The following is a 57671-nucleotide window of genomic DNA, read 5'->3' as shown; positions in this document are numbered from 1 at the left end:
CTTTATTGTTCATATCTGCATCCGTAAGATTGTTTGCAGCATTACTTATAACCATATGTATAATATCGGATGCAACTTGCATTTCAAACATTCTGTCATAAAATTTTTTTAAAGGCAAAGGTATGCCAAAATTTGTGCTAATTTCTTGCTGTTTTTGTTCTGAACATAATTTATTAAGTATATTTTTTACTTCTTCAACATCGGTTTTAATCTTGTCAATCTTAACAAAATCAGTTAAGTTTTCATATTTTGCGGCTGTATCCGGTAATATTGGATTTAATGGTTCTTTTGGCGTATTAAATGTTGGATTGATATCATTTGCGGCTACAACCTCTACCATGTTTTTTGCAAAGAATCCCATAAATCCTCCTTTTTTGATATGCTTTGTCTGAAGGATTATTGCATCTTTGCCGAGTTCGGTTTTTACTTTATAAAAAGCTTCCTGAACGTTATCAGCTACGTAAGTTTTAATTTTCATTTCAAAGTCACCATCCCTACTGATTGTACTTCAACTTCAGGCTCAAGCTCATTATAAGATAAAACTGGTACAAATGAAATATAATCTTCAATAATTTTTTTAAAATAAATCCTAATCATGGGACTTGTTAGAATTATTGGGGATATACCTTTTGCATGTAAGTCATTAACAGTTTTTATGAAGGAATTTCTGATTTTTTGAATCATCACCGGATCTAAGGCTACATATGAGCCATGTTCATTTTGACGGATAGAATCTAATATCATATCTTCTATTTGGCTGTCCAATGTTATAACTTGGGCGATTTTACTCGGTATAAACCGCTCTGTGATAACTTTTTTCAATCGTTGCCTTACATATTCTGTGAGCATATCCGTATCTCTTGTCAATGCCGCATAATCACCAAGGGTCTCAAGAATCGTAACAAGATCTCGAATAGGTATATTTTCTCTAAGCAAGTTTGACAATACCTTTTGTATTTCTCCTATTGTAAGCATCTTAGGTACAATATCTTCCACTAATGCCGGATACTGTTCTTTTAAATTATCCAATAAGTTTTTAACTTCTTGACGTCCTAATAACTCATGTGCATTTTGTTTAACCACTTCTGTTAGATGTGTAGCAAGCACTGATGATGCATCAACGACTGTGTACCCCTTCATTTCGGCAATTTCTTTCTTGTCATCGGAAATCCACATAGCCGGAAGACCAAAAGCCGGTTCTCTGGTTTCTATGCCATCTATTTCGATTGGTCCGCCTGTTGGATTCATAATCATATAGCTATCTGTCCTTAGTTCATATCGTGCTACTTCAACGCCTTTAATTTTAATAACATACTCATTTGGCTTAAGTTGTATATTATCACGAAGCCTTATCATAGGTACAACTATGCCTAGGTCAAGAGCACACTGACGACGTATCATTACTACACGGTCAAGTAAGTCACCACCTTGATTCGCATCTGCTAGAGGAATAATATTATATCCAAACTCCACCTCTATAGGATCTACCTGCAGTAAAGAATAGATATTTTCTGGTTTTTTCATTTCATCTAATTCTTTTTCTTTTTGCAGCTGTTCAATCTTTTGTTTCTCACGATCAGATGCTTTTTGTAATGACATGCCTGCATAACCAAGCGTTCCCGCCAAAACCATAAATGGGACAAAAGGCAAACCCGGTACAATTGCAAAAAGACCTAAAGCTGCTGAGGATAATAATAATAACTTAGGATATGCGGTAAACTGCTTTATTATATCCTTGCCAAGGTGACCGGAACTTGCAGATTTTGTAACAACTATTCCAGTTGCAGTAGAAATTAAAAGAGCAGGAATTTGACTGATAAGTCCATCACCTACAGTTAAAAGGGTATATCTATTTAGTGCCTCTGTAAATTCTAAGCCTTGGAATACCATGCCTGTAATAAAGCCTCCAATTATGTTTATGACAGTAATTATTATTCCTGCTATTGCATCGCCTTTAACAAATTTACTGGCACCGTCCATTGCTCCGTAGAAGTCTGCCTCTCTTTGAATTTCTTGCCGTCTGCTACGTGCTTCACTTTCACTGATAACGCCGGCGTTTAAATCAGCATCAATGCTCATCTGTTTGCCCGGCATAGCATCAAGTGTAAATCTTGCCGCAACTTCAGCCACTCTTTCAGCACCTTTTGTAATTACCATAAACTGTATAATTTCAATGATAATAAAAATTATAAACCCGACTAAAGGATTTCCTTTAACTACAAAATTTCCAAAAGACTCAATAACTTTACCGGCATAACCGTTAATTAGGATTAGCCGTGTCGATGATATGTTGAGCGAAAGCCTAAGTAGGGTAGTAATCAGTAAGAGAGAAGGGAATATTGAAAAATCAAGCGGCTTCTCCATATTCATAGAAATTAAAAGGATTACCAAAGCTAATGTTATATTAAACGTTAATAAAAAATCTAACAGAAATGATGGAGGCGGTATTATCATCATTATGACTATTCCAATGGCAATTACTGCCATAACTATATCCCCTAGTTGCATTTATAGCCTCCTCTCTTTTAAACTATATATAAATGCTAAAATTTCAGCAACCGCATTATATAAAGACTCTGGTATTATATCTCCAATCTCCACTGTTTTATATAATGTTTGAGCCAATGCTTTGTTTTCGACAATAGGAACATCCTCTTTTGTTGCAATTTCCTTTATTTTTTCAGCCAATTTGTCCACACCTTTAGCCAATACCACAGGTGCCGAGTGCAAGGCGGCATCATAAGCTAAAGCTACTGCATAGTGGGTCGGATTGGTAATGACAACATCAGCTTTCTCTACATCTTTCATCATTCTTGTGCGAGCCATTTGTCTTTGCATTTGCCTGATTCTTGACTTTATTTGCGGATTGCCCTCAACTTCTTTATATTCTTCTTTAATATCCTGTTTTGACATCATCAGACTGGTTTCATATTCATACCATTGATAAAAATAATCCAAAGCAGATACAATCAATAATGTAGCAGCTGCTTTCATTCCCACTTCAAATGCTATACTTAAAGTCAAGCTCGATGCATCAAGTAAATTCATATTCAGCATAAGAGGAAATAAATCTTTATATTTAATTATAGCTGTGCAGACTACGTAAGCAACTACTGTAATCTTGGCAATTGATTTTATCAGTTCTAATAAACTTCGTCGGGAGAATATACGCTTAAATCCTTCTAATGGATTTATTCGTTCAAGCTTAGGTGAAACTGGTTCAAGGCTTAGTACAAAACCTACCTGCATATAGTTAGAAATCAGGCAAATACAGGATAAACCCAGTGCCACAGGTGCAAAGTTTTTACCAGCGAAAATCAATATTTCATATGAAAATGTTTCAATTCCCTCAAGAGTAAATATATCTTCTCTATTAATAGTTTCAGTTAAAATATGGTTAAAAAAATCCATTATATTCATAACGAAATTTTTACCGACTATTTTAATCAGTAAAAAGCTACCCAAAAGAACTAAAGCAGAATTTAATTCCCTGCTTGAAAAAACTTGTCCTCTTTCACGAGCCTTTTGTCGCCGTCTTGGAGTAGCTTTTTCAGTTCTTTCTTCGGCAAATAGCTGTAAGTTCACGGTAATACCTGCATTTCTCTAATTGTCATTAATACTTTTTCATAAGTTCCATTGTAAATATAATCTAAAATAACCAGATACATTGGAAACACTATAATCATACCTATCATTCCTATAGCTATTTTCAGCGGAAGACCCACTATAAAAACATTCATCTGGGGAACAGTCCGAGCAATTATACCTAGTGCAAAATCTGTTAAAAAAATAATTGCCGTTACCGGTAATGCTATTTGAACCCCTAAAATGAACATATCTTTAAAACTTACTATTATTACATTTAGCAAACCTTCTTGGTAAACCGGTTTACCCAAAGGCAGTAAATCATAGCTTTTGATGATAGCAGAAATCAACATATGGTGTCCGTTAACCGTTAAAAATAACAGTATAGTTAATATATAATAGTAATTTCCCATAAGTGGAACCTGAGCATTGCTTTGAGGATCTAAAACATTAACCATGCCGAAACCCATTTCAAGATCAATAATTCCTCCGGCAAGGTAGAGAGATGAAAACAATAGGAAGGTTGCGTAACCCATGGTTATACCTGCCATTAACTCTCTTAAAACACTTGCTGACACGATCCATAGATTGTTATTTAATTCTAGTTCCGGAATGATCGGATATACTATAAAAGAAAGCAGTGCTGCTAAACCTATCTTAATCTGAAATGGGATTTCTCGTCTGCCAAAAACCGGTGTTAAAGTTAAAAAGCCTAAACATCTGAACAAAATAAGCAGATACTTTATTAAAGCCACCTCATAATTTACATTCATGTTATTAACCTGACTTAATATATAAATTTAGGAAGATCAGAAAAAAGATTATATGTAAACTGCGTTATAATTGTCAACATCCATGGACCGAATATAACCATTGAAAACATAACTACAATGATTTTTGGTACAAATGTAAGGGTTTGCTCCTGTATTTGTGTTGTAGCCTGAAAAATGCTGACAATAATTCCGACAAGCATGCCAAGCAACAACATAGGAGCTGAAACAAGTAAAGCCACTGAAAGTGCTTCTCGAGCTATATATATAACCATCTCTTGAGTCATTTCTTCACATCCTTAAATGCTTAGTGAAACCCTGCAAGAATTGAATTAATAACTAAATTCCATCCGTCTACCATGACAAATAGCAATATCTTAAAAGGTAAAGAGATCATTATTGGAGGTAGCATCAGCATTCCCATTGACATAAGTGTGCTGGATACTATCATATCTATCACTAAAAAAGGTATAAATATTATAAAACCCATTTGAAAAGCAGTTTTTAATTCACTAATTATAAACGAGGGAATCAGTACATATGTAGGTATATCATCAAGTGTATTTAATGGGGTTTCAAGTTTTGCATAATGTACAAAAAGAGCCAAGTCTTTTTCCCTTGTCTGTCTAAACATAAAGTTGCGTAAAGGAATCTGAGACCTCCGTAAAGCTTCAGAAGTATCAATTTCTTGATTCATGTATGGTTGTATAGCTTCACTATTTATCTCGGTCCAAACAGGTGCCATTACAAATACAGTGATAAACAAAGCAAGACCTATTAAAACCTGAGTAGGCGGAACTTGTTGAACCCCCAACCCATTTCTAACAAATGAAAGCACGATTATTGTTCGAGTAAAAGAAGTCAACAATGTAAGTATTGAAGGCGCTAAGGATAATATGGTAAGCAGTAGAACTATTTGTAAGGCCATAGCAGTTTCACCGGTAGTTTCAGCCTGCTTTATAAAAGGGAATGATGGAACTGGTATTGGAATGTCTTGTGGAGCTGCGTATACAATTTTCTCGTAGCACATTAAGCATAAACTTGTATAAGTCATTTTTATTACAGTATTCTTATTAATTTTCATTTTGGTCCACCACTACCTATTTTGTCTGAACTGCCTTTAAGTTTATTGAAATAATTGTTTAAATGTACTGCAAAAGCCCTGTCATGGCTTTCTTGATTTGCCTCAGCAGCTCTTATTAACTCTGCTTCCTCGTGTCCAATTTTTTCAAGTAAATCCACACTTTCTTTTGTTACACCAAGTATCAACATACCCTGCGGCGTATTTACAATATAGATACCTTTCTCACCACCAAGTGATAAACTGTCGACAACCTCCATATATTTGCTTTTTATTATTAGCCTCATTTGGTGCTTACCTATCCATCTGACAGTAAAATATGCTAGTAAAGAAATAGCAATGAAAAATATTAGATAAATTAAAAATGTCATAACATTTGTAATTGTAGATGGACTTTTATAAATAATATCTTCAGGAGTATCAATATCATAATTTTTAATGTTGTCAATATTGATAGGCTCTGCAAATATTTGGATTCCTGTAAAAAACATAAAATATACAACTAATATACTTAAGCATATCATGTACTTTCTCATCGAAAAACCTTCTTTTAGCTCAGAGCCTTTTTTACTGCTTCGAGTACTCGTTCTGGCTGAAATGGTTTTACTACAAAGTCTCTGGCTCCTGCTTGTATCGCATCAATTACCATTGCTTGCTGCCCCATAGCTGAACACATTATTATTTTTGCTGAAGAGTCCATTGCCTTTATCTTTTTTACAGCTTCGATACCATCCATCTCCGGCATTGTAATATCCATAATTACAAGATCTGGCTTTAGCTCATCATACATTTTAACTGCTACCGCTCCGTTTTCAGCCTCACCGGAAACTTCATAACCGTTTTTGGTAAGTATGTCTTTGATCATCATCCTCATAAAGGCAGCATCATCTACTATTAATATTCCTCCCATTAAACTCATCCTCCTATTACTGTAAACTCTTAACCCTATCAACAGAGTTAATTATTTCTGTTATTCTTACCCCGAAGTTTTCATCTATTACCACAACTTCGCCTTTAGCTACCAATTTTCCATTAACTAAAATATCGGCCGGTTCTCCAGCCATTTTATCTAACTCTATAATGGTCCCGGAAGATATTTCTAAAATTTCCTTTATGGTCTTTTCTGTTCTTCCCAATTCGACAGTGACTTCCAATGGAACATCCAGTATCAAATTAAGACTTGAGCTTTGAGCAGCAGTCGGCTCTTCTTTAAATGTGTGAAACTCCACGGGCTTTACTGTAACTTCAGCATTTTGTGCTGATTTTAAAGGTTCTTTTTGGGGCATAGTTAAAACAGCTTCTTGCTCTGTTATATTTCGAACCGAAGTCTGCTCACTATGTATTTGTTTTGGTTCTTCATTAATTTTTTCATTATTTATGCTGTCAGTGTTAGTCGTTGTTTCACTTAAGGAGAGGGTATAAAGTTGTTCCACTAAGCTTTTTGCAAAAGGAATCGGCATCAATTGCATTATTTCACTTTTTAAAAAGTCACCAACTTCCATTTTAAAAGAGATAGTTACTATATCTTCATCTTCATCAAAATATCCTTTTAAAGAATCTGTAGCTAAATTTATCCTAGTCACACGTGGAGGTGATATATTAATATCTTTTTTAAGCATTATAGATAATGAAGTTGCTGCAGATCCCATCATTTGATTCATTGCTTCTCCTACAGCACTCATTCTAATGTCATCTAATTCTACATCAACATTACTCCCGTCACCCCCCATCATAAGATCTGCTATAATTTTTGCGTCATCTTCCTTCATTATCATTAAAGTGCTGCCATTAAGGCCCTTTGTATAGGAAACTTCAATGCTGATAAACGGTATCGGATAAGCTTCTTTTAATTTTTTAATATTTGTTATATAAACTTTTGGAGTGGTAATAACCACTTTATTTCTCAATAAAGAATATAATGTCGTAGCCGAAGTTCCAATAGATATATTTCCAATTTCACCTAATGCATCCATTTCTTCTCTTGTTATTTGAACATTTTCTGCTGCTCCATTCATAAGTTCCTTAATTTCTTCAGATGACAGCAACTGATCATCCATTAAATTCGCCCCCCTCTCCAAACTTTTTTTGTATTTTAATTGCCATTTTATTACGATGAACGCCAATCGAACCTGAGAATTTTAATTTGTCTTTAATGAAAATATCCGCACCATCTTTTATATTTTTATTCAATGCTATCACATCTCCGGTTGCAAGATTAATAAATTCACCAACGGTTATAAGGGTTCGGCCAAGCTCTGCTCTAATTTCTGTTTTAGTATCGTAAACTTTTTCCGTTATGAATTGTTTTGTTGTCTCTGCTTGTTCTTGCTTACTGGTAGACAACCATATTCTAGTAGATAATTTAGGTATTATGGGTTCCAATACAATATGAGGTATGCAAATATTAATCATACCTTCACTGTTGCCAACTTTAGCATTAAACGTAATTAAGGCAACTGCTTCATTAGGAGAAACTAACTGCACAAATTGAGAATTCGTTTCAAGCTTTTCCAAAGTTGTTTGAATATCTGCGATATCTTTCCATGCATCACTTAATATTCTGGTCATTTTACTAAAAACTTTTTCAATTATACCGGTTTCAATTTCTGTAGGTTCTCGTAATTTTCCGCTATATTCTCCTGGTCCTCCCAACAGCCTATCGATAATTGAAAAAGCAATGGATGGATTTATCTCCATTATAGCAGCACCTTTTAATGGTGAAAAATCTACAACAGCAATAAGCGAAGGATTAGGTATAGAAAAAATAAACTCATTATATGTCATCTGCTCCACAAAAAATACATTTATTTGAACAACAGTCCGTAATTGTGCAGAAAGGTAAGTAGTCAATAAACGAGCAAAATTTTCATGTATCATGCTTAATGTGTGCAGCTGCTCTTTTGAGAATTTATTTGGACGTTTAAAATCATATGGTTTGACTTTTTTATCCAATTCTTTGCTTTTGATTTCTTCTGCTTTTACTTCTCCAGTGGACAGGGCTGACAGAAGAGCATCTATTTCATTTTGAGAAAGTATATCAGACAATATATCCGCCTCCACCCACTTAATTTACAATAATGCTTGTAAAGTATACATCGACAATACTTCCATTAGTCAGAATTTGGTTTAAGGACTCCTTAATTTTTTTTCTTAAATTCTCCATACCTTCACTATCCTTAATTGAATCATAGGTCTCAGATCTAAGTATTACAAAAATTTTATCTCTTATTTCGCTTTCTTTTAATTTAAGTTCATTTTCCACGTCTTTACTATTTAATAGATAAACCAAAGACAATCTTATATATCCCTTATCGGATAAATTTGTAAGAAATTCTCCTGCATCATAGGTTATGTTACTTTTGGATTGTTCTACAACTGTTTTATTGTTGCCGGCTATGTTTTTTGCTACAAAATATGCAACTCCACTAGTTAGCAACATTAAAACAAATAAAAGCAATATAATCATTATCAGGTTTTGAAATTTGCTCTTATCCTTTTTTTCTGGGTTATTCTGTGTTGCCAAACTTATTATCCTCCTTTACTTAGGTTCCTCTGCTTCAGATGCGGATTTTAAAATTATAATGTCCACGCGTCGATTCAAAGCCCTGTTTTTTTCCGAATCATTGGGAGCTATCGGTCTATATTCACTATAACCTGCAGCCGATATAATATATGGGGATAAGTTATGCCTTTCTATCATATATTTTACAACATTTACGGCTCTTGCAGTTGATAATTCCCAGTTTGAAGGAAATTCACTTGTATGTATGGGTAAGTTGTCCGTATGACCTTCAATTCTTATTTGTCTGTGGCTTTCGATAAGCAATGGCGCAAGTTTATCCAGAATTTCTTTTGCATCATTCCTTATATCCGCTTTGCCGGAATCAAACAAAACTCCCTCGACAAATCTTACAACCAGCCCACGCTCATCTAAATTAACTTGGACACCACCTATATTATCTTCGTCTATGATTTTTTGAATTTTTTCTTCTAATAACTCAAATTCCCTTTGTTCCTCTGCAGAAATCAGAAAACTTCCTGCATCTCCTGCTTCGATAAAATCTCCTTCGCTTAAAGTCATACCGCCTTCGATTATCCCTAATGAACCTTGCAGTGAAAGCATCGCCATGTCAAATTTCTTTTGGTCAACACTTGAAAGTGAAAACAGCAGCACGAAGAATATAAGAACTTGTGTGATTAAATCACCGTAAGTAGTCATCCATGCAGGAGCACCTGCTGCTTGTTTATCATTTTTATTACTTCGCCGTCTGCTACCAGGCAATATCTTCACCGCTTTCAATATCTTTATTTGAGTTCACATGCTTTCTGCTAGCAGGCGCCAAAAATGCCTTTAATTTTTCCTCAATAATTCTTGGGTTTTCACCGGCTTGTATGGAAAGCATGCCCTCTATCATTACTTCCTTAATGAGTATTTCTTCGCGGCTTCGCACTTTAAGCTTTCCGGCCATGGGTATAAAAAATAAATTTGCAACTAATGAACCGTAAAACGTAGTAACCAGAGCTACTGACATTCCTGGGCCTATTAATTCAGGGCTATCCAGGTTTTTCAACATATTTATAAGCCCAATAATTGTTCCTATTAAACCAAAAGCCGGAGCTAGTGCACCCATTGTTTCCAAAATTCCCTGTCCTTCGCTATGCCTTTCCTCTAAAAAAGCAAGTTCGGTTTCCATTATATTTTTTACCAGCTCGGGATCCGTACCATCGACAATCAGCAATATACCCTTTTGCATAAAATCATCTTTTAATTGATAAGCAGCATCTTCGAGTGCAAGCAGTCCTTCTCGGCGGGCAGTTTCGGCAAGGGCTATAATGGTTCTTATTACATCACCTGCATCAATAGGTTTTTCAGTAAATACAATCCTTATGATTTTCATTAGACTGGTGAATTTTGAGAAAGGATAGTTGACTAATGTGGCTGCTATAGTACCGCCAAATACTATCATAGCAGAAGGGATATCTATGAATGCCATTAATGTTCCGCCCATAAAAATGGCCCACATAAACAATATAATGCCACTTATAATACCGATTATCGTAGCTAAATCCATTCTTTGCTGCACATCCCTTCAAAATTTTACAAGTTTTACTGCAAAAAAATACGTTTTTTGTATTGTATAACTTTATTGATAATCTCGTCTTTTTTCTCTAAAACTACAAGTTTCTTATCTGTGGTTAATGTTACGACGGTGTCTGGCGTAGATTCTACACTTTCAATCAATTCGGCATTTAAAACAAATTTCGTGCCGTTTAGCCTAGTCAGTTCGATCATACTATTTGACACCTCATTTCCGGGCTTGACTTTTATCAAGCCCGGTTATTTTAATCTTATCTCTTGAGATTAACCAATTCTTGAAGCATTTCATCAGATGTTGTAATTATACGCGAATTAGCTTGAAAACCTCTTTGTGTTATTATCATTTGAGTAAACTCTTCAGAAAGATCTACATTAGACATTTCCAAATACCCAGGAGCAATAGCACCTCGTCCGCCGGTACCGCTTTCACCGATCTGCGGTTCTCCGGAGTTATTCGAGTAGCGGTACATATTTTGTCCGGCTTTTATCAGGCCTGCTGGGTTATCAAAATTTGCAAGAGCCACTTGTGCTAACTGCCTATTATAACCATTGTCAAAGATACCGGTTATAACTCCGGTAGTATCAGTGGTAACATCCGTCAGAGTTCCTGCGGGGTACCCGTTTTGATAGGAAAGATCAACATTTGTTTCCTTGGCATATTGTGTAGTACCTGAAAAATCTATGCTAATTGACATATTGTCAGCTCCATTAGCAAGATCAAATGTCATTGTTCCTCCCGCAGGAATGTTACAGTTACCATCGTTGTCAAATGTTATTGTTCCAGTATTATTGGCTATATTAGTAACATTGCTATCGGTGAAAGTGATATTGTAATTCCATTCATTAGCATTTGTTTTGGTAAATTCAATTGTTAAGTTATGAGCACATCCCAGAGAATCGTATACTTTAAATGGCAGTGAATATGTTCCATTATTTTCTGTTTCAGCATTAAGGTTTTTTGCGAAATTGATTTCAGTCGTTGCTGACGCAGGGATCATCATGCCTTTCCTGATTTCTATGCTTCGAATTGACTGTGGTGATTTATCCGCAGGAACTTCATGCTTTTCCGTATCCTGCCAGCCCATGACTTTAAGGCCGTTAGCAGTATTTATCAGGTTGCCGTTTTCGTCGAATCCAAAGTTTCCTGCTCTAGTATAGAACATATCGAGGCCGTCGCCAACAATAAAGTATCCGTCACCTTCAATGGATAAATCAGTCATGTTACCGGTATATTCAGCACTGCTTGGTGAGTGTATGGTATCAATCGATGCAATTGTCATGCCTAGTCCTACCTGCATTGGATTAGTACCGCCGCGATTTCCTTGGGGCGATGCTGCTCCGCGCATAGTTTGACTTAAGGTATCCTGAAATGTAACTCTGCTTTTTTTAAATCCGACTGTATTAACATTTGCAATGTTATTTCCTATAACGTCCATTTTTACCTGATGATTTCTGAGGCCTGTTACCCCAGAAAACATTGACCGCATCATAAAAACTCCTCCTTATTTTTAGTGCCTACTCCTTCAGTCAGTCCGGAGCTGAAGCCTCCTTACGGTCCGGCTTATAAAATTACGGCACCGTCTATATTTGTAAACACATTCTCTTTTACGCTGTCTCCATTCATAGCTGTAATTACTGTTCGGTTTTTTATACTAACAACAAAAGCCATATCATTCATTAATATGAGCGATTCTCTTACACCCTTTTGCTCAGCTTTATCTACCGCATTATTAATCATTTCCTTTTGATCTTTTGTCAACTTGATGTTTCGCATATTCATACGCATTTGAGCATGCTGCGATATTTTAAGTTCTTTATCTTCTATCTTTTGCTGAAGAATTTGATCAAAGCCTTTTTCAGGAATCGTTTGTAGCTTTTTTACCCCTGTTGAAATCGGTGAAATACCAATATTCTTTCCGGATTGTATTTTAGAATAATCCTGCATCTGCCCCCACCTCTTTTATCTTATCTCAGCCACATTTTCAATAGGTACCTTTACTTCACTATCTTCATTGCTAATTATCAAGTTTACACTTCCTCTATCAAAGGCAATCCCTTTTATAGTGCCCTCAACTTCATTTTGCTCAACTACAGCTTTTGCTGTTTTACCTATTGTGCTTATAGCGGAAAGGCTGGCCATTTGTATATTAAGATTTTGCATTTGCTCTAAGGAACTAAATTGAGCCAGTTGAGCGATATACTCATTGTTGTCCATGGGCTCTAACGGATCTTGATACCTCAATTGGGTAACCAGAAGCTTTAGAAAGTCATCTTTATCCAAATTTGTTGTTCCCAGTTTCTGTTCTTGGTTTGCTGTGTAATAATAGTCAGTATTGATTATAGACACAATATCACATCCTCATACTTTATAGTTTATTCTGCTGACATTTCCCCATTGATCATAGTAGTCCTGTATCAGAACCTCTCGATTTTCTGGTTCTTGTTTGTTAAAAATACTTCGTACGCCTTTGGATTTATTATAACTGCTGTTGCTATTTGACTGCTGATTGAATGCTCCCATTTCCAATTCATCCGACAACTTATATACATTTATTTCTGAAACACTATATCCTTGTTGCTTAATTTGATGTTGAAAGTCTATAGCATGGAGTTTTAGTATATCCCTTACTTGTGTATTTTCTACAAAAAGCTCTGCTTTCAACTTATCTTTATCTGTGAATACTTTGATTAATACACTACCAAGATAATCCGGTTTCAGCCTGATGCTCACCTGTTGGGTTTCGCCTTCTAAAGCAAAGTGCATCTTGTCCACCAATTGATTTAATATCTCGGTGGTTTGGCTGTTTTCCGCGGAAAATGAAGCTGGACTAATTTTATCGTCCTGCAAAGCAACGGTTGATTCCTTTATAGAGGTGTTAGCAGCATCCAAATATAGTGATTCTACCGTATTTTTATCATCATACATAATCTGATTGTTTCGTAAATCGTTGTTTAAACCATGTTCATCTCCAAAAACTTTTTCAACATTATTATCCCTGACATAAGTAGTAGGTGAACTATTTTCTTCTTTATCTATTAAATTGTGAATATCGAACTTTTCAAGACTACTCTTTTCATGCTTGTCCTGGACTAATAAATTAGGCGTTGATGAATTATACTCCCAGATAAACTTGTCACCATTACTATACCTTGCGAGGTCTTCGGTTTGCTCTATTTCCGGCTTAGTATTTGTAAGCATCTCATTGAGCAAAGTATGCACTTCTTTTGAATCCATTTCCGGCATATTTGTTGGAAAAGCCTTTTTCATTGCCAAATAGAATATTTCGGCAGTATCTTGTGTCACATCACCGTTTATACTGAATTCTTGTAATATTTCTTGCCAGCATTGAATTAACTTATTTTGGTGAAATTCTGTATTAGTATAAAGGTTGGCCAAATCTGCATTAAGATTTATATCTGCATCGGGCAATTGGCCGTTAACTGCTGCTTGCAAATCCTCGATTTGAACATTAATATTTAACAAATTTAATAACTGTATCAAGAAAGCATTGTTTTCTTGCATCTTGCTATCCTTATCATCAGCATTCAAGTCTTTTTCAATTATTTTTCTTATACCTTCGAGATGATCTTCAAAGTTTTTTGAGCTTTTACTGGTGTTCGGTTTGTTTTCATTGAAGTTATTAACCGAGTCACACGCCACTTCAAAAGCTTGCAATACCATTTCCATGTTTATCACCCCCTTTCTATAATAATAGTTTATTTATAGGCCGCTCATTTTTTTAGTAATTGAAGCGGCTTTTTGTGGATCAAGGTTTGATAAGATTTCAGAAACGGTTTCTTTTTTCATGTTCTGAAATAGCTGTATTAAGAAATCATCTTCTATATTTTCTAAAATCTTAGCAGCATTTCTTGCTTCCATCAGTTCATAGTACTGAGCTAAGTCTTTAATACTTTCCATTTGCGTTTCCAGCTTTCCCTTAGCAACTTCAAGTTCTTGCTCCAGAGCTTCAAGCTCTGCTTGTTTTTTAAGCAGCTCCGATTCTTTATTTTTTATTTCCTGCTTTTGTTTTTCTATTTCTAACCATTCGTCTTCTATTCTCTCTTTTTCCTCTTCAAGGATTTTATCATCTTCTTGTATTTCGCTAAATTGTTCAGAGTCTACTTTATTTTTCAAAATGGGAAGCTTGGAAAAAACAGCTTTTACCGAGGGATGTAATCTATTAAAATCATAGAATTTAAAGCAAAGAAGGCAAATTGCTACAATAATTAAAACTATTATTATTCCAAGTATGATAATAGTTTTGCCGCTAAAAATATTTTTCATCAGGTGTATTCCTCTCTAAACGACTATAATTTATATTAGCAACCTCGTCACTAATTTTTTGTTCTTCATTATTTACTTTCTTATTATAATCGACATATTTTTTTTCTTTAATCTTTTCGAAGATTTGCTTTTCTTTTCTATGAGCTAAATAGGAAAGTCTCCTTTTTTCATAAATATCATGAGCTTGTTTGACAGCCATCTTTTGTTCATCAATTTGGGATGTCATATGAGAAGCATACATGCTATAATCTGATAATACCCTCGTTTCAACTGAATTAGATAGTTTTTTTTCAATTCCTTCCCATACCTTTTTTTTTGACCGTTCCAATTGAACCAAATGTTTTTCCTCTTTATTCTTTTTAATAACCGCCTCAGCAAGTTTTTGTTTTTCCGTTTTTTCTTTAAGCTGTTTTATTCTTAAAGGAGTCTCTAATCTAAAGTAAAACTTCTTCATAATTCTTCATCCTCAAATATTCTTTCTAATGCATTTATGGTCTGTTCAAAGTTAATTTTTTCTTCCACTTCCTGTTTCAAGAAGTTTTCTATTTTATCGATATACTTTATCGATTCATCAATCTGAGGATTATTGCCTTTTACATATGCCCCTATGTTTATCAGGTCTTCTGCTTCTTTATAAACTGAAAGTATGTTTTTTACTCTGCCTGCCAGTTTCCGGTGATTTGGAGTAACAATATCATTCATAAGTCTGCTTATGCTTGCCATTACATCTATGGCAGGATAGTGATTCTTGTTTGCAAGTTCTCTTGACAAAACTATATGACCGTCTAAAATGCCTCGAACCGCATCTGAGATAGGTTCATTTAAATCGTCGCCATCGACTAAAACCGTATAGATCCCGGTTATTGAACCCTTCGCAGATGTTCCTGCCCTTTCTAAAAGTTTTGGAAGGGTTGCATAAACCGAAGGAGTGTATCCTCTGGTTACTGGAGGTTCACCTGCTGCTAAGCCAACCTCCCTTTGAGCCATAGCAAATCTTGTTATTGAGTCCATCATTAATAGTACATTTGCTCCTTGATCCCTAAAATATTCCGCTATTGCAGTTGCGGTAAAAGCTGCCCGAGTCCTTACCAATGGTGGCTTATCGGAAGTAGCTACTACTATGACAGACCTTTTTACACCTTCTTCTCCCAAGTCTTTTGTTATAAAAGAGTTTAATTCCCGTCCCCTTTCACCTACTAAAGCTATCACATTAACATCAGCCTTTGTATTTCGGGCAATCATACCTAAAAGCGTGCTTTTTCCTACGCCGCTTCCTGCAAAAATTCCAAGTCTTTGGCCTATGCCACAGGTTAATAATGCGTCAATGGCCCTAACTCCGACGGGAAGCGGTTCACTGATTATTGGACGTTCAACCGGATTAGGTGGATTATTAGAAACTGGGTAGTGCAATTTTGCCTTTAAAGGCCCCTTGTCATCAATAGGATTACCTAAACCGTCCAGCACTCTTCCTAAAAGCTCATCACCGACTGGAGTCGTCATTTTTTTTCCTGTAGCTTCAACATCCCACCCTGGACCAAGATCTTCCATATCGCCTAACGGCATCAAAATTACGATTTCATCGCGAAAACCTACTACTTCTGAAAAAATAGACTTTGGATTTTTAGGAGATTTTATTATACAAATCTCACCCAGCTCCGCCGGAGGACCTTCAGACTCAATCGTAAGGCCAACAATCTTAGATATTCTGCCTTTTGGTTTTATAGTGATTATATCATCCAAAAGAGAATAAACGTAGTCAAAGTTATTTTTATGCATCATCTATTACTTCCAATTCCCTTAATGCTAACCTAATATTTTCTATCTGAGTATGTACTCCGGCATCGATCTCAAAATGCGGTCCCTCTATGATACAATCGCCTGAGGATAAAAAGGGATCTTTTATTATGGTAGTTTTTTTAAGTTCATCTTTTAAATCTGAAATCATGAGCTTTACTCTCTCAAAATCATTTTCTGAAACACGAATTAAAATATTTTTCTCCTCACCTGCTTTTTCCATACCGTTTCTTATTAAATCCAGGAAATAAGCATTATCGTTCTCCTGAATTTTTTTACATAATACTTTTTCTGCAACAGCTAGTGATAATTTCAAGCATTCCTTTTCAAGATGTTTTCTGTATAAATTATTCTGTTGATTAAGTTCTTGTAAGGTTTCAGTCAATTCTTTTACATGTTCGCTCCATTTTACTTGCTGATCTTTTAGAGCGGTTTCAATACCTTCCATATATCCTTTATCGTAAGCATCTTTCTCGATCTTTTCTTTTTCTGCATGGGCTCTAGAGATAAGCTCTGCTGCTTCTGCTTTTGATTTTTCAATAATTTCTCGAGCTTTCGAGAAGGCCTCGTCCAACAATTGCTTGGCTTTGTCGTCATAAAGTTTTTCATAAGTTAGATCAGACCCATTTATAATTTCTTTATTATATTCTTTATTGTTTTTTTTTGTTGTCAAATAATATTCCTTAAGCTTTATAGGATTTTCTTTCTCAAAGGCAACACGCTTAAAAACATTAGACAATGATTTCATCACCTCCGCCGCGAGAAATGACGATTTCACCTGCATCTTCTAATTTTCTGATAATATTTACAATTTTCTGTTGAGCCTCTTCCACATCTCTTAGTCTAACAGGGCCCATATATTCCATATCCTCATTTACCATTTCAGCTTGACGTTTAGACATATTCTCAAAGATTCTCTTTTTCACTTCCTCACTAGCTCCTTTTAATGCCAATGTCAAGTCACGATTATCAACTTCACGAAGAGTACGCTGTATCGCACGATTGTCCAAAGCAAGAATATCTTCAAATACAAACATACGGCGTCGTATTTCCTCGGCTAAATCTGGATTATCTGTTTCCAATGCTTCAATAATATTCTTTTCCGTGCCTCTGTCCACATTATTTAAAATATTAACAACAGCCTGAATTCCGCCTACGTTTGTATAATCCTCTGTTACAACTGAGGCTATCTGCCTTTCTAAAACCCTTTCAACTTCCATAATTATATCAGGCGAAGTTCTGTCCATGGTAGCCACACGCCGTGCAATATCTACTTGCTTTTCAGGTGGTAATGATGAAAGAAAGGAAGCCGCTTGTTCAGGATCTAAGTATGTCATTATAAGAGCTATGGTTTGAGAGTTCTCATTCTGTAAAAAATTCATCAATTGAGACGGATCAGCCTTTCTAACAAAATCAAAAGGTCTAACTTGGAGTGTTGATGTAAGACGGTTAATAATTTCGAGAGCTTTTTGAGTGCCTAAGGCTTTCTCCAGTACCTCTTTTGCGTAATCTATTCCACCTTCTGTTATGAAGTTTTGGGCGAGTAACATTTGATAAAATTCTTCCATTACTTCGTTTTTTTCTTCATTGGATATTTTTCTCATATTGGCTATTTCAAGCGTCAGCTGCTCAATATCTTCTTCGTTTAAAAATCGATAGACATTGGCAGCTATTTCCGGGCCCAAAGAAACTATTAAAATAGCTGCTTTCTGCTTACTTGTTAATTTAGTTTGCTGTGCCATGAAAATACACCTCTAATCTTCTTTGAGCCAGGTTTTAAGCACCTTGGCAACTTCCTCAGGTTTTCTACGTGCAAGTTTCTCTATTTTATCATAAAAACTACTCTCTTTAATCTCTTGCGATTCGTCCTGCGTTTGAGTAGCTGCTGCCTGCTGCATCGCTAACATCTCTTCTGAAATCTTTTCTTCTTCACTTATTGCTTTCCTACGATTTAAAAACATTCGAATTATGATAAATGCCAAAATAATTGATAAAATAAGTCCGGCAATTTTAATATTCCTCATACGTGCCTGCTCTTTTTGCTGACGTGCCATTTCATCCGCAAAAAACTTAGCCATATCATTTTTAAACTCCATACCTTCTATAGAAATCTGATCTCTTTCAGGATCATAACCAATAGCATTGCCAACCACTTGGGTAATTGAATCTTTTTCAGCATCATTTAATTCCTGATTTATAACCACTGAAACGGTTAGTTTATCAACAGCTCCGGGTGCTACCGTAAGATTTTCGTTGGTTTCGTTTATCTCAAAGTTTCTTATAACTTCGGACCTTTGCTGTTCCGACTCACCGGTTTGAGTCTGGTTATATCCAGGTACATTTGAGTCAACTCCGGGAGTCCCTCCGTAGGCACCTCCTGTACCGCTGAAATGCTCCTTTAATTCTTGAATACTTCTAACTATTCCCTCGCCGGTTTCTTCATTAACAGGAGCAAATAACTTGTTTTGCACAATTTTTTTGTCAAAATTAAGTTTAGCATTAACTCTCACGGCTACATTACCTGGGCCAAAGATTTGTTCAAGTAATGACTGAACGCTAGCTTGAAGCTGATTTTGAAAATTATCCTGAATAACCAGCTGATTATTTATTAGTTCTTCATTATCTTCAGATTGCGAAATAGCTGCGTTGGAAAGCGTTTTGCCGTATTGATCCACCACCACCACATTTTCCTGTTTCATATTTTTGACTGAGTAAGTAACAAGATTAATTATGCCCATTATTTCTTCTTTAGTCATCTGAGCACCGGGTTTAACTTCTAAGAAAATCGCTGCAGATGGCTCATAATTTGAATCCGGTTCTATAAACAAAGATTTTTCCTGTTGAACAATATACACTCTGGCCGATTCAACTGACTCCATCATCTCTATGGCCTTAGTAAGTTCCCCTTGTAATGCTTGATTGTATTGCACTTGTCTTTCCCAGTCGGTGGTGCCAAGCCGTGTTTTATTGAACATTTCGTCAAATCCAGATGAATTACTTTTAGGCAGACCTTCCTGCGCTAAGGTCAACCTGGTCTTATATTTTTGTTCCGGATCTACTAATATGGTTTTCCCTCCGTCTTCAAGTTCATATGATATATTTAGATCATCAAGTTTCTTGACAATTTCTCCGGCATCGCTTATATCCAGATTTGTATAAAGCGGTACATATTTCGGTCGACTTATAAGGTATAACATTATACCTAAAATTACAATAACAACTATCACAGAAACTATGATCTTTACTTTTTGTGCCCTATCCCTGCTTTGCCAAAATTCAACAACTTGGTGCTTTAATTTTTGAAAATAATCCATTACGTTACACCCAGCCTACCACTATATCTGCATTCTCATAATTTCTTGATAAGCTTCCATAGCTTTATTACGTATTTGTAAAGTAAGCTCAAGTGAAATTTTGGCTTTTTCACCGGCAATAAGAACATTATGTAGGTCAATCTCATCGCTGAAAACCTCACGGCCAAGCAGAGATTCATATTCCTTTTGATATGTATTAGCCGATTCTAACACATCACTAAATATTTTGCCAAACGATTTATCCCCTTGAGTCTTTAATGCCTCGAAATTGTTATTTATATCTCTTGTATTATCAACTTCTATTTTCAATGGTCTGTCTCCTTTCGAACCATTATATCTTACTAATTTCGAGAGCCTTGCTCATCATGCTTTTTGCCGAATTAATAGCAGTTACATTAGCCTCATAACTCCTGGTAGCAGATATCATATCTACCATTTCAGTAACAATATTTACATTGGGAAGCATCACATATCCTGACGGATCAGCATCCGGGTGTGTTGGATCATATAAAGCCTTAAATGGTGCAGTATCTTTTTCTATCGCTACCACCCTTACCCCTGCAGGTTTTTGCTGATCAAGGTAATTAGAAAAAGAGCCAGTTGTGTTGCGTTCTTGAAAGACAACTCTTTCTCTTTGAAAAGGACCTCCTTCTTCAGTTCGAGTTGTGTTTGCATTAGCAATATTGTTTGAGATCGTGTCAAGTCGAAGCCTCTGCGCAGTCAGCCCTGAAGCACTGATATCCAGGGAATTAAAAAATCCCATGACTTACTTCCCTCCTTCGCTAATAGCAGTTTGAAGAATTTTAAGGTTTGTTATAATTTGATCAGATATAATATTATAGGAAAAATTATTTTTTATCATTTCCACCATCTCTTTGTCGATATCTACATTATTTTCATCATTTCGAAAGCTATAGTCTTCTTGACGATATATTTTTGGCTTTATATCTTCTAATTTTTTTCTTGGATCGATATGTTTATCATTTGTGGCAGCAAGTGGAATGGTACGCTGATTCAAGCTGTTCATCAGTATTTCCTCGAAAGACATACCCATCCTTTTGTAGCCAGGTGTATCAACGTTAGCTAAATTATTGGAAATTAACTCGTATCTCTTTAATTTTACATCTAATAGTTTTTCCATTACGTCTATATTGCTAAACAAATCTGTCAAGCCTTACCACCTTCCTATATTTACTTTGTGTAAAATTTTTACTTATTTATAAGCTATCACGAGCCAAAATCTAACAATAAGTCAATTATAAATTGTAAGTTTTTTGGTTATTATGGAATTTATTGCTTATTCGTGCATATAGAATATATATTAGACAAAAAACGGCAAAATCCTCCTTGAAATATTAAATATTAGGTATTTTTTTCTATTTTTTACACAGAACCAAGCCTACATTTAATATTTGACATAAAACAACAAAACCCTGCATACCAAATAAAAAAAAGCAGCAATTGCCGCTTTTTTTATTTAAAGTCTTAAATATTCACGAATACTCAAAAAGCCTGTTGCAAAATTGATCTTACTGAGAAAGTATCGAGTCTAGCCTCTTACCTTTTTTAATTCTTCCAAGAGTTTATCGTTTAGAATCTTTATGTAAGTGCCCTTCATGCCAAGCGAGCGAGATTCAATAACTCCGGCACTTTCGAGTTTTCTCAGTGCATTTACAATTACTGATCTGGTAATTCCTACCCTGTCAGCTATTTTGCTGGCAACCAAAAGGCCTTCACTGCCATCTAATTCTTCAAAAATGTGTTCAACAGCTTCTAACTCTGAAAAGGATAGGGTTCCTATTGCTAACTGAACTACGGCTTTTTTTCTAGCCTCTTCTTCTATTTCATCACTTTTTGATCTGAGGATTTCCATCCCTACTACAGTTGCACTGTATTCTGCAAGCACTAAATCTTCTTCTGTAAATTCTTTTTTAAACCTTGACAACACCAATGTACCAAGCCTTTCTCCGCCACCGTTAATAGGAACTATTGTCATAAATTTATCCGGACAGGAATCTTCTGTTTCGTTAAAAAACATTGCTTCTGGAGAATCTTTGGTTATATTGGGTTTTGTTTCATGAATATCCAGCAGCTTATCATTATACTCTTTAGGAAGCATTTTATCTTCTAAAATTTGTTCTTCTACGGTATCACATTCATAATCTTCCAGTAAATGGTATCCCAATATTTTCCCCTTACGACTAGCTACATATGTGTTTGACGATAATACCTCACCTAATGTTTTACATACATCATTGAAATCTACGGGATATCCCGCCGATCTCTGTAAAAGTTTGTTAATCCTTCTTGTTTTTTCTAATAAGCTTTCACTCATTTAAATTCCTCCTAATTTTTAATACATTTTACTTTTATGTTTTTTATAAAATATACATACTGAGGTCTTTGTCTTTAACAATATTTTTTAACTTTTGATTGACATAATCTCTATCGATTATTATTTGACTTTGTAATAAATCAGGTGCATTGAAAGAAATATCCTCAAGTAGTTTTTCCATAATTGTATGAAGTCGTCTTGCTCCTATGTTTTCAGATTCATGATTGACATGTACTGCCACTTTTACTATTTCATCAATAGCATCTTCGGAAAAACTGATTTTTATACCTTCGGTTTCAAGCAATGCAGTATATTGCTTAATTAATGAATTTTTAGGCTCGGTTAAAATCTTCTTTAAATCCTCTTCAGTCAAACTTTTCAGTTCAACTCTAATAGGAAAGCGGCCTTGAAGTTCAGGTATCAAATCAGATGGCTTCGATACATGAAAAGCTCCTGCAGCTATAAATAATATATGATCAGTCTTTATGGGACCATATTTTGTAACTACAGTAGAACCTTCTATAATAGGCAATATATCTCTTTGAACACCTTCTCTGGAAACATCCTGACCATAGGATTCTTTACCGGCAATTTTATCGATTTCATCTATAAATATTATACCTGAATCTTCAGCTTTCCGAATAGACTCATTTATTACCTCATCCATATCTATCAGTTTTTGTGCTTCCTCTTGTGTCAAAATTCGCCGTGCGTTCTCGATGGTGACAGTGCACTTTTTTTTACGCTTCGGAAAAAGGCCTTCAAACATATCTTGAAAATTAATTCCTATTTCTTCCATGCCAGATGCAGAAAATATTTCAAACATAGAAGGTAAATTATCTTCAATCTCAATTTCTACTAATTCTTTATCTAGACTTCCATTTTTTACTTTCTCCAAGATTTCTTTCTGATTTTCTCTTGCAGTTTTTACTTTTTGTGTATACATTTCTTCGTTATCAGTAGAATAATTCTGTTTTGAGCTGCCAAAGATTGTTTCAAAAGGATTTACAGAAACTGTTTTTGTAGGGATCGGGCATAGTATAGCTGCAATTTTTTGATTAGCAAGTTCTGCTGCTTTATCTTTAACAGCCTCTATTTTTTCGGTTTTTACCATTCTTATAGATGTTTCTACTAAATCCCTTACCATAGAGTCTACATCTCTGCCTACATAGCCTACTTCGGTAAATTTGGTTGCTTCAACTTTTACAAAAGGGGCATTTACAAGTTTTGCAAGCCGTCTGGCTATTTCTGTCTTACCTACACCAGTAGGCCCTATCATTAAAATATTCTTGGGAATTACTTCGTCTTTTATCTCATCGGAAAGCATTTGTCGCCTATATCTATTTCTAAGAGCTATAGCAACTGATTTTTTTGCATCTTCTTGCCCTACAATGTACTTATTAAGCTCTTCTATAATTTTTTTTGGTGTTAGATTTTCCATCTTCTTGCCCTACAATGTACTTATTAAGCTCTTCTATAATTTTTTTTTGGTGTTAGATTTTCCAAATTATTAGTGTAAACACATATCTCCGATGCGATCTTTAAAGATTCCTCAACTATTTTTTGTGCAGGCAGGTCTGAATAGCGATTTAATGCTCTGGCTGCAGCTAAAGCATAAGAACCTCCTGAACCTATGGCTGCTATCCCATCATCCGGTTCGATAACCTCGCCATTACCAGAAATAACTAATATATGCCCTTTATCTGCAGTAATTAGCAATGCCTCTAATTTTTGCAACATTTTATCCTTACGCCATTCTTTAGCAAGCTCAACTGCAGCTTTTTCAAGATTACCATGAGTTTCTTCAAGCTTATCTTCATATTTTTCAAAAAGGGTAATTGCATCAGCCACAGATCCGGCAAAGCCAGCTAAAACCTCACCATTATATATTTTCCTCACCTTTTTTGCATGATGCTTCATTATAGTATTTTGTCCAAAGGTAACCTGTCCGTCTCCGGCAATAGCAGCACCTTTTTCATTTACCATCGCTAAAATAGTTGTCGCCGAAAACATCTTAATCCCCTTTCACATCTTCAGTTAATTTTATTATGAGGGAAAGTTTTATCATATACTTCCTTCAATCTTTCTTTTGTTACATGTGTATAAATTTGCGTTGTAGATAGGCTTGAATGTCCCAATAGTTCTTGAACCGTTTTTAGGTCTGCACCATTGTTAAGCATATGCGTAGCAAAAGTATGTCTTAGTGTATGAGGACTGACTTCACTGTTCAGTGTAGCAATTTTTACATATTTATCGATAATTCTCCTAATACTTCTAGCAGAAATTGCTGTCCCGTTTTTATTGAGAAACAAACTATCACAATTAATATCTTTTGTTAAAAATGGCCTACTCTCTTTTAAATACTTCTCTAAACTTTCCTCAGCCTTTTGCCCAAAAAAAACAACTCGCTCTTTTGAGCCTTTGCCAAAAACAATTATATAATTAGAACCGAAATTTATATCGCTAGTTTTTAGCAAAACCAATTCTCCCACTCTCATTCCAGTTGCATACAAAAGTTCCATAATTGCTTTATCTCTAATGCCTAAAACATCATTTTTAGGTGCCGAAAGAAGCACTTCGATTTCTCCAGGATATAAAAAAAGTGGAAGTTTTTTTGATGTTTTGGGTGTGCTAATTGATTTTGCTATATTTTCTTGAACAAAACCCTCAACTACTAAATACTTATAAAAACTTCTTAGTGCAGAGAGCTTTCTTGCTGCAGTTCTTTTTGAAATCTTTTTTTCTTGTAGGTATGCTAAAAAGCCTCTAATATGCAAATGGGTTGCATTAACAAGAATCGGTTCAGATAGTTTTTTCTGTTTTAAATATTCAAGAAACTGAGAAAGGTCCTCACTGTATGCTTTAATTGTATTCTGTGATGCAGTTTTCGTTGCCCTCAAGTAATCTATAAAACTGTCTATCAATGCTTCATCCATAAGTCTAAAACCTCTCAACTAATAACATTTAATATACTACCATAACATTTTAATTAATGCAAGATTAAATTCTAAATTATTTATATATTGTCTTGTTATTTTCTTTTGAAAAAACTTTTTCATATTCAATAAATTGTCTAATTGAATCTAAAGCTCTTTGACTTAAGAGGATTTTCTTTAATTTACTTGATTTTATATCATTTTGTAATGGAGGTAAAATACCAAAATTCGCTTTCATGGGTTGAAAATTTTCAGGACTGGAAGATGTTATAAAATTTAACAAAGCACCGGTCATGGTTTCAAGTGGTAAAGCAATGGGACCTACTTTTCTAATAAACCTTTTCATATTTATTCCTGCGACAATTCCGGAAGCTGCTGATTCGATATATCCTTCAACCCCCGTTATCTGACCGGCAAAAAACAGTCCACGTAAAGCCTTAAATTCTAGAGTCGGTTTTAAATAAAGGGGGCTTGCTATAAACGTATTTCTGTGTATGAAACCATAACGCACAAATTCAGCCTTTCCCATTCCGGGAATAAGGCCGAATACCCTTTTTTGTTCTCCCCATTTTAAACTGGTTTGAAAGCCAACCATATTAAATAATGTGCCTTCGGCATTTTCTTTTCTCAATTGCGCAACAGCATAGGGCTGTTTTCCTGTAGCAGGGTCAAATATGCCTACAGGTTTCAAAGGACCAAAAAGTAAGGTTTTATACCCACGTTTAGCCATTACTTCTACGGGCATGCAACCTTCGAAAAAAATCGGTTTTTCAAATTCTTTCAAAGGATAGGTTTCTGCATTAATCAGTTCATTATAAAAAGTATCATATTCATCATGGGTAAATGGTAGATTTACATAATCAGCTTCACCTTTATTATATCTTGAACCCCAAAAGGCTTTATCCCAATCAAGTGATTCGCCAGTAATAATCGGAGCCGCAGCATCATAAAAATAAAGATATTCTTTTTTTAACAGTTCGGCAAGAGCTGTTGACATGCCTTCAGAGGTAAGAGGACCCGTAGCAATAATCGCAGGGGTGGGTGGTATCTCGCATATTTCTTTTATATGAAACTCTATATTAGGATGATTTTTTATTAGTTCAGTTACTTTTGAGGAAAATAATTCCCTATCTACAGCCAATGCAGAGCCGGCAGGAATACTCGTCATATCTGCAACTTTCATGATAATTGAGCCCATTGCCCTCATTTCTTGTTTTAACAACCCGGCTGCATTGGTAATTTCATTGGAACGGAGTGAATTACTGCATACCAATTCCGCCAGCTTATCAGTAAGATGAGCCGGAGTTGTTTTTATCGGTCTCATTTCAAACAGATTTACTTTAATCCCATTTTGTGCCAGGTGCCATGCCGCTTCACAGCCGGCTAGACCACCTCCGATCACGTTAACACGTTCCATGGGTTCACCTCATACATCCTATTTTGACTTATAGCCGCACTCTTTATTAGTACAAACTTTATGTTCTCCATTTTTTGTTTTCTTTATTACCATTAAAGCTCCGCATTTTGGACAAGGTTTATCGCTCGGTTTATTCCAAGATACAAATTTACAATTGGGATAATTAGAGCAACCATAAAAAGTTCTTCCTCGTTTAGATTTTCTTACTATAAGATTACCACCGCATTGGGGGCATTTCACTCCAATTTCGGTTATAATAGGTTTCGTGTTTTTGCATTCCGGAAATCCCGGACATGCTAAAAATTTACCGTATCTTCCATTCTTTATAACCATGTTTCTTCCACAAAACTCGCACTTTTCATCGCTTATTTCATCTTCAATTTTAACCTTTTTTAATTCTTGTTCAGCGATTTTTAATTTTTTTTCAAAAGAAGTATAAAATGATTCAAGCAGTTCCTGACGTTTCTGATGACCCGACTCGATTTTATCCAGTTTTTCTTCCATTTCTGCCGTGAAATCTATATCTACTATATCGCTGAAAAATTCTTGTAAAATTTGTACTACGATTTCCCCTAGTTCTGTCGGTTTAAAACGTCCTTTTTCTTTTTCCACATATCCGCGCTTTTGTATGACATCAATAGTAGGTGCATAAGTGCTAGGCCTGCCTATACCCTTCTCTTCAAGAACCTTTACCAACATAGCTTCGGTATATCTGGGTGGTGGTTGTGTAAAATGTTGTTCCGGAAGTAATTTTAGTAACTTGAGAACCTGACCTTCTTTTAATTGCGGAATTTTGCTGTCGTCTTTTTCAGAATCTTCATCAGAACCTTCTGTATATAATAACATAAAGCCCGGAAATTTAACAGTTGAACCTGAAACTTTGAAAATATATTCTCCCGCCTTAATACTAACAGATACTGTATCATATACAGCAGCTGCCATTTGACTACTAACAAATCTATCCCATATAAGCTTATACAATTTATATTGGTCCTTTGTAAGTGAGTCTTTTACCTTTTCGGGTGTTCTTATTACTGATGTAGGTCTAATACCTTCATGAGCATCTTGCACATTTTTTTTATTGTTTTTGCGTGCCGTATACCCACTTCCTAAATATTCCTTGCCATAGTTATATCCTATATATTCCGCCGCTTCCTTCTTAGCTTGTTCAGATATTCTTGTAGAATCCGTTCTCATATAAGTTATTAATCCTACTGCACCTTCTCCTTTGATATCTAAACCCTCGTATAATTGCTGTGCAATCATCATGGTTTTTTTAGCTGTAAATCCAAGCTTTCGAGCTGCTTCCTGTTGCATGCTGCTGGTTGTAAAAGTAAGAGGAGGCATCTTCTTTCTTTCACTGGTCTTTATTTCTGCAACTTCAAAAGTTTTATTCTTTATTTCCTCCAGAATCATATCTGCTTGTTCTTTATTTTCAATTTTTATTTTCTTATTATTTTTTGAATGAAGGCGAGCTCTGATTTTATCTTTATCGCCTTTTAAATCAGCATCAATTGTCCAATATTCATCGGGAATAAATTCTTTTATTTCTTTTTCTCTATCACAGATAATTCTAACAGCAACTGATTGTACCCTTCCTGCGCTAAGACCCCATTTTACTTTTCTCCACAATATAGGACTAATCTTATACCCAACTAATCTATCTAGGATTCTTCTGGCTTGCTGTGCTTCAACTAAATCTGTGTTTATAGTCCTGGGATTTTTGAGGGATTCTAAAACAGCATTTTTTGTAATCTCATAAAATTCTATACGGCATGGTTCACTTTCCGATATGTCTAAAGCATTTGCTAAGTGCCAGGAAATAGCTTCGCCTTCTCTATCCGGGTCAGTTGCCAATAATATTTTATCGGCTTTTGCGGCCTCTTTTTTTAAATTGTTAAGGAGTGGGCCTTTACCTCGTATCGTAATATATTTAGGCGCAAATCCTGATTCAATATCTATACCTAGTTGACTCTTCGGTAAATCCTTTATATGACCCATTGAAGCCTCTATTTTGTAATTTTTACCTAAATACTTACTTAGGGTTTTTGCTTTTGCTGGAGATTCCACAATAATTAAAGATTTAGCCATTTAAAATCACCTTTTACGCATCATAGCTATCGTTGATTAATAGCTTTCTCATATTATAATAACTTTTTAATATAAAAGTCAATTTCTAACAAAATATCCTCCGGGAAGAGCTGATATATAGCCTTTAAGTTCAAGGCAAGTCAATACAGCATTTACTTCCTGAGAATTTCTGTGTGATAAGTTTATTATTTGCTCAATTTGAATGGGTTGATAATCTATTACTTCTAAAATACTCTTCTCGGTTTCACTAAGATTTGGTAAATTTACACTATCTGCTGTATTTGTATTAGAGTTTTTAGGACTTTCTAAGTATAGCTCGTCTAATATATCATCAATGCTTTCTACCAGTTTTGCTCCCTGCTTAATTAGCTTATGAGTTCCTCGACTGTATGGGTTAAAAATACTGCCGGGAATTGCAAAAACTTCCCTGCACTGTTCCAATGAAAAGTCAGCTGTTATTAACGAGCCACTTTTTTCAGCAGCTTCTACTACTAAAGTGCCTAAAGATAATCCGCTGATAATGCGATTCCTTGCAGGGAAATTTACAGCTTGCGGCGGTGTCCCTAGGGGAAAACTTGAAATCACACAACCACATTTTAATATTTCTTTCATTAAACTTATATTCTCAGGAGGATAGATAATATCTATTCCGCAGCCAAAAACTGCTGTAGTGGGACCACCGGCATCAATAGCTCCTTTATGTGCAAATGAGTCGATTCCACGAGCCATACCGCTAACTATATTTATAGTTAGTGAAGCTAATTCTTTTGCAAACTTCATAGCTGCATTTTTGCCATATGCAGATGCTTTTCTAGATCCAACTATAGCTATAGATTTGTTATTCAGAAAAGCTATCTCACCCTTTGTGTAAAGAACCGGAGGTGGATCATAGATCTGTTTTAACAACTCGGGATATTCTTTATCTAATAAAGTTATTATTTTTATTCCTAATTTGTTAGCTCGTTCAATTTCTCTGTTTGGATCAACTTTTTCCCTGGATTTTATTATATTTTCACATATTATTTTTCCAATCCCAGGTATTTCCAATAAATCTTCAGGCTTGGCTTTTAAAAAATCATCATAGCATTTAAACTTTTCAGCTAGACTTTGTATCTTAATAGAACCAAGCTTAGGAATTGCATTTAAAGCTATTAAAAGCGCATTGTCCGCCATAATTACCTCCGAAGTTAATATTCTATTCCTGGTTGAGCGGCAATCCCTTGTTTGTAATGGTGTTTAATCTCACGCACTTCACTTACCATATCGGCTTTTTCCAAAATTTTATCTGATGCATATCTACCAGTCAAAACTATAGTTGTATGCTCAGGTTTCATCTCTATTAAATTAAGGACTTCTTGTTCCGATAATAAACCATAATCTACTGCTACATTAATCTCATCTAATATAACCAAATCGTATTTTCCGGATGATATAATATTTTTTGCAAGGTTTAAACCTTCTTTAGCCAGACTTAAATCTTCTAAGCTGGGATTTCCTTTTATAACAAAGCTGTCTAAACCTTTTTGAACCAATTCAATGTTTGGAAGGTAACGTTTTATGGCTTTGACCTCTCCATACTTTTCATCACCTTTCATAAATTGTATAATATAAACTTTTTCTCCGTGACCTGCGGCACGCAAAGCCAGACCTAAAGCAGCTGTAGTTTTACCCTTTCCGTCTCCAGTATATACTAAAACTAATCCTTTTTTACTTTGCATTCATTTCTCCCCATTTTACACTTTGTTATATTTTAAGATTTTGATAATATTTATCTATATTTCGGTACCGAAGCGCTTCTGCCAAATGGCTTTCTTTAATTAAGCGATTACCATCTAAATCCGCTATGGTTCTAGCAACCTTCAATATTTTGCTATGAGCCCGGGCACTTAGTTTCATGCTTTGGAATGCCTCTTTCATTAGAATTTTACCACTTTTATCTAATTTGCAGTGTTTATTCATTAAAGCCGGGGTAAGTTGTGAATTAAAGTATATATTACAGTCTTTATATCGCTCTAATTGTATTAGTCTTGCCTCTTCAACCCGCTTTTTAATAGTCATCGAATCAGTGGTCGAAGGGCCTTCTAAATCTGAAAACTTGACCGGTGCTACTTCTAATTGTAAATCAATTCTGTCCATCAGAGGGCCTGAGATTTTTGAAAGATATTTTTGGATTTGGTGCAGCGAACAATTACATTCGTGAAATGGATCACCGTAAAAGCCGCAGGGACATGGATTCATAGAACCAACCATCATAAATTTGGAAGGATATGTAATGGTTGCATTTGCCCTAGCAATTGTAACCTTTTCATCTTCCAGAGGCTGACGTAAAAGCTCGAGTATGTCTCTTGGAAATTCCGGAATCTCGTCTAGGAAAAGCACACCGTGATGTGCTAAAGTAATTTCTCCCGGCTTAGGAATACGACCCCCGCCAACCATCCCCACATTTGAAATTGTATGATGAGGTGACCTAAAAGGTCTTTTCTTAATTAATCCCGAATGATTAGAAATCAGACCTGCAATGCTGTAAATTTTTGTAAGTTCCAGTGACTCTTCAAAAGTCATTGAAGGCAGAATTGTCGGTATACGTTTTGCTATCATAGTTTTACCTGAGCCGGGAGAGCCGATCATAATCATATTGTGATGTCCGGCGGCAGCTATCTCAAGGCATCTTTTTAAATTTTCCTGACCTTTTACTTCGGAAAAATCTCCATCAAATACAGTATCATTATCCTGCATCTTGCATCTTACAAGATCTTTGCCCACAACTTTGTTTGCTTTATACTCGCCTTTAAAGTAAGCAACCGCATCCTTCAAAGAATTAACACCAATCGCTTCTACATCATCTATAACAGCAGCTTCTTCCATATTCTCCCACGGAACAATAATACCCTTTAATCCGTTTTCCTTAACCGCAATTACCATGGGTAAAACACCATTCACAGGTCTTATTCTTCCATCTAAAGAAAGCTCTCCTATCACTGCATATTCATTTAATGTATCAGAAGGCATTTGTTCTGTAGCTGCCAATATTCCTAAAGCTATAGGCAAATCAAAATGCGGCCCTTCTTTCCTTATATCTGCCGGCGCAAGATTAAGCGTAATCCTTTTTATGGGAAAATTAAATTCTTGATTTTTAATGGCTGCCCTTACTCGTTCTCTTGACTCTCTGACGGCAATATCAGGCAAACCCACTATATCAAAAGCCGGGAGACCGCTTGAAATATCGACTTCAACGTCTACTAAAAAACTTTCCAGTCCATATATAGAGCAGCTTTTCACCTGTGCTAGCACGAAATCACTCCCTAAAAGGCATTTTCAATATGTTCTATTTCAACGATATACTCATCAACTATCAATATATCTATTACATCAAATCTAATATCATAAAAACCCGGGGAATTTCCTTTAAGATAATATAATGCAACTTTTTTTATTTTCTGTTGTTTATTATAATTCACTGCTTCCATGCCTTTTCCATAATTTGTAGACCTTCTGGTTTTAACTTCAATAAAAACTATATTTTTTCTATCTCTTGCTACAATATCTATTTCTCCATATCGACAACTGAAATTCATTTGAAGAATTTCATAATTTTTCTTTTTTAAATATTCGGCTGCATATTTCTCACCTGCTGCTCCAATTTCTTTAGTATTCAATTTTATATTTCCAACCCCTTTACGGAAAAACTTCGGCGATGGATAGGGCAGATACCGTGTTTTCTAATTGAGTCTATATGCTCTTTAGTACCATATCCTTTATTCTTAATAAAGCCATACTCAGGATAAACAAGATCGTATTTTCTCATTATCCTGTCTCTTTCCACTTTAGCAATTATTGAAGCAGCTGCTATGCACGCACAGATATTATCTCCATGTATTACAAATTCCTGAGGTATAGTAATATCTGGTATTTTTAATGCATCTACTAAAATATATTCAGGTTTAACAGGGAGTTTCTCAACTGCATTTTTCATGGCCATTAAGGTTGAATTTAAAATATTATGGTTATCTATGTAATCAGCATCTATAACATCATAGGCATATGCAACTGCTTTTCCCTTTATATCCTCATAAACTTTTTCTCGTTTCTTTTCACTTATCTTTTTCGAATCCTTTAAATTTAATATTTCTGTATCCAAAACCAAAATAACAGCTGCTGCTACTACCGGTCCTGCTAAAGGTCCACGACCCGCCTCATCTACCCCTGCAACCAGTGTAAAGCCTTCTTGTTTTAATTTTCGTTCCCTATCATACAGCTTTAATATTCTAGCCCGCTCTTTTTTTATATCCATTTGAAATAACCCTTTCTTCAGACAATATCTTGATTCGCTATCTCTAACCAGAATCCTTCTTTTTCCTCAGGTTTTTCTAGGGATATTCTTCCTAACTTTCCCTGTCGGAATTCATTTATCAGAGTTTTTGCGCTCCTGTTAATGTCGAATACTCCACCTTCTACCAAAAAACCGCGATTTTGAGCTATTTTTTCTAGAATCTCCGCAGGTGTACTAGAATCAACTCCGTACCTATCCTTAAGAGCCTGAGGATAATTTACTAATAAATATTTTATAAGAATTAGCGAAAGCTTCTCAAAATCCAATAGTTCCTGCTTGATTGAGCCTAAGATTGCAAGTTTAATGCCTGTCGTTTTATCCTCGAATTTAGGCCACAAAATGCCTGGTGTATCCAACAATTCCAAATTGTCATCTACTTTCAGCCACATTTTGTTTCGAGTTACGCCCGGTATGTCCGCAGTTCTGGCACTTTTTCTTCCCGCCATCTGGTTGATTAAAGACGATTTTCCCACATTAGGAATCCCGATAATCATACATCTTGTTGATCTTAGAACCGTTTTCTTCTTTACATTTCCAAGCAAGTTATAAAGGTTTTTTAATTCTGATTTTTTTAGACTGTTTACAGCTATAGCTTTAATACCTTGCTTTTTAAAATATTTTAACCACATATCAGTGATTTTTTTATCTGCTAAATCGGCTTTGTTCATAATCATGATACTATTCTTGTTACCTATTAAACTATTAATATCAGGAAGATGTGTGCTAAGCGGTGCCCGAGCATCAGTCAACTCCAATACAACGTCAACCAGCTTTAAATTGTCCTTAATCATTTTTTTTGTTTTCGCCATATGGCCGGGATACCATTGAATATCCATAATGCCCACCTCTGTGAAATAACAAAGGGACTGTTATCAGTCCCTCTCCTTTATCCTAGCAGCTTTACCTCTTAATTTTCGCATATAATAAAGTTTTGCTCGACGCACTTTACCCTTCTTTACAACTTCGATTCTATCGATTCGAGGTGAATTTAACGGAAAAATTCTTTCAACTCCTACACCGTAAGATATCTTACGAACCGTAAAAGTTTCTCTTAAACCGCCACCTTTTCTTGCAATAACAATTCCTTCAAAAACCTGAATTCTTTCACGGCCACCCTCGACAACCTTGGTGTATACACTAACGGTGTCTCCAGGCCTAAAATCAGGAATATCTTTCTTTATTTGTTCTTGTTCCACGGAAGTTAGCAAATCCATCTACCTTCCCTCCTCCTGCACTATATTACGTATTTCAGAATAGTCACTACAACACAGCAAAGCATATTATAACATAAAGGCTTTGCCTTGGCAATCAATAACTTATTTTGAGCTTGGGAAAAAACAAGAAGTTTATTCTAAAAGTCTATTATCATTGTTGTTTAATTCTAATTTATTAAATAAATCCGGCCTTTTTTCACGAGTTTTTTTTAACGCTTCTTTGCGCCTATAAAGTTCAATTTCTTTGTGATTACCGGATAGGAGCACATCTGGAACTTTAAGATTCCTGTAAACTTGCGGTCTTGTATATTGAGGATATTCCAATAGCCCATTGCAAAAAGACTCATCATGCGGCGACTCACTGCTGCCTAAAACACCCGGAACAAGTCTAATTACTGCATCTACAACAGCAAGAGCCGGAACTTCTCCGCCTGTCAAAATGAAATCACCTATGGATATCTCATCAGTCACTATTGTTTTAACCCTTTCATCTATACCCTCATAATGGCCACAAATAAAAACCAGATGTTCTTCTTTAGATAAATCTTGAGCTAAAGACTGATTGAATATTTTTCCCTGTGGAGACAGTAAAATTATTCGGCGATTCTTAGCGTTTATTTTTTTATCTACATATTCTACCGCCTCGAAAATCGGTTCTGGTTTCATAACCATTCCACATCCGCCACCGTAAGGATAGTCATCCACTTTTCTATGTTTATCATGAGAAAAATCTCTTATGTCGATTAATTCAATTTTGACTAATCCTTTATCACAAGCTCGTTTTATTATACTAACGCTAAATGGACTTTCAAAAAACTCCGGGAATAAAGTAAGTACATAAATATTTAACATTACAGCATCCCCTCCAGCGGTCTGATTATCATAATTCCATTTCTTAGATCTACTTTTTTTACTACTTGTTTAATTGCTGGAATGAGGATTTCATTTTTATCTTTTGTTTCAACAACATATACATCATTAGCACCTGTTTGAATTACTTCTATAACAGTTCCTATATATGTTTCAAATTCGTTGAAAACATGAAGACCTATGATGTCACATATAAAAAAACGATCCTCCGATAAAGTTACAGCATCTTTCCTGTTAATATTAATATAATGTCCTTTTAAAGTATCTGCCTCTTCTTTCGAATTAATACCTTCAAATTTTAAAACAGGAAAATACTGTCTTAAAAACATAACTGATTCAACCTTATAAGAAACAGCTTGGCTTTTAAAGTCAATAAAAACTTCATTAAGTATTTTAAATCTCTTCGGATTATCTGTCAAAGGTTCAACTTTCACTTGACCTTTAACACCCCAAGAAGAGAGTATTTTGCCTACAGCAATGTACTGTTTTTCATTCAAAGCTATTCTCCTTCGGTTTACAAAGGCTTTATCTTGAAACATTCTAAATGACCTTTTCACCAAAAGACATTCATCCCAAAAGGGTTGGGTTGCCCCGCTCTTTCAGAAACCTATATAATCTCAACAACAACCCTCTTGCCTTCCTTGGCAGCTGCTGCTTTAACAACAGTGCGTATCGCTTTAGCAATTCTTCCCTGTTTGCCAATAACCTTTCCCATATCTTCAGGATCTACTTTTAGTTCTAAAATAATAGACTGTTCACCTTCCACTTGATTTACAGTAACATTTTCAGGATGGTCTACTAAAGCTTTTGCAATATATTCGACTAACTCTATCACAGATACTTCCTCCTTTAGGTTCCTAATAATTACTGATTTTATAGTGAATTAGTTTCGCTTTCAGGCTCTTGTTCTATTGCTTTTTTTTCAGTCAAAATTCCAAGATTTTTAAATAGATATTTCACTGAATCAGTAGGAATAGCTCCCTTTTTTAGCCAATCAACAGCCTTTTCTTCATTAATCTTTATTTGTATTGGGTTTGTCAAAGGATTATAATAACCAATTTCTTCTATAAACCTACCATCTCTTGGCATACGACTATCAGCTACTACTACTCTATAAAAGGGTTTTTTCTTAGCACCCATACGCTTTAATCTAATTTTAACAGCCATTTCTTCACCTCCTTTTAAAAATTTAAAAACGGTAATTTCTGTTTACTTCTTTTGCGGCTCTTATCTGACCCTGCAAATTGTTTTATCATCTTTTTTGTTTGCGCGTACTGCTTTAACAGTCTATTCACATCTTGAATTGCAGTGCCGCTCCCGGCTGCAATACGCTTTCGACGGCTACCATTAATAATAGAAGGGTTGCTTCGTTCTTCCAATGTCATTGAATTAATAATAGCCTCAACTCGACTGAGTTCTTTATCGTCAATCTCAACTCCCTTGAGCTTTTGTTGTGAAAAACCGGGTATCATGTTTAATATTTGATCTAAAGAACCCATCTTTTTAACTTGTGATAACTGGTCTTTAAAATCGTTTAAATCAAAGGACTGAGTTTTGAGTTTATCTTCTAGTTCTTGAGCCTTTTTTAAATCAAAATCTGCGGTTGCTTTCTCTATAAGTGTTAAGACATCACCCATCCCTAAAATCCTTGAAGCCATTCTTTCAGGGTGAAAAATTTCTAAATCATCAAGTTTTTCTCCCATTCCTACATATTTTATAGGACAACCGGTAACCGCTTTAACCGAAAGAGCTGCTCCACCACGACTATCGCCATCTAGCTTCGTTAAAATTAAACCCGTCAGTTGCAGCCTGTTATTAAATTCCTCAGCTACATTTACCGCATCTTGACCAGTCATGCTATCTACCACAAGCAATATCTCGCTGGGGTCAACAGCATGGCTGATATTGACAAGTTCGTTCATTAAGTCGTCATCAACATGTAGACGTCCAGCTGTATCTATTATTACTACATCATGATTGTGCTTTTTTGCATAATCTACTGATGCCTTAGATATATCAACGGGATCCTGTTGTCCCATGGTAAAAACAGGTAGCCCGACTTTTTCTCCGACTATTTTAAGCTGCGTTATAGCCGCCGGACGATAAATATCGGCAGCTACTAAAAGAGGTTTTTTGCCATTCTTGGAAAGTAATTTACCAAGTTTACCTGCAGTTGTAGTTTTTCCGGAGCCTTGAAGTCCAACCAGCATTATAATTGTAATCTCTTTTGAAAAATCTACCTTGCTCTGAGTAGAACCCATCAGCGACGTAAGCTCTTCATTAACGATTTTTATCACTTGCTGTGCTGGAGTCAAGCTTTCCATAACTTCCTGACCAATTGCTCGCTCAGTTATCTTGGAAATTAAATCCTTTACAACCTTAAAATTTACATCGGCTTCGAGCAGCGCAAGCCGAACTTCTTTCATAGCTTGTTTAACATCAGCTTCAGATAGCTTGCCTTTTCCTCTAAGTTTCTTAAAAATATCATTTAGTTTCTGAGTAAGGGACTCAAAAGCCAATCCTATACACCACCTTCCTTCAACAGTGAAGAAACACGATTGTAAACATCCCTGTATTTTTCTTTGTAACTAAGTTCAAGCCCGGGCTCGATTTCTTTTAGAAGTGTAAGTATCTCTTCAATCTCTTTTCTTTGTTGTATATGTTTTTTTACCATACCAAGCTTTTCTTCAAAATTAACTAATGTTTCTTGAGAGCGGCGAAGAACATCATGCACACCCTGTCGGGTTATACCTGCATTTTCTGCAATTTCGCCAAGTGATAAATCATTTAGGTAGTATTGCTCAAATATATTTTTTTGTTTCTTTGTCAAAAAATCGCCGTAGTAATCAAATAAGAGATTGAGTTTTGTAATATTATCCATATAATTCACCTGTAAAGCAATTATACTTTACAGGTGTTATTTTACATAAAAATCAAATGTTAGTCAACTATTTTTTAAAATTAATTTTAACTCTCTTACCAAAACTTATATGAAATGAAGGTTATAATAAGTATCTTCCTTCCAACAAGCTTATTGCTGATCTTCAATTTTAACAAACATAAATTATTTTTTATGCAAATATGGCATCTACGAAATCCTGAGAGTTAAACTCGTGCAAATCATTTATGCCTTCTCCAATTCCGATATACCATACAGGTATCCCGAGCTCTGAAGCAATAGCAATAACAATACCCCCTTTAGCTGTCCCATCCAGTTTCGTTAAAATTATTCCTGAGAAATCTACGGCTTCCTTAAACATCTTTGCTTGAATTAAAGCATTTTGTCCAGTAGTAGCATCCAAAACTATGAGACTTACAACATTGGCTTGTGGGTATTCTTTTTGACAAACCCTGTAGAGTTTTTTAAGTTCCTCCATCAAATTCTTTTTCGTATGAAGTCGGCCCGCTGTATCACAAATAATTAAATCGGCCTTTCTAGCTTTTCCGGCTTGTAGTGCATCAAACAGTACCGATGCAGGATCCGCGCCTTCTTGATGTTTAATTACATCTACACCCACTCTCTGACCCCATATTTCCAATTGATCAATCGCTGCCGCTCTAAAAGTATCCGCAGCGGCTAGAATAACCTTCTTGCCTTGGTTTTTATATATGTTAGCTAATTTCCCTATAGAGGTAGTTTTGCCAACTCCATTAACTCCAACGATTAACATAACAGTTGGATATGTCAAAGATATGTTTTCTTTTGGAAAAAGATCTATAATCTCTTCTTTTAAAACTGATTTTAGTTCTTCGGCAGCAGTTATCTTCTTTGAATTTTCTTTTAATTTTTCTATAAGCATCTGAGTTGTACTAACACCCACATCCGCCGAAATCAGCAGTTCTTCCAATTCTTCAAAGGTTTTTTCATCAATTTTTTTATTGAATTTTAATATATTATCAAATTTCTCGCTAAAACTCTCCCGAGTTTTACTTAAGCTTTGCTTTAATTTATCAATAAAAGCCATTGTGCTCACTCCATTTTTATTATTCCATTTTTACGGCTAAAACCTTCGAAACAGCATCATCTTCCATGGATATACCATATAATGCATCTGCTATTTCCATAGTAGGCTTCCGATGTGTAATTATAATAAATTGAGTATGTTTTGATACTTTTTTAAGATACCTTGTAAAGCGGACAATATTAGCATCATCCAGTGCTGCCTCTATCTCATCTAATACACAAAAAGGTGTTGCTTTTGTGTTTAAAATAGCAAAAAGCAGGGCTATAGCGGTTAATGTTCTTTCGCCTCCGGACAGGAGTGAAATACTTTGGAGCTTTTTGCCGGGCGGCTGAGCGCTAACTTCCACTCCACACTCAAGTATGCTGCCCTCACCTTCAATAATTAGCTGTGCACTGCCACCTTCAAAAAGCTCAAAAAATACTTTATTGAATTCCTTATTAACTTTTTCTATAGATACTAAAAGCATGTCTTCCATTGTATAAGTTATTTCTTTTATTAGGTTGTCCAAGTCAATTTTAGCTTTTACTAAATCGTCCCGCTGTGATTTGAGAAAATCATACCGTGTCTTTAAATTATCATAGTCTTCAACTGCTTGCATGTTTATTGGACCAAGTGCTGTAATTTCACTTTTTAAAGATACTAACTTTTTTTTCATGTCATCTATACTACCAAATTCATCTTTTATTTTCAAGTTTTCGTAATTAGAAATTGAATGTCTTTCATATAATTGATTTTTAACTTGATTTAATTCCGTAATAATTTTTGCCTCATCTATACGACTATTTTGTAATGTTTTTTCCGTTTGATTATAGTCTTTTTCGAGCTTATTCAGATTGGTTTGAACTTGGTTTATGTTGGTTTTTATAATTTCTTTTTTTGCCCTTAAGGACTCAATAAGTTCTTGATATTCATGTTCCTTATCCGTTAGAACGCTTATGCTTTCTTTATATGCGGAAATCTTTTCATCAAATGATATGATTATTTTGTTGTTTTCTTCCAGCTTTTCTCCAAGTTTCTTTATTTCATCTTTGCGAGCCACGATATCTTCCCTAATAGCTTGTAAGCTTTGTCTAACGCTTGTTTCTTCTTGATTATATGATGCTAATTCGATTTTTAATTTAGTTATTTTTTCAGATAATGCTTCTTTAATTTCCTTACTTTTGTCTATATCTTTTTGTAAGTTTTTTACTTTAGATTGGCCTGATATGTTCTGGCTATCTACATTTTCTATATCTGTCTCAATTGAAGAAATTTGAGACAATATTTCTTGAGTTTCAAATTCAATATGTAGTTTTTCTTCCATTAGCTGCTTTTTTCGTTGATATCTTTCTTCTAAAACACCTTGTTTTTCCTGAAGTTGTTGATTTAAAACTGCCATCTCTGATTTTATAGAATACAAATTATCGGTCTTTTCTTCAAGAATTTTTTGGTTGTCTTGAATTTCATTTTTTAATTCTAGATTGGCCTGTTCTATTTGATTAAGCTGCTCTTTTAATTGAGCAATTTTTTGTTCAAATTCAATTAGCTGCCTTTTCCTTAGAAGTAAAAAGTTTGACCTCTTTTGGCTTCCACCAGTGATAGAGCCACCTGGGTTTAAAAGTTCACCTTGGATCGTAACAATTTTAAGGCTAAAGTTACACCGTCTTGCAATATATATAGCATCGTCTAAGGTATTCGACACTAACACTCTTCCAAGAAGAAACGCAACAACCGGATAATATTTATTATCAAATTTTACAAAGTTAATTGCCTCTGAAACGCGGTCTTTTTTTGATAATAACTTTAACTCTTTAGCTTCCATAATCCGTGGTTTTACAGCTGAAAGAGGCAGGAAAGTAACTCTACCGTAATCGTGCTTTTTCAGATATTCTATTGCTTTTTTTGCATTCTCTTCGTTTTCACAGATAATATTTTGCATAGCTGCACCTAAGGCAGTTTCAATCGCAACTTCATACTGTTGTTTTACTGAAATCACATCAGCTACTGTACCATAGATACCATTGTCATTATATCGTTGATTTTTAAGAGCAAGTAATAAATTTTTTACTCCATACTGATAACCTTCGTAACTGTCAGTAATTTCTTTTAATGTATTTTTTTTTGAAACAATAGTTGCTAAATCTTGTTGTTTTTGAGCTTTTATGTTTTCGTCATAATCAAACTTTACAATCTTCTGATCGAGAACTTCCTTCAGCTTTTTTATATTCTGTTCGTGTTCTTTAGATAAGCATTCTAGGTGAGTTATTTCTTCCTTAATATCTGAAACTTCTTTTAAGGTAATTGCATTTGTTTTATCTAATTCCAATTCTTCATTTTGTATCTGATTTAATCGCTTTTCTAAAGTTAATTTCATACTATTAAGACCAGAAACAACATTCTTCTTTTCTGAAGCGTAATTCAATAAGTTAATCACATCACCCTTGGCATTTTCGATAAGTCTTTGCTTTTCATTAATTTCATCATTTACAGAAATTAGTTTTTTTTCATTTTGGTCTATTGTAAGTTTTAACTCATTGATGGCTTCTATTTTTTCTTCTAATTCATCAGATTTTAATTTTAGAGTTTCTTCAGCAGTTTGCAGTTCATTTTTTTTCTTTTCTATGCTGTCAGATAAATCCTCATTTTCTTGCTGTATTCTGCTTCTTTCAGCAGTAGCCAATTGAAAATCTCTTTCGATATCTTTCTTCTTGCTGTTTATCTCATAAAATTCTACTTGCGCTTTTTCGTAGGCTTCCTCAACAGTACTTTGTTGTATTTTATACTCGCTTATTTGTTTTTTCGACGATTCGATATTATTACGCAACTGCGTTAATAATGTTTCTTTGTCTTCAAGTTTCTCCTTTATATATTTTATATGTTTCTCTTTACTGTCTAATTCAAATAAAAGTAAATTAATATCTATTTCTTTAAAAGCCGCAGCAAGTTCTTTATACTTCAGTGCCACATCTTTTTGAGCAGCTAAAGGTTGCATCTGGTTTAAAAGTTCAGTAATGATATCATCAATCCTGGATATATTATCCATGGTTTCTTCCAGTCTTTTTTCTGCCTCTTTTTTTCTAATCCTGTATTTCACGATTCCTGCCGTTTCTTCGAAAATAGTTCGCCTTTCCTCTGCTTTACAGGTAAGCATTTCATCTATTTGTCCTTGACTAATTATAGAATAACCATCTTTTCCGACTCCGGAATCAATAAGTATTTCTTGAATGTCTTTTAATCTGCAAGGAGTCCGATTTAAATAGAACTCGCTTTCGCCAGAACGAAAGGTTCGACGGACAAGATATATTTCAGAATAATCCAAAGGAATAAGATTATCAAAATTATCAATGGTTATAGCAACTTCAGCCATGCCCATGGGCTTTTTCTTATTGCTCCCAGCAAATATTACATCCTCAAGCTTATATCCTCGTAATGTCTTTACACTTTGTTCTCCAAGCACCCATCGTATAGCATCGATTATATTGCTTTTTCCACTGCCGTTAGGGCCAACAATGGCATTAATTCCAGGTTGAAACTCCAAAATAACCCTATCAGCAAAAGACTTAAAACCATGAAGTTCGATTCTTTTTAGATACAAAAGCATCCCTCCTTACCTCTACAATTTTAACATAAGAATTTAAAAAAAAGAACCAATGAGATTAATATTGACTTTAAACATAAAAATACCTGCCTCCTAAGACAGGTATTAGCTCAATAGGTTACTTCTAGCGGGGTTCAACAATAAATTTTATAGCTGTTCTTTCCTCACCATCAATATCAATTTCTGCAAAAGCCGGGATGGTAACAAGGTCAATTCCGTTTGGTGCAACAAAGCCTCTCGCAATGGCTATGGCCTTAACTGCTTGATTTACAGCCCCTGCCCCTACCGCTTGAAGCTCTGCCACGCCATTTTCTCTTAAGACAGCTGCTAAAGCTCCTGCCACAGATTTAGGTTTTGATTGTGCTGATACTTTTAGTACTTCCATTTCATATATCCCCCTTAATCTAGCAATATTTATTATATTATATCATTGCAATATATATTCTATGATGGTTTCAAATTTCCTTCTTTTTGCAATATTATATTTTATAGTTCATTATTCATTCTATCTAAAGCCTCTTTTGCTGCATTCTGTTCTGCTTGTTTTTTGCTCTTTCCAATACCGGTGCCTAAAATTTTATTTTTCCAGACAACCTCAACGCAAAATAGCTTATCATGATCCGGCCCAGATTCATTTACTACATTATAAAGTATTTTGTCCTCATCAAATTTTTGTAAGAGTTCCTGGAGATCTGTTTTGTAATCTGTGCCCCATTCACCTTGGATGGCCTTAAAAATAATTGCTTCTAAATTTTTAATTATAAAATCATATGTGGTTTTATAATTTTTATCAATATATATAGCTCCTATTAATGCTTCCAGTGTGTCTGCAAGAATGGAAACTTTTTCTCGGCCACCAGTATTTTCTTCTCCTTTACTCAGAATCAGATAATCTCCTAAAAAAAGTTGTCTTGCAATCTGAGCCAGACTCGATTCACAGACAGTAAATGCTCGAATTTTTGTCATTTGGCCTTCGGTAAGAAAATCGTAATGCCTGTAAAGATACTCACTTATGGCTAATTCTAATACAGCATCGCCAAGGAATTCTAATCTCTGATTATTTTCTTGATATGGTTTTTCTTTTTCATTAGTAAGGGAGGGGTGAATAAATGCTTGATTTAAGGTATTCAGATTATTAAACTGAATACCAATATTTTCTTGTAAAATCATAAGTTGTTGAAACCTTTTTTCATCTATACACATACTTTTACCTCATTTATATTTTTTAACTATCACACTGGCATTATGTCCTCCAAAACCCATTGAGTTTGACAGAGCTACATTTACAGTTCTATTTATTGCCCTATTGGGAACGTAATTCAAATCACATTCGGGATCAGCATTATCGTAGTTAATTGTAGGAGGAATCTCGTTTTTAAAAGTTGCAAGAAGTGAAACAATAAACTCAATGGCACCTGCCGCTCCAAGTAGATGCCCAGTCATAGATTTTGTAGAACTTATGGCAAGTTTATATGCATGTTCACCAAATGCATTCTTTATGGCTAAAGTTTCAAACTTATCGTTTAATGGCGTTGAAGTGCCATGCGCATTTATATAATCAACTTCATTAGGCAAAATCCCCGCATCCAGTATAGAAGCTTTCATTGCTCGAGCAGCCCCCTCACCATCCGGTGATGGTTGTGTTAAATGATATGCGTCTGCCGTTGACCCATAACCTATGATTTCACCATAAACCCTAGCATTTCTTTTTAACGCACTGTCAAGTGTTTCCATTATTATTATTCCTGCACCTTCACCCATCACAAAACCATCTCTGTCCTTGTCAAAAGGTCGGCTGGCTTTACTGGGTTCATCATTTCTTGTTGATAGTGCCTTCATTGATGAAAATCCTGTCATCGAAAGCCTTGTTATAGGTGCCTCAGTACCGCCTGATATAATAATGTCTGCATCACCTCTCTGCAAGACTTTAAAAGCCTCTCCTATAGCATTAGTACCCGAAGCGCAAGCCGTTACAACTGTAAAATTTGGCCCTTTTAAGTCAAAAGCCATAGAAACCTGACCTGATGCCATATTAATAATCATCATGGGAATGAAAAACGGGCTGACACGCCGTGGGCCCTTTTCTAAAAGCACACTATGCTGTTCTTCCCATGTCGTGGCACCACCAATCCCAGAACCCAATATAACTCCCGCTCTTGTCCTGTCAATTTGCAAAAGATTCAGTTTTGAATCTTCTAATGCCATTTTTGTTGCTGCAATTGCAAACTGTGTAAACCTATCCAGTCTTTTAATTTCCTTCTTTTCAATATAATTCTCAGGATTAAAATCTCTAACCTCTCCGGCTATATTAGATGGCAAATCATCAGTATCAAAAGTAGTAATTGTATCAATACCCGATTTACCCTCTATAAGTGATTTCCAGAATTTATCCAGTCCAATACCAACAGGTGATATTACACCTATTCCTGTTACTACTACTCGTTTCTTATCCATTCTAATCCTCCCAAAAGTTTACGATCTCTTAATTTTTATTTAAATGGGATGCTCCCGAATATAGCACTTAGTTAAAACATTTACATTTAAATAATATAAAAACAAAGTCCCGTAAATGAAGCTACGGGACGTTTTAGTACTATGCGGAATGGTTTTTTATATAATCTATAACATTTTGTACAGTCTTTATTTTTTCCGCATCTTCATCAGGTATCTCTATATCGAATTCTTCTTCAAAGGCCATTATCAATTCAACAATGTCAAGAGAGTCTGCTCCTAAGTCATCAATAAATGAAGCATCTGGAACAACTTCATCCTCATCTATGCTTAATTGATCCGCAATAATTTGTTTTATTTTGTCTAATACCTCTGCATCCACTGTTTTTCACCTCCCTTCTCAGCTTCATGCCCTAGCATATTAAACTAGCTTTATCTATAAAATAATTCTTCTTTGTTAATCCATCATAAGGTCAAACCGCCGTCAACAACAATTACCTGGCCTGTTATGTAATCAGCTTTTTTTGATGCTAAAAAGGCTACAACATTAGCTACATCATCAGGCATTCCTACTCTTTTTAATGGTATATTTTTGCTAATATCGGCATCTTTTTCAAGCAAAGAGAAGGTCATATCAGTTTTTATAAAGCCTGGTGCAACTGCATTTACTGTAATACCTCGGCTACCTAATTCTTTTGCAAGGGATTTTGTAAAGCCTATTATACCGGCCTTAGCTGCTGCATAATTAACCTGACCAGCATTTCCATAAATACCTACAATAGAAGAAATATTTATTATTTTTCCTTCTTTTTGTTTAACCATATATTTCGCACAGGCCTTTGAAGCATTAAAAACACCCTTTAGGTTTACTGCGACCACCTTATCCCAATCTTTTTCCGTCATCCTAAGAATTAAAGCATCTTTTGCAACACCTGCATTGTTAACTAAAATATCTATCTTTCCAAATTCATTATATACATTATCAACCATATTTACTACCTGATCAAAACTAGATACATCGGCTTTATACATTTTAGCTTTTTTCCCTAGAAGCTCTATTTCATTTACTACCTGTGTTGCAGCTTTCTCGTCAGAAGAATAATTAACAATAACGTGAGCACCGTTTCTTGCCAATTCCAAACAGATACTTCTTCCAATACCTCTTGAGCCGCCTGTAACTAAGCATACTTTATCCGTAATACCCATTGCTCAGCCTCCAAAATAATTAATCGTCTTATAAAGCGATTCTGCGTCTTCCACATTTAAAACCGTCAGGCTTTTATTTATTTTTTTCATAAATCCGCTTAATACCCTACCAGGGCCTACCTCAATAAATATTTCGGCACCATAGTCTATCATACATCGAATACAGTCTTCCCAAAATACAGGAGAAAACACTTGCTTTATCAGTAGCTGTTTAATTTCACAGTTATTCCTAACAATCTCAGCATTAACATTTGAAACTACCGGAATTTTACTATCCATTATTTCAACTTTCTCTAATTCATTGGCTAGCTTATCAGCAGCCGGTTTAAGCAGACTGCAATGAAACGGTGCACTCACAGCAAGTATTACTGCTTTTTTTGCACCTCTGGCTTTTGCCAGCTCAATTGCTTTCTTTACTGCTTTAACCTCACCAGCCAGAACTATCTGACCTGGGCAATTGAAATTGGCTGCCTGAACTATTCCTTCCTCTGAAGCAGTATCGCAAATTTGCAATACTTCTTCCCTTTCAAGACCTAAAATAGCAGCCATAGTTCCTTCTCCAAGAGGTACCGCTTCTTGCATATATTTGCCACGTTTTTGCACTAACGGCACTGCTTGATTAAACTCTATAGACTCAGCGGCAACCAATGCGGAATATTCACCGATGCTTAAACCTGCAACTATATCCGGCATAATCCCTTTATCTCTTAGTATGGAAAAACATGCTATACTATGTGTTAAAATAGCCGGTTGTGTATTAATTGTTTCTTGTAATTTTTCATCCGGACCGTTAAAGCATATCTCTGATATCTTTTCTTTCAAGGATTTATCAGCTTCATCAAATATTCTACGTGCTGTAGGGAAATTATCATATAAATCCTTACCCATACCAACATTTTGTGCACCCTGCCCCGGGAAAATAAATGCTATCTTGCCCACGCGGTAACCTCCTTGTTAAATTAAATTATGTAGTTTTTTTACTAAATCTTCAGCACCCATAATAATATCTTTTATAATGTCCGCGGCAGGTTTTATATCCTTAATCAAACCGGAAATCTGGCCTGCCATTACAGAGCCATTATCAACATCTCCTTCAACAACTGCTAATCTGAGCTTACCACTGCCAAGTTCGTCTAATTCATCAATCGAAGCACATCTTTCTTCCAGTTCTTCGAAGCGATTGGTTAATTTATTTTTCAAAACTCTCACCGGATGCCCGGTAGTTTTTCCAGTTATTACTGTGCTTCTATCTTTTGCCTTAACTATTGCTTCTTTAAAATTTTTATTTGCTGTGCACTCTTTTGCACATACAAATCGAGTACCCATTTGGACGCCTTCAGCACCTAAGGCCAGAGCCGCAACAAATCCTCTCGCATCTGCTATTCCGCCGGCTGCAATAACTGGTATTTTGACAGCATCAACTATCTGTGGAACCATTGCCATAGTAGTTAATTCACCTATATGCCCACCACATTCCATGCCTTCGGCAATCAGGGCATCCGCACCGGACTTTTCCAGCCTGCGTGCCAATGCTACAGAAGAAACAACCGGTATTACCTTGGTACCTGATTGCTTTAATTGAGGGATGTACTTGCTAGGATTCCCGGCGCCTGTAGTTATTACTTGCACTTTTTCTTCCAAGATAACATTTATAACTTCATCGACATATGGCGACATAAAATAAACATTAACACCAAAAGATCTATCCGTGAGATTTCTTGCCTTTTTTATCTCGTCTCTTACCAGTTCGGGCGGAGCGCTACCAGCACCAATTATTCCAAGTCCTCCGGCATTTGACACTGCTGCTGCAAGTTCTGCCGTTGCTACCCAAGCCATGCCACCTTGTATTATGGGGTATGTGATATTCAGTAAATCGCAAACTCTAGTATCAAACATTTTTTTCCTCCTAGGCATCACTGCCGCTTCTATTTTTCTGCTCCAATTTTATAAACTCCAATCAATAAGGTTTGCACCCCATGTTAATCCTGCTCCAAACCCTACTAATACTATCTTATGTCCTTTTTTTATTTTTCCAGTACGAAAGGCTTCATCTAGTGCTACAGGAATGGATGCAGATGACATATTTCCATATTTGTCCAGATTTATCACTACACGCTCTCGTGGAAACTTTAGTCGTTTTATAGCCGCTTCAATAATTCTTATATTGGCTTGGTGCGGAACAATACAATCTATGTCTTCCAACGAAAGGTTAGACTTTTCAATAACTTTTTTGGTGCAATCCTCAAAAATCCTAACCGCAAACTTAAATACTTCATTACCTTCCATTTTGATATAATGCCTGCGATTTTCTATTGTATCGAAGCTTGCAGGCTCCTTCGTACCACCGGCCGGTAATTCAAGAAGTTCTGACCCATCACCATCTGCACCTAAAATACTAGCCAACACTCCTCCATCCTCGACTTCGCTTAAAACAACTGCACCGGCACCGTCGCCAAAGAGCACGCAGGTGTTTCGATCTTCCCAGTCGGTTAGTTTCGAAAGCACTTCACTTCCAACTACAAGGACATTTTTATATTGGCCTGCCATGATGTATTGGGTTGCAGTAGTCAACGCATAAATAAATCCACTGCAAGCAGCTTGAATATCTAGTGCGGCAGCATTTTTTGCACCAATTTTTTTTTGTATAATGCAAGCTGTGGCAGGGAATATTCTATCAGGACTCGAGGAAGCAGAAATAATTAGATCAATATCTTCAGGTTTTAAATCAGCATTCTTGATAGCATATTTTGCTGCCTCAGCTCCTAAATCCGAAGAACAAATATTGTAATCAGCCTTTCTCCTGTTATATATCCCAGTTCTCTCAACAATCCATTCATTAGATGTATCAACAATCTTTTCCAAATCAAAATTAGATATAACTTTGTCTGGCACATAAGAACCAATTCCAATAATTCCAGCTCTCATTTTAATTATTTCTCCTTTTATAAGGTCACTTCGAGATTTTGCTTCAATTTTTCACTGATGTTTGCTTCGGCAAATCTGCAAGCAGCTTTAATCCCATTTGCAATAGCCTTTCTGTCTGAAGAGCCATGACATTTAATCAGTACTCCATCAATACCTAAAAACATGGCTCCACCATGTTCGGCATAGTCCATGCTCGCTCGAACTTTATTTATTGCCGGTTTCATCAATGCTGCACCCAATGAATACACAATATTGCTTTTTATTTCTTTTTTTAATTGTTTAAATATATACATTCCAAATCCTTCTATTGTTTTTAGAAATATATTTCCGGTAAAACCATCGCAAACTACTACATCAGCATTGCCGTCAAATATGTTTCGAGATTCAATATTTCCAATGAAATTAATATTTTCTAACCGGTTCAAATCAGAATATGCCGCTTTTATCACTGAATTCCCTTTTTCCTTTTCAGTGCCAATATTCATCAGTCCCACTCTCGGGTTTTCTCTATTTAAAATTTCAGCCGTATAGATGCTTCCCATCATGGCAAATTGAACCAAGTTTTTGGGTTTTATCTCACTATTTGCTCCAATATCCAACAGCAGAACCGGATTTTTAGCAGTAGGAAACAACGTAGCAATAGCTGGCCTGTCAATACCTTCTAATCGGCCTAAAATAAATAACCCTCCAGCCATTAACGCTCCAGTGCTACCCGCCGATACCATTGCATGAGCCTTGCCTTCCTTTAACAGTCTAAGCCCCTTAACTATGGATGAATCCTTTTTTTTTCGAATAGCAGCTACAGGTTGCTCGTCATATGTAATTATTTCTTCAGCATTTACTATTTCAATAGATTTTTTAGATGCTCGCAAGTAAGGTTTTATTTTATTTTCATTGCCTACTAAAACAACTTCTATATCCGAATCATTTGAAGCGTTAATTGCACCTTGAACTATCTCTTCGGGAGCATGATCTCCTCCCATTGCATCAACTAAAATTTTCAATTACCGCCGCTGCCTCCTTTATCTATGTATCTGTGTTGTTATCCTCCGCTTCAAGGGATACAAGGATAAATTTGCCTCTAAAAACCTCTTTTTGTTTGACATATGTCCTGACAAAAACGAATTTCTTGTTTCCTCGGACCCTTGTTACTTCTGCTTTAGCTACAAGCTTTTGGCCTGCATAGACCGGCAATTTATATTTGATGTTAGCAACTCCTGTTAATGCAACCTTTGCATCAATGGTAGCAATGGCGAGAGAATTAGCTTGAGCAAAAATTATGTCACCTCTTATAACCTTCGTCTTTCCGAAAGTCATTTTATTTGTCGTTTCTAAAATTGATATTCCTCTTTTATCCAATTCGAGATCCACTAATTCCCCAACTATCTCGGCTACATCAATAGAACGAACTTTAGCATAGTTATCCTCAGCTACCGCCTTAATCCTTTCTCTGAGCTCGGGTAGTTTTAATTCCATCCGGTCTAAGCGTATTGTCTGTACGCTTACATTGAATTTTTCCGCCAACTCTTCATCATTTAAAAAAGGGTCTTCGGCAATTGTTTTAATAAGAAGCATTTGCCTTGTTTTTTTTGACAACCCTCTTTTTGACAATAAATCACCCCAATATTAGTTGTTTTTAGGAGCAGATGCTAATAGTATATATTATATTAATTTAAAAATCAATAGTTTGCAATTTATAAAAATAAATAACAGATTTTTTAAATTTATCTACTTCGAAGATACATTAACAAATAAAGCAAAAAAGAGGTTTAATAATTAAACCTCTTTTTTGCTTTGGATTTCATCTAATCGTTTCTCTAATTCGGTAATTCTTTGTAAGATTTCATCTAACTCCGTCTTTTTGACAAGATTCATAGATACAATCGCATTGTCAACTTGCTCATTGATTTTTTGTTTTAACTTTTCGCTTTCCTCCTGCATCCTGTACATGAGAGTATTTAGAGCATCTTTTCCTTCTTCTTGTGACATTTCACCTTTCTTAACAAGCTCTGAAATGACTTCTTCGGCCTTTTCTTTTGTAACGGTAGCAAGACCAATTCCTGCATAAAGTATTTGTTTTAACATCGTTTCACCTCACTTACGCTTTTGCTGTTTTGAGTTTTCCCCTAAACATTGACCATAAAGGGCTTGCAATAAATATTGAAGAATATGTTCCGGCACCTATACCAACAATCAATGCTAGTGTAAAATCCTTTATCGTTTCACCGCCAAATAAAAATAAAGCAGTAATAGTTAAAAGCGTAGTCAACGAAGTATTTACAGACCTTGTTACGGTCTGAGAAATGCTAAGATTAGCCACTTCCTCAAAAGAAACTTTTCTCATATTTTTAAGATTTTCTCTGACTCTGTCAAAAATAACTATTGTATCATTTATGGAGTATCCAACTATAGTAAGAATTACTGCTATGATTGTACTATCCACCGGAATGTAGAAAATGGCATAAAAACTTAAGACGATCATAACATCATGTAATAATGCTAAAACTGCGGCTAACGCCGAATTGAATTCAAATCTGAAGGTTATATATATAAGCATTCCTATATTTGCTATAATCAAAGCAATAACAGCCTGTTTTTGTAATTCTTTACCAATGACGGCATCAATAGTTTCAGCCCTAACCAGCTTAGTATCCGGCCATTTTTGCTTTAATGCATCAAGAATCTCATCTTGCATTTCCTTCGATAAATTAACTGTCTTTATTATTAACTCTTGGCCTTTGTCACCAGCTTTTTTAGCTTCAAAATCTATATCAAGTTTTTCCAAAGTATTCCTTGCTTCTGACAATTCATAAGTCTGCTGAATGTCAAAATGCAGCATATTACCACCGGTAAAATCAATACCCCAGTTAAAGCCGTGCATTGCCATAAATACAAGACCCAGAGCAATTATTGTGAGGGAAATACCAAACCATATATGTTTTTTCTCTATTATCTTATATACTTTCACTTTTTCCACCTCTTATACGCCAAAAAGTTTTTTGTTTGTAAATAACCGCGTATTAACCAAATTTATCAATATCACCCTGGTTACTGTTATTGCTGTAAACATACTCACTGCAATACCTATTATCAAAGTAACTGCAAAGCCTTTTATCGGCCCAGTTCCAAAATACAAAAGAACAACAGCTGCTATAATTGTAGTTATGTTTGAATCAATAATTGTGGTAAGAGCCCTGTGAAATCCAGCATCTACTGCAGCTCTTAAAGTTTTACCATTTCTCAGTTCTTCTTTCATTCTTTCAAAAATTAATACATTTGCATCCACAGCCATACCTATCGAAAGGATAAAACCCGCAATACCCGGCAATGTCAATGTTGCACCTATTGCTGAAAAAATTATCAACACAAGCATTATATATACCAATAAAGAAAAATCTGCTATTAGACCGGGGATTCTGTAATAAAACAACATAAACAAGAAAACCAAAGCTACTCCGATTAAACCGGCTTTTAAACTTTTATTCAGCGAATCAGCACCCAAAGTTGGCCCTACAGTCGTTACCTGACGTTGCTCAAGATCAACAGGTAAAGCACCTGCTCTTATAAGTGCAGCTAATTCTGCAGCATTTTCAATGCTTTGAATATTGGTTATAACCGCTTCACCGTTTGTTATTACATCTTCGACAGTGGGAGCCGATATTAGTTGTTCATCCAGTACTATAGCAATAGGCTGTTTTAAATATTTCTCTGTTGCTTTAGCAAATTTTTTTGCACCCTCAGAGTCAAACTTCAAGCTTACCATTGGTTCATTCTGCTGGCCATAAACTGCTTTTGCGTCTTTGACATTATCTCCAGTCAGAATAACCTCATTGTCAGGCCCGACAAATTGAAGTGATGCTGTTTTACCAATAATTTCTAACGCTCTCTGCGAATCTTCAACTCCTGGAAGCTCTACTAAAATCCTGGTATCTCCTTGCCTTACTATAACAGGTTCTGTAACTCCCAGTTGGTCGATTCTGCTACGTATAACGTTTTCCGCTCCTGTCATTTTTTCATCGGTTACTTTTTCACCAGGCTTTGGCTTAGCTTCAAGTAGGACCGACACACCACCTCGCAAATCAAGGCCCAGTTTTATGGATTCTTTTATAGGGATAATCTTATATCCGGCTATTTGGAAACCATATAGTGTCGCATATGCTAAAATAGCTGCAACAATGACTATAGCGGCAATTTTTATGAGGCTTTTTGTTTGTGAATTCATCTTAGGTCCTTTCCCCCATTCTTTACGTTGATACAATCTTAATTATATATCCGGTTTTATTTAGTTGTCAACAAACTTGAATTATGCACATAAAAAAAGGCCTTACAGGCCTTTTATTTTTCCTTAGAACATACCTGATTGGCTACAGTGCACGAGGTCTTACAAGCTGACTGGCACGAAGATTGGCATTCTCCACAGCCTTTATACATAAGATCTTCTTTTTTGTTCAAGCAACCTTTATATAAGGGTATTATATGTTTCATTACTAGTTTCTCCTTCCATCGCTGTAATCTTAGAATATTATAGCATAAAATGCTGGTCTTGAAAAGAAAAATTAAATATTTACTCCCAATATTCCTGCCAAGACTCCTGTAAGAAACCCTAGAAAAAGGTCAATTGCGATATCCCATTTAAAGTAAAATGATGGCACAATTAAAAAACTTAGCATCAATAAAATCGCAATATACAAAAAGCCTATTAGCCCCCCATGCAGCCATCCCATGCTATCTATGTTCCTTGTCACATCAATGCCGCTTAAAAAAATACTAAAAGCACTTATAATAATCACAGCTTTTGGAATAATGCTTTCAGAAACACTTGTAAAATATATTAATAAGGCTAATATTAGAAATAGGAATAAAGTAAATAAATACGCCCTAACAACACCTTTTAAGATTCTTATAAAGTCTATTTTTTTGCTATCTGCTGATGATTTCATATCAATCTACCTCCCTTTATTATAATCTATTTAAAAAGAGGTATAATATGATAAAAAGCAAGAGATTTTCTCTTGCTTTTTATCACCGTGATTAATCTTCGGTTTTTTCCCTTTTCTTTAATATATTTCCAATGGCCGTTCTTGTCACTTTTATTTTTATCTTATCACCAACATCAAGAGTAATTACATCATCTTTTATGTTAAGAATTTTGCCATATATACCTCCTACCGTTATAACATCGTCACCTTCTTTCAAGCTCGAAAGCATATCTCTGCGCTCTTTTTCACGCTTTTGTTGTGGCCGAATTATTAAGAAATAAAAAATTGCAAAAATGATTATAATCGGCCCAAACTGCTGCATAAATGTTGCTGTATTCATTTTTTTGATTCCATCCTTTCAATTAAAATATTTATTTAGATATTTATTTAGTTCTAGGTCAAAATAAGAAATCCTTTTTATTCCGGTAATTTGCCATTAATTATTTTTTAAAAATCGGGTTTATTGTACAGCATTATTTAGTCGCTTTTTTAGTTTTTGTATAAAAATTTAATTACATATATTGCAATATTCCAAAGTTTGCATAAAACTCATCCTTTAATTCCAGTAAGTAGTCGCCTTCAATTGCTTTTTGTATCTCTTGCATTAGGGTTACAAGAAAATGTAGATTATGTATCGTAGTCAGTCTTATGCCTAATATTTCACCGACATTAATCAGGTGGCGAATATAGGCGCGAGTAAAATTTTTACACGCATAACAATCGCAGCTTGGATCAAGCGGCGTAAAATCTCTGGCGTAAGCTGCATTTCGAACAACGAGTTTTCCCTTTTTTGTAAATACAGTGCCATGTCTTGCAATGCGCGTAGGTAAGACACAATCAAACATATCTATGCCTCTAATAACTCCTTCAAATAAATCCTCCGGTGTCCCAACTCCCATCAAATATCTGGGTTTATCGTCAGGGAGAAGTGGAACTGTAAAATCTAGCATATCATACATTTCTTTTTTAGGTTCACCTACACTCAGCCCACCAATCGCATAACCTTCAAATCCAAGTGACACTATATCAATGGCACTTTTTCTTCTTAATTCTTTATAAACTCCACCTTGAACAATTCCAAACAATGTCTGAGTATCTATGTTATTATGTGCCTTTTGACATCTTTCGGCCCACCTTGTAGTTCTTTCAACAGAACTTAGAACATATTCAAAGGTAGCAGGATAAGGAATACACTCATCAAAAGCCATCATTATATCGCTGCCGAGAGCATTTTGTATTTCTACGGATGTTTCAGGACCAATAAAGTGAATCGAACCGTCTATATGTGAGCGAAAAGTTACTCCTTCCTCATTTATCTCCCGCAATTCTCCTAAACTAAAAACCTGAAAGCCTCCACTATCTGTCAAAATAGAGCCGTCCCAATTCATAAACTTATGTAATCCTCCTGCCTCCCTAATAATTTCATGACCCGGCCTTAAATACAAATGATACGTATTGCTTAATATTATTTTTGCACCTATTTCCTTTAGTTCATCCGGAGTCATGGTTTTAACAGTAGCTTGTGTACCAACAGGCATAAATACAGGAGTTGCAAAACTTCCATGGAGGGTTTCAAGTTCTCCTAATCTTGCTGAAGTATTTGCAGATTTTTTTAAAATATTAAAGTTCATAGTGTAAATCATCCTCTTCTTCGCACTTTATTACCTTTAATTCTCTGATTAATTCGCCGTCCATAGCTAGGATAGTTATTTCTGCATCAGCAATTCTTAGGCTCTTACCCTCTACCAGTTTTTCACCGCTTTCTTGGCAAACTTTTGATACCACGCCACCTATAGTATTGCCAAGGCTTTCAGGAATATTAATTTTTAACTTTTTGTTTAAGTCGCTAACAAGAGTGGCAGGGTTAACAATATTTATGTCTGTAATAAAGGTTCTTGCCGGATCGAAATGTTTATTAATAAAAAACAAGCCACCTATGGCAACTATTCCTAAAACTATATCAAACATGTTTTTAGATTCAATTATTATTTTGCGAGCTATTGCATATAGTAAAACCTCAATTACGCTTGAAGGAGTATGTCTAACCAGCATCACCGCAAGCTCTAAACCAATTACCAATGTTAGGATATGCCCTAAAAAAGTCTGCATTACCGGAAATGTTTCCAATGCAGGCGTATAATATATAATTTTGAAATATCTTAAAATATCAGCAGAACCTATAACAACACCAAGAGCAAGCAAGAATGCCAATATAGCTTCTAATATAATAACAGCCTTTGCAATCCTCGAAGATATTTTCATTTTCACATAACCCACCTTACATTATTAACATTGCATCACCAAAACTAAAAAACTTGTATCGCTCACTTACTGCCTCTTTGTACGCGTTTAAAATCTTTTCCCTTCCGGCAAAAGCACTGACAAGCATTATAAGGGTAGATTTAGGAAGGTGAAAGTTGGTTATAAGCCCATCTATGGCTTTAAAGTTATAGCCCGGATAGATAAATATGTCGGACCAACCGCTGCCGGGCTTTATCTGTCCGTTTACATCGGCAACTGTCTCCAGAGTTCGGGTCGAAGTAGTACCAACTGCAAACACTTTTCTGCCGGCTTGTCTCGTAGAATTTATTACTTCTGCAGTTTTCTTGCTTATTTCGTAATATTCCGCATGCATTTTATGTTCTTCGATATTCTCAACTTTTACAGGCCTGAAAGTTCCTAGTCCGACATGAAGTGTAATAAAAGCTATAGAAATACCTTTTTCTTTTATTTTTTTTAAAAGTTCTTCCGTAAAGTGAAGCCCTGCCGTCGGAGCAGCAGCTGATCCCGGAACCTGAGCATATACAGTTTGATAGCGGTTCTTGTCTTGTAATTTCTTCTTAATATAAGGTGGTGTAGGCATTTGGCCTAACTCATTAAGGATTTCTTCAAAGGAATCGCTATAAAGAAACTTAACAATTCTACCACCAAAGTCAGTATCGTCGATTATCTTAGCTATTAGACGGCCATCACCAAAAATAACTTCATCACCTATGCGAGCTTTATGCCCTGGTTTTACTAGAACTTCCCATATATCACTACCAATAGACTTTAAAAGCACTACCTCGATTTTGCCATTAGTTTTTTTACGGTATCCAATTAATCTAGCAGGTATAACTTTGGTATTATTTAATACCAAACAATCACCTTGCTCAAAGTAGTTAACTACATCTTCAAAAATTTTATGTTCAATCTCTCCTGTAGTTTTATTTAAAACCAACAATCTAGATTTCGAGCGGTCTTTTATCGGTTCTTGAGCTATTAGTTTTTCCGGCAAATCAAAGTCAAAATCTTCGAGCTTCATTTTTACACTTCTTTCTAAAACTGCTATAGTTTATGTTTATAATGCTATCTCGACATCTGTATAATAGTGTGACAAAATCTCAGTATAATTATACCCATTTTCTGCCATGGCCTTAGCTCCCCACTGGCTCATTCCTACTCCATG

The 57671-nt window shown here is 35.4% G+C and carries 68 protein-coding genes (2 of these 68 running past the window's edge); all 68 read right to left on the bottom strand.

The window, feature by feature from the left end; genetic code table 11:
• Positions 1–478: the 5' portion of a flagellar biosynthesis protein FlhF gene (gene flhF, locus TEPIRE1_RS06195; protein ID WP_013778311.1), read on the bottom strand. 674 nt of this gene lie to the left of the window's left edge; the window shows 478 of its 1152 coding nt (coding positions 1–478); it begins with the start codon at positions 476–478; its stop codon lies beyond the left edge, outside the window.
• Positions 475–2508: a flagellar biosynthesis protein FlhA gene (flhA, locus tag TEPIRE1_RS06190; RefSeq protein WP_013778310.1), complete on the bottom strand. Its 2034-nt coding sequence runs from the start codon at positions 2506–2508 to the stop codon at positions 475–477. Before flhA ends, flhF begins: the two co-directional genes overlap by 4 nt.
• Positions 2509–3585, bottom strand: a complete 1077-nt coding sequence (gene flhB / locus TEPIRE1_RS06185; RefSeq protein ID WP_013778309.1) for a flagellar biosynthesis protein FlhB — start codon at positions 3583–3585, stop codon at positions 2509–2511. It abuts the gene before it with no gap.
• Positions 3582–4358, bottom strand: a complete 777-nt coding sequence (gene fliR / locus TEPIRE1_RS06180; protein ID WP_013778308.1) for a flagellar biosynthetic protein FliR — start codon at positions 4356–4358, stop codon at positions 3582–3584. The genes flhB and fliR overlap by 4 nt, the downstream gene beginning before the upstream one ends.
• A gap of 14 nt (positions 4359–4372) precedes the next feature.
• The gene (gene fliQ, locus TEPIRE1_RS06175) at positions 4373–4642 is read right to left on the bottom strand and encodes a flagellar biosynthesis protein FliQ (protein WP_013778307.1); all 270 of its coding nucleotides are present in this window, start codon (positions 4640–4642) and stop codon (positions 4373–4375) included.
• A gap of 20 nt (positions 4643–4662) precedes the next feature.
• Positions 4663–5439 carry a flagellar type III secretion system pore protein FliP gene (gene fliP, locus TEPIRE1_RS06170; protein WP_013778306.1) on the bottom strand — a complete coding sequence of 259 codons (777 nt, stop codon included), beginning with the start codon at positions 5437–5439 and terminating at the stop codon, positions 4663–4665.
• Positions 5436–5972: a FliO/MopB family protein gene (locus TEPIRE1_RS06165; protein ID WP_013778305.1), complete on the bottom strand. Its 537-nt coding sequence runs from the start codon at positions 5970–5972 to the stop codon at positions 5436–5438. Before TEPIRE1_RS06165 ends, fliP begins: the two co-directional genes overlap by 4 nt.
• A 14-nt stretch (positions 5973–5986) precedes the next feature.
• A complete protein-coding gene (locus TEPIRE1_RS06160; protein WP_013778304.1) occupies positions 5987–6346 on the bottom strand; it encodes a response regulator in 360 nt (119 codons plus the stop codon).
• A 16-nt stretch (positions 6347–6362) separates the two neighbouring features.
• Positions 6363–7493 (bottom strand): flagellar motor switch phosphatase FliY, encoded by a 1131-nt coding sequence (gene fliY / locus TEPIRE1_RS06155; RefSeq protein ID WP_013778303.1) that lies wholly within the window; start codon positions 7491–7493, stop codon positions 6363–6365.
• A complete protein-coding gene (fliM, locus tag TEPIRE1_RS06150) occupies positions 7486–8481 on the bottom strand; it encodes a flagellar motor switch protein FliM (protein ID WP_013778302.1) in 996 nt (331 codons plus the stop codon). The genes fliY and fliM overlap by 8 nt, the downstream gene beginning before the upstream one ends.
• 19 nt (positions 8482–8500) lie before the next feature.
• Positions 8501–8959 carry a flagellar basal body-associated FliL family protein gene (locus tag TEPIRE1_RS06145; protein ID WP_013778301.1) on the bottom strand — a complete coding sequence of 153 codons (459 nt, stop codon included), beginning with the start codon at positions 8957–8959 and terminating at the stop codon, positions 8501–8503.
• A 15-nt stretch (positions 8960–8974) separates the two neighbouring features.
• Entirely contained in the window at positions 8975–9727 is a 753-nt protein-coding gene (locus TEPIRE1_RS06140) for an OmpA family protein (protein WP_081460116.1), read from the bottom strand.
• On the bottom strand, positions 9708–10508 hold the full coding sequence (locus TEPIRE1_RS06135) for a motility protein A (protein ID WP_013778299.1): 801 nt from the start codon (positions 10506–10508) through the stop codon (positions 9708–9710). The genes TEPIRE1_RS06140 and TEPIRE1_RS06135 overlap by 20 nt, the downstream gene beginning before the upstream one ends.
• Before the next feature lie 35 nt (positions 10509–10543).
• Entirely contained in the window at positions 10544–10729 is a 186-nt protein-coding gene (locus TEPIRE1_RS06130) for a flagellar FlbD family protein (RefSeq protein WP_013778298.1), read from the bottom strand.
• Between the two features lie 56 nt (positions 10730–10785).
• Positions 10786–12024, bottom strand: a complete 1239-nt coding sequence (locus TEPIRE1_RS06125) for a flagellar hook protein FlgE (protein WP_015295312.1) — start codon at positions 12022–12024, stop codon at positions 10786–10788.
• A gap of 71 nt (positions 12025–12095) precedes the next feature.
• Positions 12096–12479: a TIGR02530 family flagellar biosynthesis protein gene (locus TEPIRE1_RS06120; protein WP_013778296.1), complete on the bottom strand. Its 384-nt coding sequence runs from the start codon at positions 12477–12479 to the stop codon at positions 12096–12098.
• Between the two features lie 15 nt (positions 12480–12494).
• Positions 12495–12881, bottom strand: coding sequence for a flagellar hook assembly protein FlgD (locus TEPIRE1_RS06115; protein ID WP_013778295.1), 387 nt, complete (start codon positions 12879–12881; stop codon positions 12495–12497).
• A gap of 12 nt (positions 12882–12893) precedes the next feature.
• Entirely contained in the window at positions 12894–14222 is a 1329-nt protein-coding gene (locus TEPIRE1_RS06110; protein ID WP_013778294.1) for a flagellar hook-length control protein FliK, read from the bottom strand.
• 33 nt (positions 14223–14255) lie between these two features.
• Positions 14256–14819, bottom strand: a complete 564-nt coding sequence (locus tag TEPIRE1_RS06105; protein ID WP_013778293.1) for a MotE family protein — start codon at positions 14817–14819, stop codon at positions 14256–14258.
• Positions 14803–15273: a flagellar export protein FliJ gene (gene fliJ / locus TEPIRE1_RS06100; RefSeq protein ID WP_013778292.1), complete on the bottom strand. Its 471-nt coding sequence runs from the start codon at positions 15271–15273 to the stop codon at positions 14803–14805. Before fliJ ends, TEPIRE1_RS06105 begins: the two co-directional genes overlap by 17 nt.
• Positions 15270–16598 (bottom strand): flagellar protein export ATPase FliI, encoded by a 1329-nt coding sequence (gene fliI / locus TEPIRE1_RS06095; RefSeq protein WP_013778291.1) that lies wholly within the window; start codon positions 16596–16598, stop codon positions 15270–15272. Before fliI ends, fliJ begins: the two co-directional genes overlap by 4 nt.
• Positions 16588–17286 (bottom strand): FliH/SctL family protein, encoded by a 699-nt coding sequence (locus TEPIRE1_RS06090; protein ID WP_158505933.1) that lies wholly within the window; start codon positions 17284–17286, stop codon positions 16588–16590. The genes fliI and TEPIRE1_RS06090 overlap by 11 nt, the downstream gene beginning before the upstream one ends.
• 58 nt (positions 17287–17344) lie before the next feature.
• Entirely contained in the window at positions 17345–18355 is a 1011-nt protein-coding gene (gene fliG / locus TEPIRE1_RS06085; RefSeq protein ID WP_013778289.1) for a flagellar motor switch protein FliG, read from the bottom strand.
• A 12-nt stretch (positions 18356–18367) separates the two neighbouring features.
• On the bottom strand, positions 18368–19927 hold the full coding sequence (fliF, locus tag TEPIRE1_RS06080; RefSeq protein WP_013778288.1) for a flagellar basal-body MS-ring/collar protein FliF: 1560 nt from the start codon (positions 19925–19927) through the stop codon (positions 18368–18370).
• 21 nt (positions 19928–19948) lie between these two features.
• Complete coding sequence (gene fliE, locus TEPIRE1_RS06075) at positions 19949–20236, bottom strand: flagellar hook-basal body complex protein FliE (protein WP_013778287.1); 288 nt, start codon at positions 20234–20236, stop codon at positions 19949–19951.
• A gap of 22 nt (positions 20237–20258) precedes the next feature.
• A complete protein-coding gene (gene flgC / locus TEPIRE1_RS06070) occupies positions 20259–20690 on the bottom strand; it encodes a flagellar basal body rod protein FlgC (protein WP_013778286.1) in 432 nt (143 codons plus the stop codon).
• A 3-nt stretch (positions 20691–20693) separates the two neighbouring features.
• Positions 20694–21098, bottom strand: a complete 405-nt coding sequence (gene flgB, locus TEPIRE1_RS06065; protein WP_013778285.1) for a flagellar basal body rod protein FlgB — start codon at positions 21096–21098, stop codon at positions 20694–20696.
• A 378-nt stretch (positions 21099–21476) separates the two neighbouring features.
• Positions 21477–22262 (bottom strand): GTP-sensing pleiotropic transcriptional regulator CodY, encoded by a 786-nt coding sequence (gene codY / locus TEPIRE1_RS06060; RefSeq protein WP_013778284.1) that lies wholly within the window; start codon positions 22260–22262, stop codon positions 21477–21479.
• 43 nt (positions 22263–22305) lie between these two features.
• On the bottom strand, positions 22306–23703 hold the full coding sequence (hslU, locus tag TEPIRE1_RS06055; RefSeq protein WP_013778283.1) for an ATP-dependent protease ATPase subunit HslU: 1398 nt from the start codon (positions 23701–23703) through the stop codon (positions 22306–22308).
• A 23-nt stretch (positions 23704–23726) separates the two neighbouring features.
• Positions 23727–24275: an ATP-dependent protease subunit HslV gene (gene hslV / locus TEPIRE1_RS06050; protein WP_023211483.1), complete on the bottom strand. Its 549-nt coding sequence runs from the start codon at positions 24273–24275 to the stop codon at positions 23727–23729.
• 20 nt (positions 24276–24295) lie between these two features.
• Positions 24296–25198: a tyrosine recombinase XerC gene (gene xerC / locus TEPIRE1_RS06045; RefSeq protein ID WP_013778281.1), complete on the bottom strand. Its 903-nt coding sequence runs from the start codon at positions 25196–25198 to the stop codon at positions 24296–24298.
• Positions 25199–25274: 76 nt separating this feature from the next.
• Positions 25275–26615 (bottom strand): FADH(2)-oxidizing methylenetetrahydrofolate--tRNA-(uracil(54)-C(5))-methyltransferase TrmFO, encoded by a 1341-nt coding sequence (gene trmFO / locus TEPIRE1_RS06040; RefSeq protein WP_013778280.1) that lies wholly within the window; start codon positions 26613–26615, stop codon positions 25275–25277.
• Between the two features lie 18 nt (positions 26616–26633).
• Positions 26634–28706: a type I DNA topoisomerase gene (topA, locus tag TEPIRE1_RS06035; RefSeq protein ID WP_013778279.1), complete on the bottom strand. Its 2073-nt coding sequence runs from the start codon at positions 28704–28706 to the stop codon at positions 26634–26636.
• Between the two features lie 78 nt (positions 28707–28784).
• Positions 28785–29879, bottom strand: a complete 1095-nt coding sequence (gene dprA / locus TEPIRE1_RS06030) for a DNA-processing protein DprA (RefSeq protein WP_013778278.1) — start codon at positions 29877–29879, stop codon at positions 28785–28787.
• Between the two features lie 14 nt (positions 29880–29893).
• On the bottom strand, positions 29894–30424 hold the full coding sequence (gene cobO, locus TEPIRE1_RS06025) for a cob(I)yrinic acid a,c-diamide adenosyltransferase (RefSeq protein ID WP_013778277.1): 531 nt from the start codon (positions 30422–30424) through the stop codon (positions 29894–29896).
• 25 nt (positions 30425–30449) lie between these two features.
• Entirely contained in the window at positions 30450–31997 is a 1548-nt protein-coding gene (locus tag TEPIRE1_RS06020; RefSeq protein WP_013778276.1) for a YifB family Mg chelatase-like AAA ATPase, read from the bottom strand.
• Between the two features lie 11 nt (positions 31998–32008).
• Positions 32009–32362: a YraN family protein gene (locus TEPIRE1_RS06015; RefSeq protein WP_013778275.1), complete on the bottom strand. Its 354-nt coding sequence runs from the start codon at positions 32360–32362 to the stop codon at positions 32009–32011.
• A 2-nt stretch (positions 32363–32364) separates the two neighbouring features.
• Positions 32365–32997, bottom strand: a complete 633-nt coding sequence (locus TEPIRE1_RS06010; RefSeq protein WP_013778274.1) for a ribonuclease HII — start codon at positions 32995–32997, stop codon at positions 32365–32367.
• Between the two features lie 17 nt (positions 32998–33014).
• The gene (ylqF, locus tag TEPIRE1_RS06005) at positions 33015–33872 is read right to left on the bottom strand and encodes a ribosome biogenesis GTPase YlqF (RefSeq protein ID WP_013778273.1); all 858 of its coding nucleotides are present in this window, start codon (positions 33870–33872) and stop codon (positions 33015–33017) included.
• Between the two features lie 36 nt (positions 33873–33908).
• Positions 33909–34250 carry a 50S ribosomal protein L19 gene (gene rplS, locus TEPIRE1_RS06000; RefSeq protein WP_013778272.1) on the bottom strand — a complete coding sequence of 114 codons (342 nt, stop codon included), beginning with the start codon at positions 34248–34250 and terminating at the stop codon, positions 33909–33911.
• A 132-nt stretch (positions 34251–34382) separates the two neighbouring features.
• Positions 34383–35102 (bottom strand): tRNA (guanosine(37)-N1)-methyltransferase TrmD, encoded by a 720-nt coding sequence (gene trmD, locus TEPIRE1_RS05995; RefSeq protein WP_013778271.1) that lies wholly within the window; start codon positions 35100–35102, stop codon positions 34383–34385.
• The gene (gene rimM / locus TEPIRE1_RS05990; protein WP_013778270.1) at positions 35102–35617 is read right to left on the bottom strand and encodes a ribosome maturation factor RimM; all 516 of its coding nucleotides are present in this window, start codon (positions 35615–35617) and stop codon (positions 35102–35104) included. Before rimM ends, trmD begins: the two co-directional genes overlap by 1 nt.
• Before the next feature lie 110 nt (positions 35618–35727).
• Positions 35728–35955 carry a KH domain-containing protein gene (locus tag TEPIRE1_RS05985; protein ID WP_013778269.1) on the bottom strand — a complete coding sequence of 76 codons (228 nt, stop codon included), beginning with the start codon at positions 35953–35955 and terminating at the stop codon, positions 35728–35730.
• A 38-nt stretch (positions 35956–35993) separates the two neighbouring features.
• Positions 35994–36287, bottom strand: a complete 294-nt coding sequence (gene rpsP / locus TEPIRE1_RS05980; RefSeq protein ID WP_013778268.1) for a 30S ribosomal protein S16 — start codon at positions 36285–36287, stop codon at positions 35994–35996.
• Between the two features lie 14 nt (positions 36288–36301).
• On the bottom strand, positions 36302–37639 hold the full coding sequence (gene ffh / locus TEPIRE1_RS05975) for a signal recognition particle protein (RefSeq protein WP_013778267.1): 1338 nt from the start codon (positions 37637–37639) through the stop codon (positions 36302–36304).
• Positions 37640–37641: 2 nt separating this feature from the next.
• Positions 37642–38001 (bottom strand): YlxM family DNA-binding protein, encoded by a 360-nt coding sequence (ylxM, locus tag TEPIRE1_RS05970; RefSeq protein WP_013778266.1) that lies wholly within the window; start codon positions 37999–38001, stop codon positions 37642–37644.
• 190 nt (positions 38002–38191) lie between these two features.
• Entirely contained in the window at positions 38192–39085 is an 894-nt protein-coding gene (ftsY, locus tag TEPIRE1_RS05965) for a signal recognition particle-docking protein FtsY (RefSeq protein WP_013778265.1), read from the bottom strand.
• A gap of 19 nt (positions 39086–39104) precedes the next feature.
• Positions 39105–42659 carry a chromosome segregation protein SMC gene (smc, locus tag TEPIRE1_RS05960; protein ID WP_013778264.1) on the bottom strand — a complete coding sequence of 1185 codons (3555 nt, stop codon included), beginning with the start codon at positions 42657–42659 and terminating at the stop codon, positions 39105–39107.
• A 127-nt stretch (positions 42660–42786) separates the two neighbouring features.
• On the bottom strand, positions 42787–43047 hold the full coding sequence (locus tag TEPIRE1_RS05955) for a stage V sporulation protein S (protein WP_013778263.1): 261 nt from the start codon (positions 43045–43047) through the stop codon (positions 42787–42789).
• A gap of 101 nt (positions 43048–43148) precedes the next feature.
• Positions 43149–43865 carry a ribonuclease III gene (gene rnc / locus TEPIRE1_RS05950; RefSeq protein ID WP_013778262.1) on the bottom strand — a complete coding sequence of 239 codons (717 nt, stop codon included), beginning with the start codon at positions 43863–43865 and terminating at the stop codon, positions 43149–43151.
• A 9-nt stretch (positions 43866–43874) separates the two neighbouring features.
• Entirely contained in the window at positions 43875–45116 is a 1242-nt protein-coding gene (fabF, locus tag TEPIRE1_RS05945; protein ID WP_013778261.1) for a beta-ketoacyl-ACP synthase II, read from the bottom strand.
• Between the two features lie 139 nt (positions 45117–45255).
• Positions 45256–45495, bottom strand: a complete 240-nt coding sequence (gene acpP, locus TEPIRE1_RS05940) for an acyl carrier protein (protein WP_013778260.1) — start codon at positions 45493–45495, stop codon at positions 45256–45258.
• 83 nt (positions 45496–45578) lie between these two features.
• A complete protein-coding gene (gene fabG, locus TEPIRE1_RS05935) occupies positions 45579–46319 on the bottom strand; it encodes a 3-oxoacyl-[acyl-carrier-protein] reductase (protein WP_013778259.1) in 741 nt (246 codons plus the stop codon).
• Between the two features lie 3 nt (positions 46320–46322).
• The gene (gene fabD / locus TEPIRE1_RS05930; protein ID WP_013778258.1) at positions 46323–47258 is read right to left on the bottom strand and encodes an ACP S-malonyltransferase; all 936 of its coding nucleotides are present in this window, start codon (positions 47256–47258) and stop codon (positions 46323–46325) included.
• Positions 47259–47273: 15 nt separating this feature from the next.
• The gene (fabK, locus tag TEPIRE1_RS05925) at positions 47274–48233 is read right to left on the bottom strand and encodes an enoyl-[acyl-carrier-protein] reductase FabK (protein WP_081460114.1); all 960 of its coding nucleotides are present in this window, start codon (positions 48231–48233) and stop codon (positions 47274–47276) included.
• Positions 48234–48263: 30 nt separating this feature from the next.
• Positions 48264–49244, bottom strand: a complete 981-nt coding sequence (locus tag TEPIRE1_RS05920) for a beta-ketoacyl-ACP synthase III (protein ID WP_013778256.1) — start codon at positions 49242–49244, stop codon at positions 48264–48266.
• 17 nt (positions 49245–49261) lie between these two features.
• On the bottom strand, positions 49262–50248 hold the full coding sequence (plsX, locus tag TEPIRE1_RS05915) for a phosphate acyltransferase PlsX (protein ID WP_013778255.1): 987 nt from the start codon (positions 50246–50248) through the stop codon (positions 49262–49264).
• Positions 50249–50270: 22 nt separating this feature from the next.
• Positions 50271–50855, bottom strand: coding sequence for a transcription factor FapR (gene fapR / locus TEPIRE1_RS05910; RefSeq protein ID WP_013778254.1), 585 nt, complete (start codon positions 50853–50855; stop codon positions 50271–50273).
• Positions 50856–51020: 165 nt separating this feature from the next.
• On the bottom strand, positions 51021–51329 hold the full coding sequence (locus tag TEPIRE1_RS05905; RefSeq protein ID WP_013778253.1) for a phasin family protein: 309 nt from the start codon (positions 51327–51329) through the stop codon (positions 51021–51023).
• Between the two features lie 13 nt (positions 51330–51342).
• Positions 51343–52212, bottom strand: a complete 870-nt coding sequence (gene secF / locus TEPIRE1_RS05900; RefSeq protein WP_013778252.1) for a protein translocase subunit SecF — start codon at positions 52210–52212, stop codon at positions 51343–51345.
• A 12-nt stretch (positions 52213–52224) separates the two neighbouring features.
• Complete coding sequence (secD, locus tag TEPIRE1_RS05895; protein WP_013778251.1) at positions 52225–53466, bottom strand: protein translocase subunit SecD; 1242 nt, start codon at positions 53464–53466, stop codon at positions 52225–52227.
• Positions 53467–53579: 113 nt separating this feature from the next.
• The gene (gene scfA, locus TEPIRE1_RS14240; protein ID WP_013778250.1) at positions 53580–53729 is read right to left on the bottom strand and encodes a six-cysteine ranthipeptide SCIFF; all 150 of its coding nucleotides are present in this window, start codon (positions 53727–53729) and stop codon (positions 53580–53582) included.
• A 71-nt stretch (positions 53730–53800) separates the two neighbouring features.
• Entirely contained in the window at positions 53801–54184 is a 384-nt protein-coding gene (locus TEPIRE1_RS05890) for a TIGR04086 family membrane protein (protein WP_013778249.1), read from the bottom strand.
• 91 nt (positions 54185–54275) lie between these two features.
• Positions 54276–54563 (bottom strand): preprotein translocase subunit YajC, encoded by a 288-nt coding sequence (gene yajC / locus TEPIRE1_RS05885; protein WP_013778248.1) that lies wholly within the window; start codon positions 54561–54563, stop codon positions 54276–54278.
• 172 nt (positions 54564–54735) lie between these two features.
• Entirely contained in the window at positions 54736–55854 is a 1119-nt protein-coding gene (gene tgt, locus TEPIRE1_RS05880) for a tRNA guanosine(34) transglycosylase Tgt (RefSeq protein WP_013778247.1), read from the bottom strand.
• Complete coding sequence (locus TEPIRE1_RS05875) at positions 55844–56485, bottom strand: transporter associated domain-containing protein (RefSeq protein ID WP_013778246.1); 642 nt, start codon at positions 56483–56485, stop codon at positions 55844–55846. The genes tgt and TEPIRE1_RS05875 overlap by 11 nt, the downstream gene beginning before the upstream one ends.
• 16 nt (positions 56486–56501) lie before the next feature.
• Positions 56502–57527: a tRNA preQ1(34) S-adenosylmethionine ribosyltransferase-isomerase QueA gene (gene queA, locus TEPIRE1_RS05870; RefSeq protein ID WP_013778245.1), complete on the bottom strand. Its 1026-nt coding sequence runs from the start codon at positions 57525–57527 to the stop codon at positions 56502–56504.
• Positions 57528–57563: 36 nt separating this feature from the next.
• Positions 57564–57671 carry the end of a SpoIID/LytB domain-containing protein gene (locus tag TEPIRE1_RS05865; RefSeq protein ID WP_013778244.1) on the bottom strand. 1389 nt of this gene lie beyond the right edge of the window, so the window shows 108 of its 1497 coding nt (coding positions 1390–1497); its start codon lies beyond the right edge, outside the window; it ends in the stop codon at positions 57564–57566.

It is taken from the genome of Tepidanaerobacter acetatoxydans Re1 (assembly GCF_000328765.2).
Lineage (GTDB): Bacteria > Bacillota > Thermosediminibacteria > Thermosediminibacterales > Tepidanaerobacteraceae > Tepidanaerobacter > Tepidanaerobacter acetatoxydans.
Note: the sequence above shows the minus strand (reverse complement) of the source record. Positions and strands in the feature narration are given on the sequence as shown.

Bases quoted from the DNA above. Each gene is read 5' to 3' on its own strand.
- TEPIRE1_RS06160 (WP_013778304.1), bottom strand. From the start codon at position 6,346: ATGGGAGGAATATTAATAGTAGATGATGCTGCCTTTATGAGGATGATG.
- TEPIRE1_RS06165 (WP_013778305.1), bottom strand. From the start codon at position 5,972: ATGAGAAAGTACATGATATGCTTAAGTATATTAGTTGTATATTTTATG.
- yajC (WP_013778248.1), bottom strand. From the start codon at position 54,563: ATGAATACAGCAACATTTATGCAGCAGTTTGGGCCGATTATAATCATT.
- TEPIRE1_RS05890 (WP_013778249.1), bottom strand. From the start codon at position 54,184: ATGAAATCATCAGCAGATAGCAAAAAAATAGACTTTATAAGAATCTTA.
- trmFO (WP_013778280.1), bottom strand. From the start codon at position 26,615: ATGGAACGTGTTAACGTGATCGGAGGTGGTCTAGCCGGCTGTGAAGCG.
- fliP (WP_013778306.1), bottom strand. From the start codon at position 5,439: ATGAAAATTAATAAGAATACTGTAATAAAAATGACTTATACAAGTTTA.
- flhA (WP_013778310.1), bottom strand. From the start codon at position 2,508: ATGCAACTAGGGGATATAGTTATGGCAGTAATTGCCATTGGAATAGTC.
- queA (WP_013778245.1), bottom strand. From the start codon at position 57,527: ATGAAGCTCGAAGATTTTGACTTTGATTTGCCGGAAAAACTAATAGCT.
- fliG (WP_013778289.1), bottom strand. From the start codon at position 18,355: ATGGCACAGCAAACTAAATTAACAAGTAAGCAGAAAGCAGCTATTTTA.
- TEPIRE1_RS05955 (WP_013778263.1), bottom strand. From the start codon at position 43,047: ATGGAAGTACTAAAAGTATCAGCACAATCAAAACCTAAATCTGTGGCA.
- fliF (WP_013778288.1), bottom strand. From the start codon at position 19,927: ATGGATTATTTTCAAAAATTAAAGCACCAAGTTGTTGAATTTTGGCAA.
- TEPIRE1_RS05875 (WP_013778246.1), bottom strand. From the start codon at position 56,485: ATGAAAATATCTTCGAGGATTGCAAAGGCTGTTATTATATTAGAAGCT.
- rpsP (WP_013778268.1), bottom strand. From the start codon at position 36,287: ATGGCTGTTAAAATTAGATTAAAGCGTATGGGTGCTAAGAAAAAACCC.
- fliR (WP_013778308.1), bottom strand. From the start codon at position 4,358: ATGAATGTAAATTATGAGGTGGCTTTAATAAAGTATCTGCTTATTTTG.
- fabF (WP_013778261.1), bottom strand. From the start codon at position 45,116: ATGGATAAGAAACGAGTAGTAGTAACAGGAATAGGTGTAATATCACCT.
- fabK (WP_081460114.1), bottom strand. From the start codon at position 48,233: ATGCCTAGGAGGAAAAAAATGTTTGATACTAGAGTTTGCGATTTACTG.
- fabG (WP_013778259.1), bottom strand. From the start codon at position 46,319: ATGGGTATTACGGATAAAGTATGCTTAGTTACAGGCGGCTCAAGAGGT.
- TEPIRE1_RS06130 (WP_013778298.1), bottom strand. From the start codon at position 10,729: ATGATCGAACTGACTAGGCTAAACGGCACGAAATTTGTTTTAAATGCC.
- ftsY (WP_013778265.1), bottom strand. From the start codon at position 39,085: ATGGCTTTTATTGATAAATTAAAGCAAAGCTTAAGTAAAACTCGGGAG.
- cobO (WP_013778277.1), bottom strand. From the start codon at position 30,424: ATGCAAAGTAAAAAAGGATTAGTTTTAGTATATACTGGAGACGGAAAG.
- rnc (WP_013778262.1), bottom strand. From the start codon at position 43,865: ATGTGTATAGATGAAAAAAGGTTTCAACAACTTATGATTTTACAAGAA.
- ylxM (WP_013778266.1), bottom strand. From the start codon at position 38,001: ATGGATAATATTACAAAACTCAATCTCTTATTTGATTACTACGGCGAT.
- TEPIRE1_RS06135 (WP_013778299.1), bottom strand. From the start codon at position 10,508: ATGGATTTAGCTACGATAATCGGTATTATAAGTGGCATTATATTGTTT.
- TEPIRE1_RS05920 (WP_013778256.1), bottom strand. From the start codon at position 49,244: ATGAGAGCTGGAATTATTGGAATTGGTTCTTATGTGCCAGACAAAGTT.
- topA (WP_013778279.1), bottom strand. From the start codon at position 28,706: ATGGCTAAATCTTTAATTATTGTGGAATCTCCAGCAAAAGCAAAAACC.
- rplS (WP_013778272.1), bottom strand. From the start codon at position 34,250: ATGGATTTGCTAACTTCCGTGGAACAAGAACAAATAAAGAAAGATATT.
- scfA (WP_013778250.1), bottom strand. From the start codon at position 53,729: ATGAAACATATAATACCCTTATATAAAGGTTGCTTGAACAAAAAAGAA.
- hslU (WP_013778283.1), bottom strand. From the start codon at position 23,703: ATGGAAAATCTAACACCAAAAAAAATTATAGAAGAGCTTAATAAGTAC.
- fliJ (WP_013778292.1), bottom strand. From the start codon at position 15,273: ATGAAGAAGTTTTACTTTAGATTAGAGACTCCTTTAAGAATAAAACAG.
- TEPIRE1_RS06110 (WP_013778294.1), bottom strand. From the start codon at position 14,222: ATGGAAATGGTATTGCAAGCTTTTGAAGTGGCGTGTGACTCGGTTAAT.
- fliI (WP_013778291.1), bottom strand. From the start codon at position 16,598: ATGATGCATAAAAATAACTTTGACTACGTTTATTCTCTTTTGGATGAT.
- fliY (WP_013778303.1), bottom strand. From the start codon at position 7,493: ATGGATGATCAGTTGCTGTCATCTGAAGAAATTAAGGAACTTATGAAT.
- TEPIRE1_RS05905 (WP_013778253.1), bottom strand. From the start codon at position 51,329: ATGTTAAAACAAATACTTTATGCAGGAATTGGTCTTGCTACCGTTACA.
- tgt (WP_013778247.1), bottom strand. From the start codon at position 55,854: ATGAACTTTAATATTTTAAAAAAATCTGCAAATACTTCAGCAAGATTA.
- secD (WP_013778251.1), bottom strand. From the start codon at position 53,466: ATGAATTCACAAACAAAAAGCCTCATAAAAATTGCCGCTATAGTCATT.
- TEPIRE1_RS06120 (WP_013778296.1), bottom strand. From the start codon at position 12,479: ATGCAGGATTATTCTAAAATACAATCCGGAAAGAATATTGGTATTTCA.
- trmD (WP_013778271.1), bottom strand. From the start codon at position 35,102: ATGTTAAATATTTATGTACTTACTTTATTCCCGGAGTTTTTTGAAAGT.
- xerC (WP_013778281.1), bottom strand. From the start codon at position 25,198: ATGGATGAAGCATTGATAGACAGTTTTATAGATTACTTGAGGGCAACG.
- TEPIRE1_RS06010 (WP_013778274.1), bottom strand. From the start codon at position 32,997: ATGGATATAAAAAAAGAGCGGGCTAGAATATTAAAGCTGTATGATAGG.
- TEPIRE1_RS06105 (WP_013778293.1), bottom strand. From the start codon at position 14,819: ATGAAAAATATTTTTAGCGGCAAAACTATTATCATACTTGGAATAATA.
- flgC (WP_013778286.1), bottom strand. From the start codon at position 20,690: ATGGGATTTTTTAATTCCCTGGATATCAGTGCTTCAGGGCTGACTGCG.
- dprA (WP_013778278.1), bottom strand. From the start codon at position 29,879: ATGGCGGACAATGCGCTTTTAATAGCTTTAAATGCAATTCCTAAGCTT.
- hslV (WP_023211483.1), bottom strand. From the start codon at position 24,275: ATGTTTTCGGCGACAACTATTTTAGCGATGGTAAATGAAAAAGGTGCT.
- ylqF (WP_013778273.1), bottom strand. From the start codon at position 33,872: ATGGATATTCAATGGTATCCCGGCCATATGGCGAAAACAAAAAAAATG.
- codY (WP_013778284.1), bottom strand. From the start codon at position 22,262: ATGAGTGAAAGCTTATTAGAAAAAACAAGAAGGATTAACAAACTTTTA.
- fliQ (WP_013778307.1), bottom strand. From the start codon at position 4,642: ATGACTCAAGAGATGGTTATATATATAGCTCGAGAAGCACTTTCAGTG.
- TEPIRE1_RS06125 (WP_015295312.1), bottom strand. From the start codon at position 12,024: ATGATGCGGTCAATGTTTTCTGGGGTAACAGGCCTCAGAAATCATCAG.